52 protein-coding genes and 1 tRNA gene (2 of these 53 running past the window's edge) are annotated in these 56670 nt (G+C 73.3%); 35 read left to right on the top strand and 18 right to left on the bottom strand.

Going from position 1 to position 56670, the window contains the following annotated elements:
• Nucleotides 1-2792 carry the 3' portion of a DNA polymerase III subunit alpha gene (gene dnaE, locus E4U91_RS09380; protein WP_137306418.1) on the top strand. 748 nt of this gene lie to the left of the window's left edge, so the window shows 2792 of its 3540 coding nt (coding positions 749-3540); its start codon lies off the left edge, out of view; its stop codon occupies nt 2790-2792.
• 114 nt (nt 2793-2906) lie between these two features.
• Here dnaE and E4U91_RS09375 read toward each other — a convergent pair whose 3' ends face one another.
• Nucleotides 2907-3071, bottom strand: coding sequence for a hypothetical protein (locus E4U91_RS09375; protein ID WP_241678539.1), 165 nt, complete (start codon nt 3069-3071; stop codon nt 2907-2909).
• 222 nt (nt 3072-3293) lie between these two features.
• On the opposite strand from E4U91_RS09375, the gene E4U91_RS09370 reads away from it, so the two are divergent.
• The 4 genes from E4U91_RS09370 (at nt 3294) to E4U91_RS09355 (ending at nt 7176) form a co-directional block, all read left to right on the top strand.
• Complete coding sequence (locus E4U91_RS09370) at nt 3294-4559, top strand: NYN domain-containing protein (protein ID WP_137306417.1); 1266 nt, start codon at nt 3294-3296, stop codon at nt 4557-4559.
• 56 nt (nt 4560-4615) lie between these two features.
• Nucleotides 4616-5590, top strand: coding sequence for an ABC transporter ATP-binding protein (locus E4U91_RS09365; RefSeq protein WP_137310742.1), 975 nt, complete (start codon nt 4616-4618; stop codon nt 5588-5590).
• A gap of 76 nt (nt 5591-5666) precedes the next feature.
• Complete coding sequence (locus tag E4U91_RS09360; protein ID WP_168218088.1) at nt 5667-6488, top strand: ABC transporter permease; 822 nt, start codon at nt 5667-5669, stop codon at nt 6486-6488.
• Between the two features lie 34 nt (nt 6489-6522).
• Entirely contained in the window at nt 6523-7176 is a 654-nt protein-coding gene (locus tag E4U91_RS09355) for a DUF2567 domain-containing protein (protein WP_137306416.1), read from the top strand.
• Nucleotides 7177-7209: 33 nt separating this feature from the next.
• On the opposite strand, the gene ybaK is transcribed toward E4U91_RS09355, so the two are convergent.
• From ybaK to E4U91_RS09335, 4 genes are all read right to left on the bottom strand, one after another.
• Entirely contained in the window at nt 7210-7710 is a 501-nt protein-coding gene (gene ybaK / locus E4U91_RS09350) for a Cys-tRNA(Pro) deacylase (RefSeq protein ID WP_137306415.1), read from the bottom strand.
• A gap of 13 nt (nt 7711-7723) precedes the next feature.
• Nucleotides 7724-8464, bottom strand: a complete 741-nt coding sequence (locus E4U91_RS09345; RefSeq protein WP_137306414.1) for an LON peptidase substrate-binding domain-containing protein — start codon at nt 8462-8464, stop codon at nt 7724-7726.
• 11 nt (nt 8465-8475) lie between these two features.
• Nucleotides 8476-9513, bottom strand: a complete 1038-nt coding sequence (locus E4U91_RS09340) for a hypothetical protein (RefSeq protein ID WP_422070893.1) — start codon at nt 9511-9513, stop codon at nt 8476-8478.
• A gap of 203 nt (nt 9514-9716) precedes the next feature.
• Nucleotides 9717-11294: an oxidoreductase gene (locus tag E4U91_RS09335; RefSeq protein ID WP_137306412.1), complete on the bottom strand. Its 1578-nt coding sequence runs from the start codon at nt 11292-11294 to the stop codon at nt 9717-9719.
• A gap of 200 nt (nt 11295-11494) precedes the next feature.
• Here E4U91_RS09335 and hisD point away from each other — a divergent pair, with 200 nt between their 5' ends.
• The 8 genes from hisD to hisF all read left to right on the top strand — a co-directional run bounded on the left by hisD (nt 11495) and on the right by hisF (nt 17321).
• Nucleotides 11495-12820, top strand: a complete 1326-nt coding sequence (gene hisD / locus E4U91_RS09330; protein ID WP_137306411.1) for a histidinol dehydrogenase — start codon at nt 11495-11497, stop codon at nt 12818-12820.
• Entirely contained in the window at nt 12817-13929 is a 1113-nt protein-coding gene (locus E4U91_RS09325) for a histidinol-phosphate transaminase (RefSeq protein WP_137306410.1), read from the top strand. Before hisD ends, E4U91_RS09325 begins: the two co-directional genes overlap by 4 nt.
• Nucleotides 13926-14519: an imidazoleglycerol-phosphate dehydratase HisB gene (gene hisB / locus E4U91_RS09320; RefSeq protein ID WP_037623339.1), complete on the top strand. Its 594-nt coding sequence runs from the start codon at nt 13926-13928 to the stop codon at nt 14517-14519. The genes E4U91_RS09325 and hisB overlap by 4 nt, the downstream gene beginning before the upstream one ends.
• Nucleotides 14520-14607: 88 nt before the next feature.
• Complete coding sequence (locus E4U91_RS38045; RefSeq protein ID WP_168218087.1) at nt 14608-14772, top strand: hypothetical protein; 165 nt, start codon at nt 14608-14610, stop codon at nt 14770-14772.
• Nucleotides 14772-15413, top strand: coding sequence for an imidazole glycerol phosphate synthase subunit HisH (gene hisH, locus E4U91_RS09315; protein WP_137306409.1), 642 nt, complete (start codon nt 14772-14774; stop codon nt 15411-15413). The genes E4U91_RS38045 and hisH overlap by 1 nt, the downstream gene beginning before the upstream one ends.
• Nucleotides 15414-15430: 17 nt before the next feature.
• Nucleotides 15431-16150 (top strand): bifunctional 1-(5-phosphoribosyl)-5-((5-phosphoribosylamino)methylideneamino)imidazole-4-carboxamide isomerase/phosphoribosylanthranilate isomerase PriA, encoded by a 720-nt coding sequence (gene priA / locus E4U91_RS09310; protein WP_137310740.1) that lies wholly within the window; start codon nt 15431-15433, stop codon nt 16148-16150.
• The gene (locus E4U91_RS09305) at nt 16147-16539 is read left to right on the top strand and encodes a RidA family protein (RefSeq protein ID WP_137306408.1); all 393 of its coding nucleotides are present in this window, start codon (nt 16147-16149) and stop codon (nt 16537-16539) included. Before priA ends, E4U91_RS09305 begins: the two co-directional genes overlap by 4 nt.
• 26 nt (nt 16540-16565) lie before the next feature.
• Complete coding sequence (gene hisF / locus E4U91_RS09300) at nt 16566-17321, top strand: imidazole glycerol phosphate synthase subunit HisF (protein ID WP_137306407.1); 756 nt, start codon at nt 16566-16568, stop codon at nt 17319-17321.
• 52 nt (nt 17322-17373) lie between these two features.
• On the opposite strand, the gene E4U91_RS09295 is transcribed toward hisF, so the two are convergent.
• Nucleotides 17374-18009: a TIGR03085 family metal-binding protein gene (locus E4U91_RS09295; protein ID WP_137306406.1), complete on the bottom strand. Its 636-nt coding sequence runs from the start codon at nt 18007-18009 to the stop codon at nt 17374-17376.
• Between the two features lie 61 nt (nt 18010-18070).
• Here E4U91_RS09295 and hisI point away from each other — a divergent pair, with 61 nt between their 5' ends.
• The 11 genes from hisI to lgt all read left to right on the top strand — a co-directional run bounded on the left by hisI (nt 18071) and on the right by lgt (nt 27017).
• Nucleotides 18071-18472 (top strand): phosphoribosyl-AMP cyclohydrolase, encoded by a 402-nt coding sequence (gene hisI / locus E4U91_RS09290; protein WP_137310739.1) that lies wholly within the window; start codon nt 18071-18073, stop codon nt 18470-18472.
• 11 nt (nt 18473-18483) lie between these two features.
• Entirely contained in the window at nt 18484-19962 is a 1479-nt protein-coding gene (locus E4U91_RS09285; RefSeq protein WP_137306405.1) for an anthranilate synthase component I, read from the top strand.
• Between the two features lie 68 nt (nt 19963-20030).
• The gene (locus tag E4U91_RS09280; RefSeq protein ID WP_137310738.1) at nt 20031-20681 is read left to right on the top strand and encodes a TIGR02234 family membrane protein; all 651 of its coding nucleotides are present in this window, start codon (nt 20031-20033) and stop codon (nt 20679-20681) included.
• A 178-nt stretch (nt 20682-20859) separates the two neighbouring features.
• Nucleotides 20860-21111 carry an HGxxPAAW family protein gene (locus E4U91_RS09275; RefSeq protein WP_137306404.1) on the top strand — a complete coding sequence of 84 codons (252 nt, stop codon included), beginning with the start codon at nt 20860-20862 and terminating at the stop codon, nt 21109-21111.
• An 82-nt stretch (nt 21112-21193) separates the two neighbouring features.
• Nucleotides 21194-21631, top strand: a complete 438-nt coding sequence (locus E4U91_RS09270; protein ID WP_137306403.1) for a DUF2752 domain-containing protein — start codon at nt 21194-21196, stop codon at nt 21629-21631.
• 138 nt (nt 21632-21769) lie between these two features.
• On the top strand, nt 21770-22579 hold the full coding sequence (gene trpC / locus E4U91_RS09265; RefSeq protein WP_067231942.1) for an indole-3-glycerol phosphate synthase TrpC: 810 nt from the start codon (nt 21770-21772) through the stop codon (nt 22577-22579).
• Between the two features lie 19 nt (nt 22580-22598).
• Nucleotides 22599-22772: a tryptophan biosynthesis modulator TrpM gene (gene trpM / locus E4U91_RS39905; RefSeq protein ID WP_137306402.1), complete on the top strand. Its 174-nt coding sequence runs from the start codon at nt 22599-22601 to the stop codon at nt 22770-22772.
• Nucleotides 22773-22882: 110 nt separating this feature from the next.
• Nucleotides 22883-24166, top strand: coding sequence for a tryptophan synthase subunit beta (gene trpB, locus E4U91_RS09255; RefSeq protein WP_137306401.1), 1284 nt, complete (start codon nt 22883-22885; stop codon nt 24164-24166).
• A complete protein-coding gene (trpA, locus tag E4U91_RS09250) occupies nt 24163-24981 on the top strand; it encodes a tryptophan synthase subunit alpha (RefSeq protein WP_137306400.1) in 819 nt (272 codons plus the stop codon). Before trpB ends, trpA begins: the two co-directional genes overlap by 4 nt.
• A gap of 98 nt (nt 24982-25079) precedes the next feature.
• Entirely contained in the window at nt 25080-25856 is a 777-nt protein-coding gene (locus E4U91_RS09245) for a DsbA family protein (protein WP_137306399.1), read from the top strand.
• Between the two features lie 84 nt (nt 25857-25940).
• Nucleotides 25941-27017, top strand: a complete 1077-nt coding sequence (gene lgt, locus E4U91_RS09240) for a prolipoprotein diacylglyceryl transferase (protein ID WP_137306398.1) — start codon at nt 25941-25943, stop codon at nt 27015-27017.
• 75 nt (nt 27018-27092) lie between these two features.
• On the opposite strand, the gene E4U91_RS09235 is transcribed toward lgt, so the two are convergent.
• Genes E4U91_RS09235 through E4U91_RS09205 form a run of 7 tightly spaced genes read right to left on the bottom strand, consistent with a single transcriptional unit; the run spans nt 27093 to nt 34898 of the window.
• Nucleotides 27093-27923 (bottom strand): HpcH/HpaI aldolase/citrate lyase family protein, encoded by an 831-nt coding sequence (locus E4U91_RS09235; protein ID WP_137306397.1) that lies wholly within the window; start codon nt 27921-27923, stop codon nt 27093-27095.
• The gene (locus tag E4U91_RS09230) at nt 27920-29110 is read right to left on the bottom strand and encodes a CaiB/BaiF CoA transferase family protein (protein WP_137306396.1); all 1191 of its coding nucleotides are present in this window, start codon (nt 29108-29110) and stop codon (nt 27920-27922) included. Before E4U91_RS09230 ends, E4U91_RS09235 begins: the two co-directional genes overlap by 4 nt.
• Nucleotides 29107-30000, bottom strand: a complete 894-nt coding sequence (rbsK, locus tag E4U91_RS09225) for a ribokinase (RefSeq protein WP_137306395.1) — start codon at nt 29998-30000, stop codon at nt 29107-29109. Before rbsK ends, E4U91_RS09230 begins: the two co-directional genes overlap by 4 nt.
• Entirely contained in the window at nt 29997-31358 is a 1362-nt protein-coding gene (locus tag E4U91_RS09220; RefSeq protein WP_137306394.1) for an ADP-ribosylglycohydrolase family protein, read from the bottom strand. Before E4U91_RS09220 ends, rbsK begins: the two co-directional genes overlap by 4 nt.
• Complete coding sequence (locus E4U91_RS09215; RefSeq protein WP_137306393.1) at nt 31346-32521, bottom strand: ADP-ribosylglycohydrolase family protein; 1176 nt, start codon at nt 32519-32521, stop codon at nt 31346-31348. The genes E4U91_RS09220 and E4U91_RS09215 overlap by 13 nt, the downstream gene beginning before the upstream one ends.
• Before the next feature lie 8 nt (nt 32522-32529).
• Entirely contained in the window at nt 32530-33792 is a 1263-nt protein-coding gene (locus E4U91_RS09210; RefSeq protein WP_137306392.1) for an ADP-ribosylglycohydrolase family protein, read from the bottom strand.
• Nucleotides 33789-34898, bottom strand: a complete 1110-nt coding sequence (locus E4U91_RS09205) for an ADP-ribosylglycohydrolase family protein (RefSeq protein WP_137306391.1) — start codon at nt 34896-34898, stop codon at nt 33789-33791. The genes E4U91_RS09210 and E4U91_RS09205 overlap by 4 nt, the downstream gene beginning before the upstream one ends.
• Before the next feature lie 278 nt (nt 34899-35176).
• Here E4U91_RS09205 and E4U91_RS09200 point away from each other — a divergent pair, with 278 nt between their 5' ends.
• The 4 genes from E4U91_RS09200 (at nt 35177) to E4U91_RS09185 (ending at nt 43259) form a co-directional block, all read left to right on the top strand.
• Nucleotides 35177-35908 carry a VIT1/CCC1 transporter family protein gene (locus E4U91_RS09200; protein ID WP_137306390.1) on the top strand — a complete coding sequence of 244 codons (732 nt, stop codon included), beginning with the start codon at nt 35177-35179 and terminating at the stop codon, nt 35906-35908.
• A gap of 372 nt (nt 35909-36280) precedes the next feature.
• Nucleotides 36281-40879 carry a glutamate synthase large subunit gene (gene gltB, locus E4U91_RS09195; RefSeq protein WP_137306389.1) on the top strand — a complete coding sequence of 1533 codons (4599 nt, stop codon included), beginning with the start codon at nt 36281-36283 and terminating at the stop codon, nt 40877-40879.
• Nucleotides 40872-42335 carry a glutamate synthase subunit beta gene (locus E4U91_RS09190; RefSeq protein WP_137306388.1) on the top strand — a complete coding sequence of 488 codons (1464 nt, stop codon included), beginning with the start codon at nt 40872-40874 and terminating at the stop codon, nt 42333-42335. The genes gltB and E4U91_RS09190 overlap by 8 nt, the downstream gene beginning before the upstream one ends.
• Before the next feature lie 201 nt (nt 42336-42536).
• A complete protein-coding gene (locus E4U91_RS09185) occupies nt 42537-43259 on the top strand; it encodes a vWA domain-containing protein (RefSeq protein ID WP_137306387.1) in 723 nt (240 codons plus the stop codon).
• Nucleotides 43260-43320: 61 nt separating this feature from the next.
• Here E4U91_RS09185 and E4U91_RS09180 read toward each other — a convergent pair whose 3' ends face one another.
• Nucleotides 43321-44214: a hypothetical protein gene (locus tag E4U91_RS09180; RefSeq protein WP_137310737.1), complete on the bottom strand. Its 894-nt coding sequence runs from the start codon at nt 44212-44214 to the stop codon at nt 43321-43323.
• 115 nt (nt 44215-44329) lie between these two features.
• On the opposite strand from E4U91_RS09180, the gene E4U91_RS09175 reads away from it, so the two are divergent.
• The 5 genes from E4U91_RS09175 to E4U91_RS09155 all read left to right on the top strand — a co-directional run bounded on the left by E4U91_RS09175 (nt 44330) and on the right by E4U91_RS09155 (nt 51093).
• Nucleotides 44330-44680, top strand: a complete 351-nt coding sequence (locus E4U91_RS09175) for a chorismate mutase (RefSeq protein WP_137306386.1) — start codon at nt 44330-44332, stop codon at nt 44678-44680.
• 151 nt (nt 44681-44831) lie between these two features.
• Nucleotides 44832-45434, top strand: coding sequence for a response regulator (locus E4U91_RS09170; RefSeq protein ID WP_137306385.1), 603 nt, complete (start codon nt 44832-44834; stop codon nt 45432-45434).
• A 164-nt stretch (nt 45435-45598) separates the two neighbouring features.
• A complete protein-coding gene (pepN, locus tag E4U91_RS09165) occupies nt 45599-48085 on the top strand; it encodes an aminopeptidase N (protein WP_137306384.1) in 2487 nt (828 codons plus the stop codon).
• A 195-nt stretch (nt 48086-48280) separates the two neighbouring features.
• Nucleotides 48281-49639 (top strand): pyridoxal phosphate-dependent decarboxylase family protein, encoded by a 1359-nt coding sequence (locus E4U91_RS09160; RefSeq protein WP_137306383.1) that lies wholly within the window; start codon nt 48281-48283, stop codon nt 49637-49639.
• A complete protein-coding gene (locus E4U91_RS09155; RefSeq protein ID WP_137306382.1) occupies nt 49636-51093 on the top strand; it encodes a lysine N(6)-hydroxylase/L-ornithine N(5)-oxygenase family protein in 1458 nt (485 codons plus the stop codon). Before E4U91_RS09160 ends, E4U91_RS09155 begins: the two co-directional genes overlap by 4 nt.
• 85 nt (nt 51094-51178) lie before the next feature.
• Here the strand turns inward: E4U91_RS09155 and E4U91_RS09150 are convergent, their stop codons facing one another.
• Nucleotides 51179-52990, bottom strand: coding sequence for a bifunctional metallophosphatase/5'-nucleotidase (locus tag E4U91_RS09150; RefSeq protein WP_137306381.1), 1812 nt, complete (start codon nt 52988-52990; stop codon nt 51179-51181).
• A 285-nt stretch (nt 52991-53275) separates the two neighbouring features.
• Here E4U91_RS09150 and pyk point away from each other — a divergent pair, with 285 nt between their 5' ends.
• Nucleotides 53276-54712 carry a pyruvate kinase gene (gene pyk, locus E4U91_RS09145; protein WP_137306380.1) on the top strand — a complete coding sequence of 479 codons (1437 nt, stop codon included), beginning with the start codon at nt 53276-53278 and terminating at the stop codon, nt 54710-54712.
• A 111-nt stretch (nt 54713-54823) separates the two neighbouring features.
• Here the strand turns inward: pyk and E4U91_RS09140 are convergent.
• Nucleotides 54824-54896 (bottom strand) — tRNA-Leu (locus E4U91_RS09140).
• Nucleotides 54897-54998: 102 nt separating this feature from the next.
• Here E4U91_RS09140 and E4U91_RS09135 point away from each other — a divergent pair.
• Nucleotides 54999-55652: an ANTAR domain-containing response regulator gene (locus tag E4U91_RS09135; RefSeq protein WP_137300431.1), complete on the top strand. Its 654-nt coding sequence runs from the start codon at nt 54999-55001 to the stop codon at nt 55650-55652.
• 72 nt (nt 55653-55724) lie between these two features.
• Here the strand turns inward: E4U91_RS09135 and E4U91_RS09130 are convergent, their stop codons facing one another.
• Together E4U91_RS09130 and E4U91_RS09125 are read right to left on the bottom strand one after the other, a co-directional pair.
• Nucleotides 55725-56441: an ABC transporter ATP-binding protein gene (locus tag E4U91_RS09130; protein WP_067231983.1), complete on the bottom strand. Its 717-nt coding sequence runs from the start codon at nt 56439-56441 to the stop codon at nt 55725-55727.
• Nucleotides 56438-56670 carry the end of an ABC transporter ATP-binding protein gene (locus E4U91_RS09125; protein WP_137306379.1) on the bottom strand. 679 nt of this gene lie beyond the right edge of the window, so 233 of the gene's 912 nt are visible here — the last part of the coding sequence; its start codon lies off the right edge, out of view; its stop codon occupies nt 56438-56440. Before E4U91_RS09125 ends, E4U91_RS09130 begins: the two co-directional genes overlap by 4 nt.

Here is a 56670-nt window from a genome sequence, read left to right as displayed (position 1 = left end):
ACCGTTTCAAGTTCGACGGCACCGGCTACTACCTGAAGTCCACGGACGAGATGTACGCCATCGACTCCTCGGACGCCTGGCAGGAGGGCTGCGCCAACACGCTGCTCGTCGCCGAGATGGTGGACACCACCGGCATGTTCGAGGCCAAGAACCTCATGCCGAAGTTCGACATCCCCGAGGGCTACACCGAGGTGACCTGGTTCAAGGAGGAGGTCCGCCGCGGCATGGAGCGCCGCTTCCCCGGCGGCATCCCCGAGGACCGCCAGAAGCAGGCCGAGTACGAGATGGACACCATCATCTCGATGGGCTTCCCGGGCTACTTCCTCGTGGTCGCCGACTTCATCATGTGGGCCAAGAAGCAGGGCATCGCCGTCGGCCCCGGCCGTGGCTCCGCGGCCGGCTCGATCGTCGCCTACGCCATGGGCATCACCGACCTCGACCCCATCCCGCACGGCCTGATCTTCGAGCGGTTCCTCAACCCCGAGCGCATCTCCATGCCCGACGTCGACATCGACTTCGACGAGCGTCGGCGCGTCGAGGTGATCCGCTACGTGACCGAGAAGTACGGCGCCGACAAGGTCGCCATGATCGGCACCTACGGCACCATCAAGGCCAAGAACGCGATCAAGGACTCCGCGCGCGTGCTGGGCTACCCGTACGCGATGGGCGACCGCATCACCAAGGCCATGCCCGCCGACGTCCTCGGCAAGGGCATCCCGCTGTCCGGCATCACCGACCCCGCCCACCCCCGCTACTCGGAGGCCGGCGAGGTCCGGGCGATGTACGAGAACGAGCCGGACGTGAAGAAGGTCATCGACACCGCGCGCGGTGTGGAGGGCCTGGTGCGGCAGATGGGCGTGCACGCCGCCGGCGTGATCATGTCCAGCGAGACCATCACCGAACACGTCCCGGTCTGGGTGCGGCACACCGACGGCGTGACCATCACCCAGTGGGACTACCCGAGCTGTGAGTCGCTCGGCCTGCTGAAGATGGACTTCCTGGGCCTGCGCAACCTCACGATCATGGACGACGCGGTCAAGATGGTGAAGGCCAACAAGGGCCTCGACATCGACCTGCTGTCGCTGCCGCTGGACGACCCCACGACCTTCGAGCTGCTCCAGCGCGGCGACACCCTCGGCGTCTTCCAGTTCGACGGCGGCCCCATGCGCTCGCTGCTGCGGCTGATGAAGCCGGACAACTTCGAAGACATCTCCGCCGTGTCGGCCCTGTACCGGCCGGGCCCGATGGGCATGAACTCCCACACGAACTACGCGCTGCGCAAGAACGGCCAGCAGGAGATCACGCCGATCCACCCCGAGCTGGAGGAGCCGCTCAGGGAGGTCCTGGACGTCACCCACGGCCTGATCGTCTACCAGGAGCAGGTGCAGAAGGCCGCCCAGATCATCGCGGGCTACTCGCTCGGCGAGGCCGACATCCTCCGCCGCGTGATGGGCAAGAAGAAGCCCGAGGAACTGGCGAAGAACTTCACCATCTTCCAGGCCGGCGCCCGCAACAACGGCTACAGCGACGAGGCCATCCAGGCGCTGTGGGACGTGCTGGTCCCGTTCGCCGGCTACGCGTTCAACAAGGCGCACTCCGCCGCGTACGGCCTGGTGTCCTACTGGACCGCCTACCTCAAGGCGAACCACCCCGCCGAGTACATGGCCGCCCTGCTGACCTCCGTCAAGGACGACAAGGACAAGTCGGCGGTCTACCTCAACGAGTGCCGCCGCATGGGCATCCGCGTCCTGCCGCCGAACGTCAACGAGTCCGAGGCGAACTTCGCCGCGCAGGGCGACGACGTGATCCTGTTCGGCCTGTCCGCGGTGCGCAACGTCGGCACCAACGTCGTCGAGTCGATCATCAAGTGCCGCAAGGCCAAGGGGAAGTACACCTCCTTCCCCGACTACCTCGACAAGGTCGAGGCGGTCGTCTGCAACAAGCGGACCACGGAGTCCCTGATCAAGGCCGGCGCCTTCGACTCCATGGGCCACACCCGCAAGGGCCTGACGGCGCAGTACGAACCGATGATCGACAACGTGGTCGCGGTCAAGCGCAAGGAGGCCGAGGGCCAGTTCGACCTGTTCGGCGGGATGGGCGAGGAGCAGAGCGACGAGCCGGGCTTCGGCCTCGACGTGGAGTTCACCACCGACGAGTGGGACAAGACCTACCTGCTCGCGCAGGAGCGCGAGATGCTCGGCCTGTACGTCTCCGACCACCCGCTGTTCGGCCTGGAGCACGTGCTGTCCGACAAGGCCGACGCGGGCATCGCCCAGCTCACCGGCGGTGAGCACGCGGACGGCGCGGTCGTGACCATCGGCGGCATCATCTCGGGCCTCCAGCGCAAGATGACCAAGCAGGGCAACGCCTGGGCCATCGCCACCGTCGAGGACCTCGCGGGCTCCATCGAGTGCATGTTCTTCCCGGCCACCTACCAGCTGGTGTCGACCCAACTCGTCGAGGACGCCGTGGTGTTCGTCAAGGGCCGGCTCGACAAGCGCGAGGACGTGCCCCGGCTGGTGGCGATGGAGCTCCAGGTCCCCGACCTGTCCAACGCCGGCACCAACGCGCCCGTGGTGCTCACCATCCCGGCCACCCGGATCACCCCGCCGATGGTCAGCCGCCTCGGGGAGATCCTCACCCACCACAAGGGCGACAGCGAGGTCCGCATCAAGCTGCAGGGCCCGACCAGGACCACCGTGCTGCGCCTGGACCGGCACCGGGTCAAGCCCGACCCGGCCCTGTTCGGCGACCTGAAGGTGCTGCTCGGCCCGTCCTGCCTGGCCGGCTGACCGGCCGCCGGGGACGGGACGGGGCGCGGAGCGGCCCGGACGTGCGTGAGGGGCGTACCCGGTACCTGGTACGCCCCTGCTGCACGTGTGCGGTCACAACCCGTCACACGGACGTCAGTTGTGGCCGAAGCTGCGCTTCCGCTTGTGCGTCGCCACGTCGCCGGGGGTCATCTCGACCTCGGGCTGGGACTCCGCCTCCGCCGTGGGACGGCGCTCCGCGCGCTGCCCGCGGTCGGTCGGACGCTGCTGCTTGCGGTCACGGTTCTTGTTCTTGGCCATGGTGATGCCTCCTGTGGGGATCTTGGGGCCAGGGCCGGATCCAGATTCACACAAGCCGACTTGCCGTGCATGTCGGATAATTACCCTGTGTCACAGGGCAGGTCGTCGGGCCCCGTCCCGAAACGCCACGCCGAAGATCGAGTTGCGAGCCGTTAACCTCCGCGTGGTCGGGCAGACTCGAAGCAAGCCCGAAGCAAACCTCCCGGGAAGTGGGTGAGTCGCGTGGACCGCTGCGTCGTCCTGGTGGACGCCGGGTATCTGCTGGGGGCGGCCGCGAGCCTCCTCGCCGGGGAGCCCTCCCGGTCCCGGATCACCGTCGACCACTCCGCCCTCGTCCAGGGCCTGCGCGAACAGGCCGAGTCCGACACGGAACGGCCGCTGCTGCGGATCTACTGGTTCGACGGCGCCCCCGACCGCGTCCCGCAGCCCGAGCACCGCCGGCTGCGCGTGATGCCCCGCGTCACCGTGCGGCTGGGCGCCCTCACCCGCAGCGACGGCCGCTGGGCCCAGAAGGGCGTCGACGCGGCCATGCACGCCGAGCTGACCGAGCTGGCCCGCAACCGCGCCTGCTCCGACGTCGTGCTGGTCACCGGCGACGGCGACCTGCTGCCCGGCATGATGGCCGCCAAGGAGCACGGCGTCGCCGTCCACCTGTGGGCCGTCCAGGCCGCCGACGGCGACTACAACCAGTCCGAGGACCTGGTCGCCGAGGCCGACGAACGGCGCGTCCTGGACCGTACGTGGATCACCAAGGCGGTCCGCGCCAAGGAGTTCGGCGGGGTGTGCGCGCCGCCGCCCGTGCCCCGGCCCGAGATCGCCGCGATCCTCTCCGCCCCGCTGCCCGACGCCCCGCCGCTCGCCCCCGCCGCCGAGCGGCCCTCCGACGAGCCGGAGCACTCCGCCGCCGCGGCGGCCGACGGCGCCCAGGAGCGCGTGTCCACCGCCAAGGGCGTCCCCACCCCCAAGGACCTGGCCGAGCTGCGCGCCGGGGCGCAGACCGCGCACCACCCGGCGAACGCGACCCTGCGCTGGTCCTCCGACAAGGGCTGGGTGGAGCGCCCCGGCAGCGCCCCGGAGCCGCCCGAGGCGGCCGCGATGCCCACGCTGGCCCAGCTGACCAGCGCCGAGCAGCGCTGGGCCGACCGCGAGGAGGACATCACCACCGTCGGCGGCGACCCGTACGAGGTGGGTCAGGTGTTCGCCCGGCGCTGGATGGCCCGGCTCGGCGACCAGGGCCACCTGCAGCGGCTGTCGGGCATGTACCCGCGCATCCCGCACCGCGTCGACGGCGAGCTGCTGCGCTACGCGGCCCGCTTCGGCCTGCTCGCGCACAAGGACGACCAGATCGACGAGCACGACCGGTACGCGATCCGGGCCGGCTTCTGGCGCGAGATCGACGTGCGCACCGCCACCGAGCACGCCCCGGCCGGCGACCGAGCCGTGTCCCCGGGCCGCCCCGAAGGCGAGCGGAGCTTCCCGACCCCGTAGGCTCGTACCTTGTGAGTACGCGCGTGGCACCGGCGGTCCGGCCCAGGGACGAGGTCGTGTGTGCCGTGCGCGGGCTGACCAAGACCTACCCCGCGGTGCGCGGCCGGCGCGGCACCCCGGCCACCCCCGAGGTACGCGCCACCGACGACGTACGGCTGGACATCCGGCGCGGTGAGATCTTCGGGCTGCTCGGGCCGAACGGGGCCGGCAAGTCCACCCTCGTCCGGCAGCTCACCGGGCTGATGCGGCCGGACACCGGCAGCGTGGAGATCCTCGGGCACGACATCGTGCGGCACCCGGAGCGGGCCGCGCGGATCCTCGCCTACCTGGGGCAGGAGTCCACCGCCCTGGACGAGCTGACCGTGTCCCTGGCCGCCGAGACCACCGGCCGGCTGCGCGGGCTGGACGTGCGCCGGGCGCGGGCCGAGCGGGACGCGGTGCTGGACGAGCTGGGGCTCACGCCGATCGCCGGACGCCCGCTGAAGAAGCTCTCCGGCGGACAGCGGCGGCTGGCCTGCTTCGCCGCCGCGCTGGTGGGCGAGCGGTCCCTGCTGGTCCTGGACGAGCCGACCACGGGCATGGACCCGGTGGCCCGGCGGGCCGTGTGGTCGGCCGTCGACCGGCGGCGGGCCGAGCGCGGCACCACGGTGCTGCTGGTCACCCACAACGTCATCGAGGCCGAGACGGTCCTGGACCGGGTCGCGGTCCTCGACCAGGGCCGGATCATCGCCTGCGACACCCCGTCCGGCCTCAAGGAGCAGGTCGCCGGCGAGGTACGGGTGGAACTGGTGTGGCGGGAGCGGGCCCCGCTGGACGTGCCCGAGGTCGCGGCGCTGCGCGAGCGCGCCGCGGAGTCCGGGCGCCGCTGGACGCTCCGGCTGGCCCCCGAGGAGGCCCGCGCGGTCGTCGCCACCGTCACCGGTGGCGCCGCCTTCGCCGCCCTCGACGACTTCACGCTGGCCACGCCGAGCCTGGAGGACGTCTACCTCGCGCTCGGCGGGGCGGCCCGCCAGGGGCTGGTGCGGACATGAGCGCGGCACGGGTGAGCCGACCGGGGGTGCGGTCCGTATGGTCCTGGGGAGCGGTAGCGAGAGGGAGCAGCGCCAGGTGAGTGTCGTACCTGCCGAGGTCCTGTCGGGCGGCGCGCCGGCCGTGGACGAGCCGGTCCGGTACGCGGCCGAGCTCGGGCCGCGCGCACGGCTGTGGCCGTCGCTGGTGGCCGTGTACCGGGCGCAGCTCTCGCGCGCCCGGGTGGCGCGCATCCCGCTGCTGTTCGTGGCGACCTTCCAGTCCGTCGGCATCCTGGTCATGATGCGCGGGGTGGTGGAGGGCGGCCGCGAGGCGGAGTCCGTCGTCGCCGGGTCCGCCGTGCTGGTGGTGGCGTTCGTCGCGCTCAACCTGCTCGCGCAGTACTTCGGGCAGCTGCGGGCGAGCGGCGGTCTCGACCACTACGCCACGCTGCCCGTGCCGCCGGCCTCGGTGGTGCTGGGGGCGGCGGGCGCCTACGCCTCGTTCACCGTGCCCGGGACGGTGGTGACCGCGGTGTTCGGGTGCGTGCTGTTCGGGCTGCCGGTGACCCACCTGTGGGTGCTGGTGGCGGTGATCCCGCTCGCCGGGGCCGCGCTGGCCGGGCTCGGCGCCGCCTGCGGGCTGCTCGCGCCCCGGCCGGAACTCGCCACCCTGCTCGGCCAGCTGGGCATGTCCGCGGCGCTGCTGCTGGGCGTGCTGCCTCCCGACCGGATGCCGGAGCCGGTGCGCCTCCTGCGCGACCTGCTGCCGTCGACGTACGGCGTGGAGGCGCTCGCACGGACGTTCGGCAAGGGTCCCGACTGGGCGTACGTCGGGGTGGACCTCGCGGTGTGCGCCGCGGTGGGCGTGGTCTCGCTGGCCGTGGCGACCTGGGCGTACCGCCGGGCCGCCGTCCGGTGACGCGCCCCACAGGCGGGCCTGGCACGATGGCAGGGTGACCGCTCCACTGACTCCGCCACCGCCGCCGCACGATCCCTCCTCGCAGGGCGCGTGGCCGCCCCCGCCGGGGCCGTACGGCTACGCGGCCCAGGTGCCGCACGACGGCGGGCCGCAGGGACCCGGGCTGCTGACCGAGCTGCGGGACGCCGCCGTCGTGACGGTGCTCGTGACCGTCCTCGGGGTGCTCCTCGGGCTGCTGTGGGTGTGGCTCGCGCCGCGGGTGCCGCTGGTCGGGGACGTCGTGGACGGCGGCTGGGTCGTCTACCTCAAGGACACCGAGGGCGAGCAGGCCGTCGGCGCCGACGGAACGTTCACGCTCCTTGCGCTCGCGTTCGGCGCGGTGACCGCGGCGGCGGTGTTCCTGTGGCGGCGCCGCGGGGGCGTGCCGCTGGTGGTGGCGCTGGCCCTCGGCGGGCTCTTCGCCTCGCTGATCGCCTGGCGGATCGGGCTGTGGCTCGGGCCCACCGACGACGTGCTGACGCACGCGAAGGGCGTGGGCAAGGGCGTGACCTTCTCCGCGCCGCTGAAGCTGGGCGCCCACGGGGCGCTGCTCGCCTGGTCCATGGCCGCGATGGTGGTCCACCTGGGCCTCACGGCGCTGTTCGGGCCCCGCGACCCCGAGCTGTACGGAACGCCGCCGGCCGGCTGAGCGGCCCGGGCCCTGGTCCGTGTCGTCGGACGACTACGGGCGCCCGATCGGGGCCAGCGTCGCCCCGGTCAGCGCCGCGAGGTCCGCGGGGGAGAGCTCGACCTCCAGGCCGCGCCGGCCCGCCGAGACGCAGATCGTGGCGTGGCCGCCCGCGGAGGCGTCCAGGACCGTGGGCAGCCTCTTGCGCTGTCCCAGCGGGGAGATGCCGCCCCGCACGTAGCCCGTGGTGCGTTCGGCGAGGGCCGGGTCGGCCATCGCCGCCTTCTTGCCGCCCACCGCCGAGGCCAGGGCCTTGAGGTCCAGCTGGCCCGCCACCGGGACCACCGCCACGGTCAGCGCGCCGTCGACGTCCGCCACGAGGGTCTTGAAGACGCGCTCGGGGGAGACGCCCATCGCCTCGGCCGCCTCCTCGCCGTAGGACGGGTGGCTCGGGTCGTGGTCGTAGGCGTGGACCGTGAAGTCCACGCCCGCCGCCGTCAGCGCCACCGTCGCGGGCGTACCGCCCGCCTGCTGCTTCCTCGACTTCTTCGCCACGGGTCGCTGTGCCTCAGTTCAGACTCGTCGGGCCGCGCGTCAGGTCCGACGCCGGCAGCGACGGCAGACTACGGAGGATGGCCGTCTCCGCGCGAAGGAGTTTCAGCTCGTCGCGCAGGCGGGACGCGGTGTCGGGGGCCTGGAGCAGGCGCTGCTTGGCAGGGGTGTCGAGCAGCATCGCCGCCGCCACCAGGTAGGAGAGGACCGCGGGCTCGTCGGGCAGCTCCGAGCCGGTCGACAGGGAGCGTTCCCGGGCGCCGGCCAGGCGCTTCTGGTACTGGCGGAACGCCCGCAGCACCCCCTCGGCCAGCGGGCCGGCCTCGTCGCCCGGCTCCTCCGTCAGCTCCTCCAGCTCGGCCGTGAGGAACGGGCCGGAGGTGTCCAGCGACAGCAGCCTGACCCGGGTCGTGCCGGTCGCCAGGACCTCGAGGGAGCCGTCGGCGCGCTCGCGGATCGTCGCGGCGTCGGCCACGCAGCCCACCCCGTGGAACGCCTTGAGCGGGTCGGTGCCGAAGCCCGCCGACGGGCCGCGCTGCGGCAGGGCCGTGAGGTCGGGCATCCCCGGTTCGCTGGGCGCGACCTCGTGGCCGTCGCGGATCGCCACGACGGCGAACCGGCGCGGTTCCTCCTCGGGGGTCTTCAGCAACTCGCGCATCATGGCGCGGTAGCGCTCCTCGAAGACGTTCAACGGAAGCACCAACCCCGGGAACAGCACCGAGTTCAGGGGGAAGAGCGGGAGACGGACGGTGGTCACGAACCCAGAGCCTAGTGGTCTTCCCAGGGCCCGCGTCCGCCGTGGTCACCACGGGCGCCCCACTCGGGCGCCGCGGGCGCTCCCCGGCGGATCCGGTCCCGCACCGCGAGGAAGTGGCCGAGGGGGTCGTCGGAGAGCTGGTCCCAGGGGAACGACGTGGCGTACGGGCCCAGCTGGCGCAGCTGGTCCAGGGCCTCGTCGAGCCGGCGCAGACGCTTGAGCACGTAGGCCAGGACGTTGCGCATCTCGGCTGGCCAGGGGTCGGACACCGGCAGGCGGGCGGACAGGGCGAGCGCCCGGTCGGCCGCCGCGTCGAGCCGCTCGCGCGCCACGTCCGGGCCGCAGCCGTCGGTGAGGTACGCGAACGCGGCCTGCAACGGCAGCGCCTGGACCAGGGAGTCCTCGGGCGCGTCCTGCGCGGCCCGGTCGGCGAAGTCGAAGCACTCGCGGGTCGCACCGTGCCAGGACGCGGCGAGGTAGCGCAGCGCGGCCACGTGACAGCCGTAGTGGTGCGGGGAGCGGCGCACCGCCGCCTCCCACAGCTCGCTGAAGTACTTGTGCCCGGCGCGGGCCCCGCGCGCGTGGTCCAGGGCGATCCGCCACGGCACCGGGTCGGGCACGTGCGCCTGCGCCGCCGCGGTGACCAGCGGGCTCACCTCGCGCAGCAGCTCGGTGCGGGCGGGGGAGCGCCAGGCGCGGTGCACGGCGAGCTGGGCGGCGACCAGCAGGACGTCCGGGTCGCGCGGCGCGTCCGCGCGCCACCGCTCGAACCAGTCCGGCCGGGCGTGCGCGAAGGACGCCAGCCGGACGACGTAGCCGTCGCGGTGCTCCCACTCGCCGCGCACGCGCGTGCCGGCCAGCAGTGCGGCGGCGGCGTCGTACTCGTCCCGCCCGGCGGCGACCAGCGCGGGGCCCAGCCGGTCGTCGGGCGCGTCGAGCAGTACCTCGTCGTCGGCGGGCAGGCCAGCGGCGGTGTGCGGGGCGACGTTCCGAGGGCCCCGGGACGCGGGCGTCCGGGAGCCTCGGATGAACGGGGGCAGCAGAGCCATGGTGACGTCCATTGAAAAGCCGCAGGTCGCGGGTGCGCCAGAGGGAACGGTCAAGCCGGGGAAAGTTGTACCCTCCGAAGTAAAGGAGAGGTAAAAGGTGAGACTTCAACAAGAACAGACGTTCCCCTCACCGAGCACCAGCACCATCCGGAACCAGCGCCCCGTCCGGAACCGCCGCACCCTCCGGACCACCCGCACCACGGTCAGCTCCGCCGCAGCAGCCGGGTCGCGCCCGCCGCCACCGCCGTGGCCAGCACCCAGCCGAGCAGCACCAGGGCCACCGACAGCCACTGCCAGCCGTCGCGCAGCTGCCACTGGCCGCTCTGCCCGAAGTCGATCACCGGCAGCAGCAGGTCGAGCGCGTACAGGGCCGGGTCCCACTGCGGGTGGCGGCCCGCGTCGACCGGACGGTGCGCGGCCTGCGCGAAGGCCAGCGAACCCGCCGCCCACAGCACCGCCATCCACAGGGCCGCCCGGCCCGGCCGGTACCCGTAGGCGACCGTCCAGTCCTGCGCGTACCCCCACAGCTTCGCGGCCGGCGGCAGGGTCGCCCGGCGGTGGCGCTGCTTGGCGAGCAGCACCTCGCGCGCGCCCTCGTCCTCGCCGCTCGCCCGCAGCACCGCGGCCAGCCGCTCGTACGGCTCAGGCTGGTACTCGGCGGTCGCCGCCGACACCCAGCGCAGCCGCTCGGCGAGCGGGAACGGGCCCCGGGGCACCAGGTTCTCGTAGGTGAAGCCGCTCATGTGCAGGCTCCCCGGGCCCGGCCAGGCGGCCGCCCGGTCCACCAGGTTGACCACCCGCGCCCCCGACAGCGCGACCCGCCCGCGCGCCGGACGCTCCCCGAGGAAGCGCAGCTCCGGCGTCTGCACCCGGCGCAGGGATATCTCCTGGTCGTCGGTGAGCGTGAACCGGGCGTCCTGGAAGTCGACCGCGTCCCCGAACCGCCCGTCGTCCAGGCGCGCACCGCCCCGGCACTCGAACCGCTGGACCCGCGTGCCCCGCGCGGGGGTCGCCCCGCTCGGCGTGCCCGCGCCGAGCCCGGCCGGGGTCAGGTACAGCGTGCGCTCCACGGTCAGCTGGGGCGCGTTCAGCGCGAGCCGGGCGTCCGGGTTGACCAGCCGCGCCCCGCGCAGGCTCAGCGACACCCCGATCTTCGCGCTGCGCAGGCTGAGCTCGCCGTAGGACTCCAGCAGTTCGGCCTGGAGGTCCTGGCCGACGCTCAGGCCGTCACCGGCGATCGAGCGGCCGGTGCGGTCCTGGTGCACCACGGCCTGGTTCAGCATCAGGTCGGTGCCGATGTGCGCGTCGGTCAGCCGGACCCCGCGCAGGAACCGGCAGCGCGGCAGGTGCAGGTCGCCCTCGGTGTGCACCCGGGCGGCCTCCAGCCGCGGCACCGCGCAGTCCACCAGCCGCACCGTCGTCAGCCGGGCCTCCGGTAGCAGCACGTCCCGCTCGAACCGGCAGCGCCGCATCTCCACGTACGGCACCACCGTGCCGCCCGACAGGTCCAGCGAGCCGCTCAGCCGCACCCCGGCCAGCTTCAGCGAGGACACCCGCCCGGTCAGCGGCGGCGGGCCGTCCAGCAGCAGCCAGGCCACGACGCGGGCCCGCACGGTGCGCTCCGGGCCCCACGGCTGCCCGCCGTGCGGGTCGTCCACCAGCGCGTCGCCGCTGCTCAGGTCGTACACGCTGCCGTTGCGGAAGGCCTGCCACATCCCGGCCTCGACGGCGGTCAGGTCGTCCGGCAGGTCCCCCGTGCGCCGGCGGCTCCCCTCGTCCACCACCCCGCCACCTCCGTCCCGCGCGGCACATCCCGCTCCTCGCACACCTGTTCATGCCCGCTGGGTGACGAGCCAACCACGGAACGTGAGGAAGATTTACGGAACGTGACCGACCGCCCGTCGTGAGGCCCCTGGACGTTCTGTATCAGCCATTGATACGCGCGGACGGCACGTCGGCGGGGTCTGAGAGAATTGGGACCGTGATCTCCCGAATCGATCTGCGCGGCGACGCCCTCCCCGAGGGCCCCGCCCTGCGCGACCTGCTGCCCCGAGCCGACTTCGACGTCTCGGCCGCCCTGGAGAAGGTGCGCCCGATCTGCGAGGCCGTGCATCATCGGGGCGACGCGGCGCTGATCGACTTCGCCGAGAAGTTCGACGGCGTCCGCCTCGACCAGGTCCGGGTCCCGGCCGCGGCCCTCGCCCGCGCCCTGGAGGAGCTCGACCCGGCCGTGCGCTCGGCCCTGGAGGAGTCCGTCCGCCGCGCCCGCCTCGTGCACCGCGCCCAGCGCCGCACCGACCACACCACCCAGGTCGTGCCCAGCGGCACGGTGACCGAGAAGTGGGTGCCGGTCGAGCGCGTCGGGCTGTACGCCCCCGGCGGCCGGTCGGTGTACCCGTCGTCCGTGGTGATGAACGTCGTCCCGGCCCAGGAGGCCGGCGTCCCGTCGATCGCGCTCGCCTCGCCCGCCCAGGCCGAGTTCGGCGGACTGCCGCACCCGACGATCCTCGCCGCGTGCGCGCTGCTCGGCGTGGACGAGGTCTACGCGGCCGGCGGCGCGACCGCCGTCGCGATGTTCGCCCACGGCACCGAGTCCTGCCCGCCCGCGAACATGGTCACCGGGCCGGGCAACATCTGGGTCGCCGCCGCCAAGCGCTACTTCACCGGCCGGATCGGCATCGACGCCGAGGCCGGCCCGACCGAGATCGCGGTCCTCGCCGACGCCACCGCCGACCCGGTGCACGTCGCCTCCGACCTGATCAGCCAGGCCGAGCACGACCCGCTGGCCGCCGCCGTCCTGGTCACCGACTCCGTCGAGCTCGCCGACGCGGTGGAGAAGGAGCTGGAGCCGCAGGTCGCGGCCACCCGGCACGTCGACGACCGGATCGTGCCCGCCCTGACCGGGCGGCAGTCCGCGATCGTCCTGGTCGACGGCATCGACGAGGGCCTCAGGGTGGTCGACGCCTACGGCGCCGAGCACCTGGAGATCCAGACCGCCGACGCCGCCGCCGTCGCCGACCGCGTGCGCAACGCGGGCGCGATCTTCGTCGGGCCCTGGGCGCCGGTGTCCCTCGGCGACTACGCCGCCGGGTCCAACCACGTCCTGCCCACCGGCGGCTGCGCCTGCCACTCCTCGGGCCTGTCCGTGCAGTCCTTCCTGCGCGGCATCCACGTCGTGGACTACACGAAGGACGCGCTGGCCGACGTCGCGCACCACGTGGTCACGCTGGCGGAGGCGGAGGACCTGCCCGCGCACGGCGCGGCGATCAAGGCGAGGTTCGGCTGGAAGGTTCCCGGGAGCAAGTGAGCGACGTGAGGATCGACGATCTCCCCGTACGGGACGAGCTGCGCGGCAAGTCCCCCTACGGGGCGCCCCAGCTGGACGTGCCCGTACGGCTGAACACCAACGAGAACCCCTACCCGCTGCCCGAGCCGCTGGTCGAGCGGATCGCGGAGCGGGTGCGCGAGGCGGCCCGCCACCTCAACCGCTACCCGGACCGCGACGCCGTCGAGCTGCGCACCCGGCTCGCCGCGTACCTGACCCGCACCTCGGGCCACGAGGTGGGCCTCGGCAACGTCTGGGCGGCCAACGGCTCCAACGAGGTCATCCAGCAGTTGCTGCAGACCTTCGGCGGACCGGGACGCACGGCGATCGGCTTCGAGCCGTCGTACTCGATGCACGCGCTCATCGCGCGCGGCACCGGCACCGGCTGGATCTCCGGGCCGCGCGGCGAGGACTTCACCATCGACCTCGCCGCCGCGCGGGAGGCGATCGCCGGGCACCGCCCGGACGTCGTCTTCGTCACCACCCCCAACAACCCCACCGGCACGGCCGTCCCGCCCGAGACCGTGACCGCGCTGTACGAGGCGGCGCAGGCCGCCAAGCCGTCGCTGGTGATCGTGGACGAGGCGTACATCGAGTTCAGCCACGGCCCCTCGCTGCTGCCGCTGCTCGAGGGCCGCCCGCACCTGGTGATCTCGCGGACCATGTCGAAGGCGTTCGGCGCGGCCGGCCTGCGCCTCGGCTACCTCGCCGCGCACCCGGCCGTGGTCGACGCCGTCCAGCTGGTGCGGCTGCCGTACCACCTGTCGGCCGTCACCCAGGCGACCGCGCTGGCCGCGCTGGAGCACACCGACACCCTGCTCGGCTACGTCGAGCAGCTGAAGACCGAGCGGGACCGCCTGGTGACCGAGCTGCGGGCGATCGGCTACGAGGTGACCGCCTCCGACGCCAACTTCGTCCAGTTCGGCCGCTTCGCCGACGCGCACGCGGCCTGGCAGAAGATCCTCGACCGGGGCGTCCTCGTCCGGGACAACGGCGTCCCCGGCTGGCTCAGGGTCACCGCCGGCACCCCGCAGGAGAACGACGCGTTCCTCGACGCGGTCCGTGAACTGAAGAAGGAGCAGAGCGCATGAACCGCGTGGGACGCGTGGAGCGGGTCACCAAGGAGACGTCGGTGCTCGTCGAGATCGACCTCGACGGCAGCGGCAAGGTCGACGTGGCGACCGGGGTCGGCTTCTACGACCACATGCTCGACCAGCTCGGCCGGCACGGCCTGTTCGACCTCACCGTCAAGACCGAGGGCGACCTGCACATCGACTCGCACCACACCATCGAGGACACCGCCCTCGCGCTGGGCGCAGCCTTCAAGCAGGCCCTCGGCGACAAGGTGGGCATCTACCGCTTCGGCAACTGCACCGTCCCGCTGGACGAGTCGCTCGCCCAGGTCACCGTCGACCTCTCCGGCCGCCCCTACCTCGTGCACACCGAGCCCGAGAACATGGCGCCGATGATCGGCGAGTACGACACCACCATGACCCGGCACATCCTGGAGTCCTTCGTGGCCCAGGCGCAGATCGCCCTGCACGTCCACGTGCCCTACGGGCGCAACGCGCACCACATCGTGGAGTGCCAGTTCAAGGCCCTGGCCCGCGCCCTGCGCTACGCGAGCGAACGCGACCCGCGCGCGGCCGGAATCCTCCCCTCCACGAAGGGCGCGCTGTGAGCGACGCACGCGCGGCCACCGGGCCGCAGACGACGACGATGGCCGCACCTCTGCGCCGCGCGGGCGGAGAAGCGAACGGAGGCACACGGTGAACGGGCTGTCGACCCTCCTCATCGTCGTCGGGCTGTTCCTGGCCGGCGGCATCTACTCCTTCGTCAAGCAGGACATGCCGCGCAGCCTGATCGTGCTGCTCTCCATCGGCGCCGGGATGTGCCTGCTGGCGGGCGTCATGCGGCTGGAGGTGTGGAACTGATGAGCACGCCGAAGAAGGTCGTCGTCTTCGACTACGGCTTCGGCAACGTCCGCTCGGCCGAGCGCGCCCTCGCGCGCACCGGGGCCGACGTCGAGATCACCCGCGACTTCGACCGGGCGATGAACGCCGACGGCCTGCTGGTGCCGGGCGTCGGCGCGTTCGCCGCCTGCATGAAGGGCCTGAGGGAAGCGCGCGGCGACTGGATCGTCGACCGCCGGCTGTCCGGCGGCCGGCCCGTGATGGGCATCTGCGTCGGCATGCAGATCCTGTTCGCGCGCGGCATCGAGCACGGCGTGGAGACGGAGGGCCTCGCCGAGTGGCCCGGCACCGTCGGGCCGCTGAAGGCCGACGTCGTGCCCCACATGGGCTGGAACACCGTGGACGCCCCGGCCGGCTCCGAGCTGTTCGCCGGCCTGGACGCGGACGCCCGCTTCTACTTCGTGCACTCCTACGCCGTGCACGACTGGAGCCTGGAGACGCACAACCCGCTCCTGGCGGCACCCCGGGTGACCTGGTCGACGCACGGCGAGCCGTTCGTGGCCGCCGTGGAGAACGGTGCCCTGTGGGCCACGCAGTTCCACCCCGAGAAGTCCGGCGACGCCGGAGCCCAGCTCCTCACCAACTGGATCGGAACCCTGTGACCGCCTCGTCCGCACACGTGCTCGAACTCCTCCCCGCCGTCGACGTCCGCGACGGCCAGGCCGTCCGCCTCGTCCACGGCGAGTCCGGCACGGAGACCTCCTACGGCTCCCCGCTGGAGGCCGCCCTCGCCTGGCAGCGCTCGGGCGCCGAGTGGCTGCACCTGGTCGACCTGGACGCCGCGTTCGGCACCGGCGACAACCGCGAGCTGATCGCCGAGGTCGCCCGCGCCATGGACATCAAGGTCGAGCTGTCCGGCGGCATCCGCGACGACGACACCCTCGCCGCGGCTCTGGCCACCGGCTGCACCCGCGTCAACCTCGGCACCGCCGCCCTGGAGACCCCCGAGTGGGTCGCCGAGGTCATCGCCCGGCACGGCGACAAGATCGCCGTCGGCCTCGACGTGCGCGGCACCACCCTGCGCGGCCGCGGCTGGACCCGCGACGGCGGCGACCTCTACGAGACGCTGGAGCGCCTCGACAAGGAGGGCTGCGCCCGCTACGTCGTCACCGACATCGCCAAGGACGGCACGCTCCAGGGCCCCAACCTGGAGCTGCTGAAGAACGTCTGCGCGGCGACCGACCGCCCCGTCGTGGCCTCCGGCGGCGTGTCGTCCCTGGACGACCTGCGCGCCCTGGCCGGCCTGGTCCCGCTCGGTGTCGAGGGCGCCATCGTCGGGAAGGCGCTGTACGCGAAGGCGTTCACCCTGGAAGAGGCCCTGGAGGCTGTGTCGTCATGACGTCGGGAGCCGTACGGCGCGTGCAGGGCGCAAGTCCCTGGGAGGAGTCCTTCGGTTTCGCCCGCGCCGTCGCGGCCGGCGACCGTGTGCTGGTGGCGGGCACCACGTCCTTCCGGGGCAGCGTGCTCTACGGGGAGGGCGACCCGTACGAACAGGCGAAGGCCGCGTTCACCGGCGCACTGGAGGCGATCGCCGAGTTCGGGCTGGGCCCGGAGTCGGTGATCAGGACCCGCATGTACCTCTCCCACGCGCGCGACGTGGACGAGGTGGGCCGGGCCCACAAGGAACTGTTCGACCGGGTGCGCCCGGCCTCGACCCTGGTGGTCGTGGAGGGCTTCGTGGACCCGCGGATCCTGGTCGAAGTGGAACTCGAAGCATTCAGAGGCTGAAAGGCCGGTTGAGGAGCCGTGGATTCATGACCCTGGCGGTCCGAGTCATCCCCTGCCTGGACGTGGACGACGGCCGGGTCGTCAAGGGCGTCAACTTCCAGAACCTGCGCGACGCGGGCGACCCCGTCGAGATGGCGAAGGTCTACGACGCCGAGGGCGCCGACGAGTTGACGTTCCTGGACATCACCGCCTCGTCGGGCAACCGCGAGACCACCTACGACGTGGTGCGCCGCACCGCCGAGCAGGTCTTCATCCCGCTGACCGTCGGCGGCGGCGTGCGCAGCGCCGAGGACGTCGACAAGCTGTTGCGCGCCGGCGCGGACAAGGTGGGCGTCAACACCGCCGCGATCGCGCGGCCCGAGCTGATCCGCGAGATCGCCGAGCGCTTCGGCAGCCAGGTGCTGGTGCTGTCGGTGGACGCCCGCCGCACGGAGGCCGGCACCTTCGAGGTGACCACCCACGGCGGCCGCCGGGGCACCGGCATCGACGCCGTCGAGTGGGCGCACCGGGCGGCCGAGCTGGGCGCCGGCGAGATCCTGCTGAACTCCATGGACGCCGACGGCACCAAGGACGGCTACGACCTGGAGATGATCGCCGCCGTCCGCAAGCACGTCACGGTCCCGGTGATCGCCTCCGGCGGCGCCGGCCGGCTCGCCGACTTCGCCCCGGCGGTCGAGGCGGGCGCCGACGCCGTGCTCGCCGCGTCCGTGTTCCACTTCGGCGACCTGCGTATCGGCGAGGTCAAGCAGGCCCTCGGCGAGGCCGGCCACCCGGTGCGCTGACCGCCGCCCGCCCCCCGGACGTGACCGGGGGGACCGGGCCGTCCGCAGCGCGTCAGATCCCGAGCTGCTTGCCCGCGCGCAGCTGCTCGATGGCGTTCTCCTCGCCCTGCAGGTCCACCGTGGCGGCGCTCTGCCGGCCGTACAGGAACAGCAGCAGCTCGGACGGCTCGCCCGTCGCCGTCACCACCGGCGTGCCGCGGTTGGCGACCACCGTGCGGCCGTCCGGGCGCCGCAGCACCAGGCCGGTGGCCGTGCCGCGGCCCGTCAGCCGGGCCGTGCGCTCCAGCCGCGACCACAGGGCGTCCTGGAACACCGGGTCCAGCGGGCGCGGCGACCAGTCCGGCTGGGCCCGGCGCACGTCCTCGGTGTGGACGTAGAACTCGATGATGTTCGACGCCTCGTCGATCTGCTTGAGCTGGAAGGGTGAGAAGCGCGGCGGACCGGTGCGGATGAGCTGGATCAGCTCCTCGTACGGCTTGGCCGTGAACTCCTCCATCACCCGGTCCAGGCGGGGGGCGAGCTGCTTGATCAGGATGCCCCCGGCGGCGTCCGGGCGCCGCTCCCGCACCACCACGTGCGCGGCCAGGTCACGGGTGACCCAGCCCTCGCACAGCGTCGGGGCGTCGGGGCCGGCGGTTTCCAAGAGGTCGGCGAGCAGGAGCCGTTCACGCTTGGCGAAGGTCGACATGGGGCCAGCCTACGACCAGCCCGCGGACGCGGCACCGGTGTGGTCGCCTCCGCGCGGCACAATGGCACCCATGACCAGCACCGACCGGCCCAGCGGCCTCGACCCGCAGATCGCGGCGCGCCTCAAGCGCAGCCCCGACGGCCTCCTGCCCGCCATCGCCCAGCAGTACGACACCGGTGAGGTGCTGATGCTCGGCTGGATGGACGACGAGGCGCTGCACCGCACCCTCAGCACCGGCCGCTGCACCTACTGGTCGCGCAGCCGCCAGGAGTACTGGGTCAAGGGCGACACCTCCGGGCACGTCCAGTGGGTGAAGTCCGTCGCCCTGGACTGCGACGCCGACACCGTGCTCGTCCGGGTCGACCAGGTCGGGGCCGCCTGCCACACCGGCGCGCGCACCTGCTTCGACACCGACGTGCTGCTCGCGGACGCCGGTTCCGGTGCCGCGGCCCGGGGTCAGTAGGGTCGGCCGTCATGGACCTCGAGACGTTCCGCAAGCTGGCCGCCGACCGGCGCGTGATCCCGGTCACCCGCAAGCTCCTCGCCGACGGCGACACCCCGGTCGCCCTGTACCGCAAGCTCGCCGCCGAGCGCCCGGGCACCTTCCTGCTGGAGTCCGCCGAGAACGGCCGCTCCTGGTCCCGGTACTCCTTCGTCGGCGTGCGCTCCTCGGCGGCGCTCACCTCCCGCGACGGACAGGCCCACTGGCTCGGCACCCCGCCGGTGGGCGTCCCCACCGACGGCGACCCGCTCGCCGCCCTGCGCGCCACCCTCCAGGCCCTGCACACCCCCCACCAGGAGGGCCTGCCGCCCTTCACCGGCGGCCTGGTCGGCTACCTCGGCTACGACATCGTCCGCCGCCTGGAGAAGATCGGCCCCGGCGAGCGCGACGACCTGCGGCTGCCCGAGCTGACCATGCTCCTCACCAGCGACCTCGCGGTGATGGACCACTGGGAGGGCTCGGTCCTGCTGATCGCCAACGCGATCAACCACAACGACCTCGACACGGGCGTGGACGAGGCCCACGCCGACGCGGTGGCCCGCCTGGACGCCATGGAGGCGGACCTCTCGCGCGCCGTCCCCCAGCCGCCGGCCGTCCTGCCGCCCTCCGAGCTGCCGGAGTACACCGCGCGCTGGGGCGGCCCCGACTTCCAGCGCGCCGTCGAGGACGTCAAGGAGCGCATCCGCGCGGGCGAGGCCTTCCAGGTCGTGCCCTCGCAGCGCTTCGAGACCCCGTGCACGGCGAGCGCCCTGGACGTCTACCGGGTGCTGCGGGCCACCAACCCCTCGCCGTACATGTACCTGTTCCGCTTCGACGGGTTCGACGTCGTCGGCTCGTCCCCCGAGGCCCTGGTGAAGGTCGAGGACGGGCGGGCCATGGTCCACCCCATCGCCGGCACCCGGCACCGCGGGGTGACGCCGCAGGAGGACCAGGCCCTCGCCGAGGAGCTGCTCGCCGACCCCAAGGAGCGCGCCGAGCACCTGATGCTGGTCGACCTCGGCCGCAACGACCTGGGCCGGGTCTGCGAGCCGGGCTCGGTGGAGGTCGTGGACTTCATGTCCGTCGAGCGGTACTCCCACGTGATGCACATCGTCTCCACCGTCACCGGCACGGTAGCCGCCGGCCGCACCGCCTTCGACGTGCTCACCGCCTGCTTCCCGGCGGGCACCCTCTCCGGCGCCCCCAAGCCCCGCGCGATGCAGATCATCGACGAGCTCGAACCCTCCCGGCGCGGCCTGTACGGCGGCTGCGTCGGCTACCTCGACTTCGCCGGCGACTCCGACACCGCCATCGCCATCCGCACCGCCCTGCTGCGCGACGGCACCGCCCACGTGCAGGCGGGCGCGGGCGTGGTGGCCGACTCCGACCCGGTCGCCGAGGACCAGGAGTGCCGCAACAAGGCGGCCGCGGTCCTGCGGGCGGTGCACACCGCGAACCGCCTGCGCGCGTAGACCCCCGCGCGCGATGGGGCGCGTCTCACGCAACCCCGGGTGACCGTTCGCCCGGGGTCCGGGTGACACTGGAGTACGTGACTGCCGTACCGCACCCCCGAACCGAAGCCGCCGGCCCCGCGCGGGCCGGCCGCCGGAGCCTCGCCGTCGCCCTGCTGAGCGGAGCGCTCGGCGCGGCCGTGGCCCTCCTCGCCACCCGGCAGCGCTGGTCGGAGGGCACCGCCACGGTGGCCGGCGGCTCCTTCCCGCTGACCGCCCGGGGGAGCGACGTCACCGGCGTCCCCGCCGCGCTCGCCATAGTGGGCCTCGCCGCGTTGGTCGCGGTGTTCGCGGTCCGCCGGGCCGGCCGCCTCGCGGTCTCCGCGCTGCTCGCGCTCTCCGGTCTCGGCATCGTCACCGCTGCCCTGGTCGGCGCCTCCGACTCCAGCGCGCTCGACGAGAAGGCCGCCCAGGCCTCCGGCGACACCTCCGCCACGGTCGCCTCCTTCAGCCACACCGCCTGGCCGTACGTCGCGGCCGTCGGCGGCCTGCTGATCCTGCTGGCCGGCCTGCTCGCCCTGCGCTACGGCCGCCTGTGGCCGGCCATGTCCGGCCGCTACGAGCGCGACGGCGCCCCCCGCCCCCGGCGCGCGGCGGCCCCGGTCGACCCCGACCGTCCCGAGGACATCTGGAAGGCCCTGGACCGCGGCGAGGACCCCACGGGCGCCGACCCCGCCTGACCGTCCGCCCGGGTGTGGCGCATCAGACGCCGGCGGGAGGCCACCCCCGCTCATTGCGCGCCCGGGCGTGCGGGACAATGGCAGGGGGTTCCGGCACGGGTCCGGACGAACCCCGTAGGACACAGCGCGTACGACACGTTCGGCACGTTCGACACGTCACAGCAACGAGGAGCAAGTCATGGCGGGCAGCAGCCACGGTCACACCCCGGCCGCGTGGACCGGTGTCATCATCGCCTTCATCGGTTTCTGCGTCGCGGGCACGTTCATGGTGGCGGCCCAGCCGGCCGGTTTCTGGGCCGGCATGGTGATCGTGCTGCTCGGTGGTGTGGTCGGCGGGATCATGCGCGCCATGGGCCTCGGCCAGCCGAAGGAGCAGCACCCGGTGCACCAGGTGTCGGCGACGCGCGAGCCGGCCGGCGCCGAGGGCTGAGCTCCCCGCACGCCTGTCCCGGGCGGCGGCCGGTGACCCCACCGGCCGCCGCCCGCGCGCGTACCGGCCGGTGCGCGGCACAATGCGAGGCGTGGAAGCAGACCAGCACAGCGTGACCACGGACCCCCGCGCGGCGCGGCTCGCCGTGCCCGCCGGGATCCTCGCGGCCGTCGCCGGGGCCTTCGCCTACGTCGGCACGGTCGACCCGAACACCCCGGGCCACTACCCGCTGTGCCCGCTCTACGCCGTCACGGGCCTGTACTGCCCCGGCTGCGGCGGACTGCGCAGCGCGCACGCGTTCGTGCACGGCGACCTGCTCGGCGCCCTCCACGACAACGCGGCCGCCGTGCTGGCCTACCTGGGCTTCGCCGTCGTGTGGACCATCTGGGTGGTCCGCGCCGTACGCGGCCGGCCGCCCGGGATCCGGCTCGGCACGGCGCACCTGTGGACCCTCGGCGCGTTCCTGCTGGTCTTCACGGTTGTCCGGAACCTGCCCTTCGGTGGCTGGCTGCGTCCTTGATCATCTCCGGGTGTCCAGGTACTGGGACCCGGATGGCCTGATGCGGGGCCCCGCCCCCGCTCCGGATACCATCGCAGTGACCATGGGTTTCCCCGCTGGTCGCTGGAACTGTCCACCGTCAGGAAGGGGGCCGCTCGCGTGAGTGTGCTCGACGAGATCATCGACGGAGTCCGGGCCGACCTCGCGGAGCGGCAGGCGCGCGTCAGCCTCGACGAGCTCAAGGAGCGCGCGGCGAAGGCCCCCGCGGCCAAGGACGGCGTGGCCGCGCTCAAGGGCGACGGCGTCAAGGTCATCTGCGAGGTCAAGCGCTCCAGCCCGTCCAAGGGCGCGCTGGCCGCGATCGCCGACCCGGCGGCCCTCGCCGCGGACTACGAGGCGGGCGGCGCGGCCGTCATCTCCGTGCTCACCGAGCAGCGCCGCTTCGGCGGCTCGCTCGCCGACCTGGAGGCCGTCCGCGCGCGCGTGGACATCCCGGTCCTGCGCAAGGACTTCATCGTCACCTCGTACCAGCTGTGGGAGGCCCGCGCGTACGGCGCCGACCTCGCCCTGCTGATCGTGGCCGCCCTCGACCAGCCGGCGCTGGAGTCGCTGATCGAGCGCGCCGTCTCCATCGGCCTCACCCCCCTCGTGGAGGTGCACGACGAGGACGAGGTCGAGCGCGCGGTCGACGCCGGCGCCAGGATCATCGGCGTCAACGCCCGCAACCTCAAGACCCTCGAGGTCGACCGCGCCACCTTCGAGCGCGTGGCCCCCGAGATCCCGGACACCCTGGTCAAGGTCGCCGAGTCCGGCGTCCGCGGCCCGCACGACCTCATCGCCTACGCCAACGCCGGCGCGGACGCGGTCCTGGTCGGCGAGTCCCTGGTCACCGGCAAGGACCCCAAGGCCGCGGTGGCGGACCTGGTCGCCGCGGGCGAACACCCGGCACTGCGGCACGGGCGCGGCTGATCCCGCTAGGCTTGCCCCGATGACCCTCTCGATCACTCTGGCGACTAGGGACCCGTACGCCCGCCTCGCGCGCGGCTGCAGGCCCCGTGGGTGCCGTGCACCCGCACGCCGGGTGCACGGCCGACGAGTGCGGTACGTCATCGGGGCCGAGCCCGGCCAGGTCAACGGGCGTCGATGGCAGCGGGCCTCCTAGGGGCGCGGGGAACTGCGCGACCAGCCCCGACGGGCCCGCACTCGGCCCTTCACCCCCGCCCCCACGGCGACCAGTGTCTTTTCTCCACACACTCACCGTGAGGTACCCGCATGCCCAGCGACTTCTTCATCCCCGACCCGGAGGGTCAGGTCCCGAGCGCCGAAGGCTACTTCGGCGCCTTCGGCGGCAAGTTCATCCCGGAGGCCCTCGTCGCCGCCGTGGACGAGGTGGCCGTCGAGTACGACAAGGCCAAGCACGACCCCGAGTTCGCCCGCGAGCTGGACGAGCTGCTGGTCAACTACACCGGCCGTCCCAGCGCGCTCACCGAGGTGCCCCGCTTCGCCGAACACGCCGGTGGCGCACGCGTGTTCCTCAAGCGCGAGGACCTCAACCACACCGGCTCCCACAAGATCAACAACGTGCTCGGCCAGGCCCTGCTCACCCGGCGCATGGGCAAGACCCGGGTCATCGCCGAGACCGGCGCCGGCCAGCACGGCGTCGCCACGGCCACCGCCTGCGCCCTGTTCGGCCTCGAGTGCACGATCTACATGGGCGAGATCGACACCCGGCGCCAGGCGCTCAACGTGGCCCGCATGCGCATGCTCGGCGCCGAGGTCGTCGCGGTGAAGTCCGGCAGCCGCACCCTGAAGGACGCCATCAACGAGGCGTTCCGCGACTGGGTCGCCAACGTCGACCGCACCCACTACCTCTTCGGCACGGTCGCCGGACCGCACCCCTTCCCGGCGATGGTCCGCGACTTCCACCGCGTCATCGGCGTCGAGGCGCGGCGCCAGCTCCTGGAGCGGGCCGGCCGGCTCCCCGACGCCGCGATCGCCTGCGTGGGCGGCGGCTCCAACGCCATCGGCCTCTTCCACGCCTTCCTCCCCGACGCCTCGGTCCGCCTGGTCGGCTGCGAGCCCGCCGGGCACGGCGTGGAGACCGGCGAGCACGCGGCGACCCTGACCGCGGGCGAGCCCGGCATCCTGCACGGCTCGCGCTCCTACGTCCTGCAGGACGACGAGGGCCAGATCACCGAGCCCTACTCGATCTCGGCCGGCCTGGACTACCCCGGCATCGGCCCCGAGCACTCCTACCTCAAGGACACCGGCCGCGCCGAGTACCGCGCGGTCACCGACGACGCCGCCATGCAGGCCCTGCGCCTGCTGTCGCGCACCGAGGGCATCATCCCGGCCATCGAGTCCGCGCACGCCCTCGCCGGCGCCCTGGAGGTCGGCCGCGAACTCGGCCCCGAGGGGCTGATCGTGGTCAACCTGTCCGGCCGCGGCGACAAGGACATGGACACCGCCGCCCGTTACTTCGGCCTGTACGACACCGACGCCGAGGTCGCCGCCGACCAGGCGGACATCGCCGAGATCGAGGGGGACGCCAAGTGAGCGGGAACATCCAGCTGTTGACCGACACCCTCGCCGCCGCCCGGGCGGAGGGGCGGTCCGCGCTCATCGCCTACCTGCCCGCCGGGTTCCCGACGGTGGACGGCGGCATCGAGGCGATCGAGGCCGCCTTCGACGGCGGCGCGGACGTCGTCGAGGTGGGCCTGCCGCACAGCGACCCCGTCCTCGACGGCCCGGTCATCCAGACCGCCGACGACATCGCCCTGCGCGGCGGCGTCCGCATCGCCGACGTGATGCGCACGGTCCGCGAGGCCCACGCGGCCACCGGCAAGCCGGTCCTGGTCATGACGTACTGGAACCCCATCGACCGCTACGGCGTCGAGCGGTTCACCGCCGAGCTGGCCGAGGCGGGCGGTGCCGGGGCGATCCTGCCGGACCTGCCCGTGCAGGAGTCCGCGCTGTGGCGGGAGCACGCCGAGAAGCACGGCCTCGCGACGGTCTTCGTCGTGGCGCCGAGTAGCAAGGACGAGCGGCTCGCGCAGATCACCGCGGCGGGCAGCGGCTTCGTCTACGCCGCCTCGCTGATGGGCGTCACCGGCACCCGCGAGTCCGTCGGCGCGCAGGCCCAGGACCTGGTCGAACGCACCCGGGCCACCGGCAGCGGCCTGCCCGTCTGCGTCGGCCTGGGCGTCTCCAACGCCGCGCAGGCCGCCGAGGTGGCCGGCTTCGCCGACGGCGTGATCGTCGGGTCCGCCTTCGTGAAGCGGATGCTGGACGCCCCGGACCACGCGGCCGGCGTCGAGGCGGTGCGCGCCCTCGCGGCCGACCTGGCCCAGGGCGTGCGCGGCCGGGCATGAGCCGCTGACCGGCGACAACGCCGGGAGATTCGGTCACTCGAACGGGTGGACCTGGAGCCGGGGAGGCGCGCTGCGCCTCCCCGGTTCGTTTCCGGGGTGTGAGCGAGAAGAATCGTGAGGGAAAGCGCACCGCCCGGGAGCGGCTGGCGGTCGAGCGCGAGAAGCAGAAGGCCTCGGAGCGGCGCCGGCGCACACTGATCGTGGCGGCGAGCGTGGTGTGCGTGCTGGGCCTGGCCGCCGTGATCGGCGTCGTCGCGGCGAACGCCGGCAAGGACCACAAGAGCGAGAGCTCAGGACCGGTGGTGGCGCCCTCGGGCGCCCAGGGCAAGGACGCCCTCGCGATCCCCGTCGGCAAGGACGGCGCGAAGTCCACGCTCACCGTGTGGGAGGACTTCCGCTGCCCCGCCTGCAAGGCCTTCGAGACGGCGTACCGCTCGACGATCCACGAGCTGACCGACGCCGGCAAGCTCAGGACCGAGTACCACCTGGCCACCCTCATCGACGGCAACATGGGCGGCAGCGGCTCGCGCACCGCGGCCAACGCGGGAGCCTGCGCGCAGGACGCGGGCAAGTTCACCGCCTACCACGACGTGCTCTACGAGAACCAGCCCGACGAGACCGACGACGCCTACAGCAGCAAGGCCAAGCTCATCGAGCTGGCCGGCAAGGTCCCCGGCCTGGTCACCCCCGCGTTTCGCGCGTGCGTGGAGGACGGCACCCACGACAGCTGGGTGGCCAAGTCCCAGGCGGCCTTCCGCAGCGGCGGCTTCACCGGCACGCCGACGGTCCTGCTGAACGGCAAGAACATCTACCAGGACCGCACCATGACGCCCGCCAAGCTGAAGCAACTGGTCGAGCAGGCGGACCAGGGGTAAGCGGCGTTCTCACCCGCCTGTTATGGAGCCGTAGCCGGGCTGCCCGCCCCCCGCCCGGCCCGGCACGGTAGCGTCGACCCTGCCATGGAACTTGCCTACATTCCCAGCCCGTCGCACGGGGTCCAGTACCTCGGACCCATCCCGCTGCGCGCCTATGCCTTCTGCATCATCATTGGCGTCTTCGTCGCCGTCTGGCTCGGCAACCGGCGCTGGATCGCGCGCGGCGGCCGGGCCGGCACGGTGGCCGACATCGCCGTCTGGGCGGTCCCGTTCGGCCTCGTCGGCGGGCGGCTCTACCACGTGATCACGGACTACGAGCTGTACTTCAGCGCGGGCCGTGACTGGGTGGACGCCTTCAAGGTGTGGGAGGGCGGCCTCGGCATCTGGGGCGCGATCGCGCTCGGCGCGCTGGGCGCGTGGATCGGCGCCCGGCGCCGGGGCATCCCGATGCCCGCCTACGCCGACGCCGTCGCCCCCGGCATCGCGCTGGCGCAGGCCATCGGCCGCTGGGGCAACTGGTTCAACCAGGAGCTCTACGGGCGCGCGACCGACGTCCCGTGGGCCCTGCACATCACGTCCTCGGCGGACGGGCGGGTGCCGGGGTACTACCACCCGACGTTCCTGTACGAGTCCCTGTGGTGCGTGGGCGTGGCCCTGCTGGTGATCTGGGCCGACCGGCGGTTCACGCTGGGGCACGGACGGGCGTTCGCGCTGTACGTCGCCGCGTACTGCGTGGGCCGGTTCTGGATCGAGTACCTGCGCGTCGACGACGCCCACCACGTCCTGGGCCTGCGCCTGAACAACTGGACCGCGCTGGTCGTGTTCCTGCTCGCGGTGACCTACATCGTGGTGTCGGCGAAGAAGCGGCCGGGCCGCGAGGCGGTCGTCGAGCCGGACGCCTCCGCCGACGGGACGACCACCGACGGGACCGCCGGCGCGGACGGGACCGACGGGGAGTCCGAGAAGGCGGGCAAGGGCGAGGGCGAGGCCGACAGCGGCGACGCCGGGCCCGCCGCGACCGGATCCGCCGCGACCGGGTCCGCCGACCTGACGAAGGCCGAGGGCGGGGCGGCTCCCGTCGAGGACGACGTCAAGACCGAGGCCGGGACCGAAACCGAGGCCAAGGCCGAGACCGAGTCGGCCGGCGGCAAGAAGGGCTAGCCGACCGCCGGTTCCCGCACGGTCCCGAGGGCGCCCGGAGTGATTCCGGGCGCCCTCGGTGTGTGCCGGGGTGCGTCACACGCGGTGGGCCAGGGACAGGGTGCGCCGGGCCGTGGCCACCACCGCCGCGTCGATGAACGTGCCGTTCGGCAGGGCCTGGGCGCCCTGGTGGGCGCGGGCGGCGCGGAGGATGTGGTGGGCCTCCTCGATCTCCCGCGGGGTAGGCAGGTAGGCCCGCTCGATCACCGGGAGCTGGCGGGGGTGGATGGCCGCGCGGCCCACGAAGCCGAGGGCCCGGCCGTGGGCGCAGGAGGCCGCGAGGCTCTCCAGGTCGCGGGTGTCGGGGTGCACCGACTGGGGCGGGGCGGGCAGGCCGGCCGCGCGGGCGGCGACCACGATCCGGGAGCGGCACCAGTCCAGGCCCCGGTCGTCGCGCAGGCCCAGGTCGGCCCGCAGGTCCGCCTCGCCCAGGGAGATCCCGCGCAGCGCGGGGTGGGCGCCGGCCACGGCGTGGGCGTGCTCGATGCCGAGGGCCGTCTCCAGCAGGGCGTACAGCGGCGGGGTGTCCGCGTCCGGCGGGGTCGCCGCGGCCGCGATGTTCCTGACCTGCTGCGGGGAGGTCACCTTCGGCAGGCGCAGGCCCGCCAGGCCGGGGAGGTGGGCCAGCGCCTTCAGGTCCAGCGGCGCGTGCGGGCCGTCCAGGGCGTTGACGCGGACGTGGACCGGGACGGTCTGCGGGTCGCGCAGCCGGTCCGCGGTGGCCTCGCGGGCGTACTCCTTGCGGTCGGGGGCGACCGCGTCCTCCAGGTCGATCACGACCACGTCGGCGCCGGAGGCCAGCGCCTTGGTGACCACCTGCGGACGGTCACCGGGGACGTACAGCCAGGTCAGCGGGCACGTGGTCACAGGGCGCCCGCTTCCCGCAGGGCCGCGATCTCGGCCGGGGCGAGGCCCAGTTCGGTGAGGACCGCGTCGGTGTCGGCGCCGTGCGGGCGCCCGGCCCAGCGGATCGCGCCGGGCGTCTCCGAGAGCCGGAACAGGACGTTCTGCATGCGCAGCGGTCCGAGCTCCGGGTCGTCGACCGTGGTGACCGTGTGCAGGGCCGTGTACTGGGGGTCGGCCAGCACGTCCCGGACGTCCTGCACGGGCGCGATCGCCGCCTCGGCCTTCTCGAAGGCGGCCAGGACGTCGGTGCGGGTGCGGGCGGCGATCCAGCCGCCCACCGCCGCGTCGAGGACGTCGGCGTGGGCGGCCCGTCCGGCGCCGGTCGCGAACCAGGGTTCCTCGGTCAGCTCCGGGCGGCCGACCAGGCCCATCACGCGTTCCGCGACGGACTGGGCCGAGGTGGAGACGGCGACCCAGGAGCCGTCGGCGGTGCGGTAGGTGTTGCGCGGGGCGTTGTTCGCGGAGCGGTTGCCGGTGCGCTCCTGGACGTAGCCGAGCTGGTCGTACCAGGTCGGGTGGGGGCCGAGGACGGCGAGGATCGGCTCGATGAGGGCCATGTCGACCACCTGGCCCGTGCCGGTGTGCTCGCGGGCGGCCAGGGCCGTCATCACCGCGTAGGCGGTGGCGAGGCCCGCGATGGAGTCGGCCAGGCCGAACGGCGGCAGGGTCGGGGGCGCGTCCGGCTCGCCGGTGAGCGCGGCGAAGCCGCTCATCGCCTCCGCGAGGGTGCCGAACCCGGGGCGGTGCGAACTCGGCCCGAACTGGCCGAAGGCGGTGACCCGGGCGAGCACCAGGCGCGGGTTGGCGGCCGACAGCTCCGCCCAGCCCAGGTCCCACTTCTCCAGGGTGCCGGGGCGGAAGTTCTCCACGACCACGTCGGCCGAGGCGGCCAGGCGCAGCAGGGTGGCGCGGCCGCCGGGGGTGGACAGGTCCAGCGTCATGGTGCGCTTGTTGCGGCCGAGGACCTTCCACCACAGGCCCACGCCGTCCTTCGCCGGACCGTGGCCGCGGGACGGGTCGGGGCGGGTGGGGTGCTCGACCTTGACGACCTCGGCGCCGAAGTCGCCGAGCAGGGTGGCCGCGAGGGGTCCGGCGAACAGGGTGGCGAGGTCCAGGACGCGCAGCCCGGCCAGCGGGGGGCGGCTCATGAGGCGTACCACGCGTCGATCTCGGTGCGCTGCGGCATGGACGCCGAGGCGCCCGGGCGCTGCACCGACAGGGAGGCCGCCGCGGCCGCCCAGGCCAGGGCCTCGCGGACCGGGCGTTCCTCGCCGAGCGCCACGGCCAGCGCGCCGGCGAACGTGTCGCCCGCGCCCGTGGAGTCGACGGCGGTGACCTGCGGGGCGGGCACGCTCACGGGCTCCGCGCCGCGCGCCGCGTACAGGACGCCGGACTCGCCGAGCGTGACGACCACCTCCGGGACGACCTCCAGCAGGGCGATCGCCGCCTGGAGCGGGTCGGTGCGGCCGGTGAGGACGGTGGCCTCGTGCTCGTTGGGCACCAGCAGGTCGGTGGCGTCGAACAGGTCGGGCGGGAGCGGCTGGGCGGGCGCGGGGGTGAGGATCGTGCGGACGCCGTGCGCGCGGGCGGTCCGGGCGCCCGCGACGACCGCGGCCAGCGGGATCTCCAGCTGGAGCAGCAGGGCGTCGGCGGAGGCGATCAGGCCCTCGTCGCCGGGGGCGAGCCGGTCGACGGTGCCGTTGGCGCCGGGCACGACGACGATCGCGTTGCCGCCCTCGTCGTCGACGACGATGTGCGCGGTGCCGGAGGGGCCCTCGACCGTGCGCAGGTGGTCGGTGCTGACGCCGGAGTGCTCCAGCGTGGAGCGCAGCCGGCCGCCGAAGGCGTCGTCGCCGACGGCGCCGATGAACGAGACGGTGCCGCCCGCGTGGGCGGCGGCGACGGCCTGGTTGGCGCCCTTGCCGCCGGGGACGGTGCGGAACTCCCGTCCGGTGACGGTCTCCCCGCGCCGCGGCGCCTTCTCGACGTACGCCACGAGGTCCATGTTGGTGCTGCCGAGCACGACGATGTCGGTCATGGGCGGGAAGCCTCCCGGTGGGTGAGCTGGGCCAGGGTGTCGAAGCCGGTGCCGTCGAACCCGGGCACGGAGGTGGCCAGGCGGTTCTTCAGGGGCGCCGTCCAGCGGTCGGGCAGGGCGGCGGGGGAGCCGGCGAGGAGCGCGGCTACGCTGCCGGCCGTGGCGCCGTTGGAGTCGGTGTCCCAGCCGCCGGACACGGCACGGCAGATGGAGCCGGTGAAGTCGCCGTCCGCGTGCGTGAGGGCGGCGGCGACCAGGGCGGTGTTGGGCAGGGCGTGCACCCAGTGGTGGGCGGGGGAGTGGCGGGCGTGCAGCGCGTCGACGACCGTGTCGAAGTCGTCGTGCTGCTCAGCCAGTTGAACGGCGTCGGCGACGGCCAGCGCCAGGCGCGAGCGCGGCGGGACGACGGTCAGGCCGGTGCGCAGACAGGCGTGGACGTCATGGGTGCCGGTCGCGGCGGTGGCGACGACGGCGGCGGTGAACATCGCGGCGTAGACGCCGCCCGCGGTGTGGGTGAGGACGGCGTCGCGGTGGGCCTGTTCGGCCGCGGCGGCCGGGGCGCCGGGGTTGGTCCAGCCGTGCACGTCGGCGCGGATCAGCGCGCCGATCCACTCGCGGAACGGGTTGCGGTGGCGGGCGGTGTGCGGGGGTTCGATGCCGCTGAGCAGGTTGCGGTAGGCGATCCGCTCGGCGGTGAAGGTGCGGCCGGCGGGGAGTTCGTCCAGCCAGAGCCGGGCCACGTCGGCGGTGGTGAAGGACCGGCCGTGGCGCTGGAGCAATAGCAGGTTCAGCAGCGGGTAGTTGAGGTCGTCGTCCTCGGGCATCCCGTCGATGTTCTCGGCGAGGGAGGTGGCGGCCGAGCGGCGGTTCCAGGGGTGGGCGAGGAGCAGGTCGGCCGGGACCCCGCGGGCGGTGAAGTACCCGGACAGGGGCCAGTTGCCGGCCGCCCGGGCCAGGTCGCGGACGGCGTCCAGGGGCAGCTTCTCGACGGGCTTGCCGAGCAGGCAGCCCACGGCCCGGCCGAGCCAGGCCGCCTCGTAGCGGGCCGGGTCGGGGACCCGGGCCCCGCCGGGCGCCGGCCAGTCGGGGCACAGCGACCTGATCCGGCCGAGGTCGGTCGGCTCGTCCTCGGCCAGGGAGCTGGGCAGTTCGGCCAGTTCGTCCAGCAGGTCCTCGGCGAGCAGGCGCAGGTAGCGCGAGGCCCCGCCCGGGGACGCGCCGGCGGTCCGGGGTGCGTCCAGGCCGCCCGCCGCGGTCCAGCGCGCGGCGATCCGCGACGGCTCGCGGCCGTCCAGGGCCGCCTGGCGGAGTTCGTGCCCGAGGAGGTCCTCGGGCTGGACCCAGGTCACGCGGAGCATCTCGCGCCTCCCAGCGTGGTGAAGGCCGCCTCGTGGGCGCGGCGCCGCTCGACGTCCCGGGCGAAGACCTCGCGGGCCACCCCGGTGAGGGTGCGGGCCGGTTCCTCCAGGTCCAGGCGGCTGGCCTCGCCCACCTGCTTCGCCCACTCCTCGGGGGCCGGGGAGCCGAGCGCGCCCGCCAGCGCGCCGGCCATCGTGGCGATGGAGTCGCAGTCGCGGCCGTAGTTCACCGCACCGAGGACCGCCTGCCGGTAGTCGCCGCCGGCGGCCACCACCATGCCCAGCGCGACGGGCAGTTCCTCGATCGCGTGCAGGCGGGACGGCCGCCGGGCGCCCAGCGAGGGGGCGCGGTAGTCGGGGCCGACCGTGTCGTAGGGGGCCACGGCCTCGCGCAGGGGGCGCAGGGCCGACTCGGTGTCGGTGTGGCGGGCGGCCACCTCGCAGACCCGCTCGACCGCCGTGCGCGTGCCGTCCTTCGCCAGTGCCAGACAGGCCCCCACCACCGACTCCGGGGTGGCGCCAGGGGCACAGGCCGCCGCGACCGCCGCGGCGAACACCCCGGCCGCCTCCCGCCCGTACGACGACTGGTGGGCGCCCGCGACGTCCAGCGCCTCGGCGTACGCGGCGCGCGGGTGGGCCGCGTTGACCAGGCCGACCGGTGCCATGTACATCGCCGCGCCGCAGTTGACGATGTTGCCGACGCCGGCCTCGCGCGGGTCGACGTGGCCGTAGTGCAGCCGGGCCACGAGCCACTTCTCCGCGAGGAAGATCCGCTGCAGCGGCAGGGCCTCCGCCTCCAGCTCGGGGATCCAACGGGGTGTGGTCATCAGGTCGGGGACCAGGTGGTCGGCGACCGCGTAGGCGTCGAGGTGGTCGCGGACACGGGCGTAGACCCGGACCAGCGCGTGGGTCATCAAGGTGTCGTCGGTGACGTGTCCGTCGCCCTTGTGGTACGGCGCGAGGGGGCGGGCGGTGCGCCAGGCGTCGCCGTTCCAGGGGCCGACGACGCCGTGGACGCGGCCGCCGTGGCGTTCGAGGATCTGGTCGGGGGAGTAGCCCTCGACCGGTCCGCCGAGGGCGTCGCCGACGGCCGCTCCCACCAGTGCGGCGGTGATGCGGTCGTCCAGCGCTTCCCCGGGGATTTCTGCCGGTTTGTTCACCATGGGCAGAATCATCCCCTTGGTCCGGGCGGTTGGCGGGTTTCCAGGAGTTCGGCGAGTTCCACCAGGTCCGTCCCGGTGAGGCGGGGCAGGGCGCAGCCCGACAGGGTGCGGCAGGCCGCGCGCCAGGACGCGGGGATCGAAGCGCCGCCGCCCAGCGCGCCGGTGAGGGCGCCCGCCAGGGCCGGGGCCGAGTCGGCGACCCGGGACAGGCACGCGGCGGCGGGGACCGCCTCGGCGATCCGGCCGTCCGCCGCGAGGGCGAGGGCCAGGGCGACCGGGACGGTCTCGGCGGCCGCGATGCCGTAGCTGTAGACGTGGTCGACGATCTGGTGCTCCAGCAGCGGGACCAGGGCGAACGCGCCGTCGGTGGTACGGGCGAGGGCGAGCGCCTGGCGGGCGTTGCGGCCGATCTCGGTGGTGCCGGGGAGCTGGTCGAGGGCGGCCGCCGCGCAGGCGGCCGGGGGCGCGCCGGCCAGGGCCAGGGACACCGCCGCGGCCATCGCCCGCGCGCCGTGCACACCGTCGCCGTCCTGGGTGTAGCGGGCGTCGAACTCGGCGAGGCCGGCGGCGGCGACCGGGTCCCCCGGGTGGGCGACGGCCAGGACGCAGGCGCGGACGCAGGCGGCGTCGTCGAAGTAGTGGGGGTTGTCGTGGCCGGTGGCCGGCGGGCGCAGACCGGCGGCCAGGTTGCCGAGGCCGGCCCGGACGGAGATCCGGGCGCGCAGGGGGAGGACGGCGGACTCGACCTCCGGGGCGCGGTCGGCCGCGGCGGCCACCTCGGCGGCGACGGCGTTCCAGGTGAGGTCGATGGCGGCGCGGGTACGGCGCTCCCGGCTGAGGTCGCCGAGCGCGGTGTCGTCGCCGGCGCGCAGGAGCGCCTCCGCGGCGAAGGCCGCCCACTCGGCGTCGTCGGAGGGGCCGAGGCGGAGGGGTTCGGGGGGTTGGTTGAGGGCGATGGGGACCGGGAGGGTGGTGGTGGCGTTCTGTTCGGCGAAGGTGTCCAGTTCGCGGGTGAGGCGGCGGGTCCACTCCGGCATGCGGGCGGCGCGGTGGCGGGCGGCGGGCCAGCCGGCGGCGTCGCCTGCGGCCAGGCCGAGCAGGAGGCCGTGGATGCGGTGCGCGTGCCGGGGGGCGGTGACCACGGCCTCGGCTTCGCCGTCGGCCCTTCTGCTCCCACCCGCACCACCGGTGCGGCATTCGTCGTCGGGTGCGGGTGGCCCCGGTGGGGGGTTCTCGCCGTCGGCGGCCGCGGGGGCGAAGGACAGGGTCATCCCGCCGCTCCCGCCTCGTCGTCGGCCACCAGCGCGAAGTCGGCGGGTTGCGGCGGCTCAGCCCTTCCCGGGTCCGCCGTCGCCGCCACCCCCGCCCCCCACTTCTCGCCCTCCCCGGGGACGAGGAGTTCCGCCACGTCCAGGACGTGGTGGCCCCTCATCGACGGGAGGCAGGTGCCGCGGGCCGGGCCGATGGCGGTGGACCAGGCCCGGGGGATCGCCGTGATGCCCTGCGTGGCGCCGGCCAGGGCGCCCGCGACCGCGGCCGTCGTGTCGGCGTCCCGGCCCATGTTGACCGCGGTCAGCACCGCGTCCCGGAAGTCCCCGTCGGCCGCCGCGTACGCGCCGAAGGCCAGGGCGACCGCCTCGGGCGCGAGGTCCGTCCAGGGGTAGCCGCCGATCACGACCGCCGAGCGCACGGCCCGTTCGCCGCGGTGGGCGACGGCCACCGCGCGGCGCAGGGAGCGGGCCGTCCAGGAGTCCTCGGGCACCACCGCCAGCGCGGAGGCGATCACCGAGTCCACCGGCGCCCCGGCCATCGCCGCCGCCACCCCCGCGGCCACCGCCTGGCCGCCGTAGATGCCCTCGCCCTCGTGGCTGACCGAGCCGTCGATCGCGACCAGCCGGGCCGCCTCCTCGGGGCGGCCCGCCGCGAAGACGCCGAACGGCGCCGCCCGCATCGCCAGCCCGTCGCTCCAGGCGTGGCGGTGCTGCGCCGAGATCGGCGCGGCCAGGCCCCGGCGCAGGTTCTCCAGCGTGCCCCGCTCGCTGAACCCGGCCCCGCGGAACGGGCCCTCGGCCCGGTCGGCGATCCACGCGTGCCAGGCCGCCCCCACATGGCCCGGGGTCAGCGCGGAGCCGTGGCGGGCGAGCAGCAGGCCGGAGAAGATCGCGTACTCGGTGTCGTCCGTGCCGGCCGGGCGGTCGGTGACGTAGCCGGTGATGCGGCCCCAGCGGGCGCGGATCTCGGAGGGGCGCAGGTTCTCCGCGGGGGCACCGAGGGCGTCGCCGACGGCGAGGCCGAGCAGGGCGCCGCGGGCGCGGTCGCGGAGGTCGGCGGCGTCCCCGGGCGCCGGGACCGTGGGGATGCGGGCGGTCGTTGCCAATGCCTCGGCCTCTCCAGACGTGGGTCGAGGGTCCGCCGGGCCGCGGAGCCTCAGCGGATCTGTCCCACCGTTGGCGGTTGACCTCAGCCTGACCGCTCCCGGAGTCACCCGGTCGACATCTGTGGAAGAAGTCGATCAGATGAGCAAAGAAGGTAAAGCCGCAGGTTAGCCCAGCCTTTCCTTGCTGGCGGGCGGGGAATGAGGGGACTACTGTCAGGGTTGTTCAAAAGTAGAACTCGTCCAAAGTTAGCTTTGGCTTAGCTTGCTGGGGGAACCTCATGGCCCTGATCGACACCGAGGCGGCACTCCACGAGGCGCACCGCGACAACCACACCCACCGCGACGTCAACGGAGGCTGGCTGCGCCCCGCCGTCTTCGGCGCGATGGACGGCCTGGTCTCCAACCTCGCCCTGATGACCGGCGTCGCCGGCAGCTCCGTCAGCCAGCACACCATGGTGCTGACCGGGCTCGCGGGCCTGGCCGCCGGTGCCTTCTCCATGGCCGCGGGCGAGTACACCTCCGTCGCCTCCCAGCGGGAGCTGGTCGAGGCCGAGCTGGACGTCGAGCGGCGGGAGCTGCGCAAGCACCCCCAGGACGAGGAGGCCGAGCTGGCCGCCCTCTACGAGGCCCGCGGTGTGGACGCCGACCTCGCCCGGCAGGTCGCCCGCCAGCTGTCCCGCGACCCCGAGCAGGCCCTGGAGATCCACGCGCGCGAGGAACTGGGCATCGACCCCTCCGACCTGCCCTCCCCGCTGGTCGCGGCCGTGTCGTCGTTCGGCTCCTTCGCGCTGGGCGCCCTGTTCCCGGTGGCGCCCTACCTGCTGGGCGCGAGCGCGCTGTGGCCGGCCGTGCTGCTGGCGCTCTTCGGGCTGTTCGCGTGCGGTGCGGTGGTGGCCCGGGTGACCGCGCGGACCTGGTGGTACAGCGGCCTGCGCCAGCTCGCGCTCGGCGGTGCCGCGGCCGGTGTGACGTACGTCCTGGGCAGCTGGTTCGGAACGGCCGTAGGATGAGTCCGCTGGTACTTATGCGAGGGGCCGCATAAGTACCCGTTACTCGCTGGTTTCGACCGCATGACCATCGGGCATGAGCCGTAAGCGCTGTGGGCAATGACGCCCGGTGCGCACCCCTGGAACGGGCGAGGACGCCCCTTCCGCCCCCCTGGACCGACGGACACGGATCTGTCCCCTCGGTCCCCCACAGCCTTTGTGCCGCCCGGTGCGGCGCCCCGTCGCCACCCGCGCGACGTCCACATGGTGGAACGGATCATCCCGCTTCCCGAGAATCGCTCCATCATGTAACCTGCACGAAATTTTGCACTCACGCAGAGGGCCAACGTCGTCCCTCGGCACTGCACATGCCACTTGACGACGACGGGAGAGCCGATGCGTACGCCGCGCCAGCCGTCCCAGCACTCCGCGAACGGCCAGAACTGGTCCTTCATGGATGCTCGCCCTGCTGCGCAGGGTATGTACGACCCCCGCAACGAGCACGACGCGTGCGGCGTCGGTTTCGTGGCCACCCTCACCGGTGAGGCGAGCCACACGCTGGTCGAGCAGGCGCTGACCGTACTGCGCAACCTCGAACACCGTGGCGCCACCGGCTCCGAGCCCGACTCGGGCGACGGTGCCGGCCTGCTCTCCCAGGTGCCCGACGCGTTCCTCCGCGAGGTGGCCGGATTCGAGCTGCCCGAGGCGGGCTCGTACGCCGTCGGCATCGCCTTCCTGCCGCCGCAGGACGCCGCGGACGCCGTCTCGCGCATCGAGACGATCGCCGCCGAGGAGGGCCTCACGGTCCTCGGCTGGCGTGACGTCCCCGTCGCCCCCGAACTGCTCGGCGCCACCGCCCGGTCGACGATGCCCGCCTTCCGGCAGCTCTTCGTCGCCGACGGCGTCAGCCGGGACCTCGCCCTGGACCGCAAGGCGTTCGTGGTGCGCAAGCGCGCCGAGCGCGAGGTCGGCGTCTACTTCCCGTCGCTGTCCGCGCGGACCCTCGTCTACAAGGGCATGCTGACCACCGGCCAGCTCGAGCCCTTCTTCCCGGACCTGTCCGACCGCCGCTTCGCGTCCGCGATCGCGCTCGTGCACTCCCGCTTCTCCACGAACACCTTCCCGTCGTGGCCGCTCGCGCACCCGTACCGCTTCGTCGCGCACAACGGTGAGATCAACACCGTCAAGGGCAACCGCAACTGGATGCGCGCCCGTGAGTCGCAGCTGGCCTCCGAGCTGTTCGCCTCCGGCGAGGAGAACCTGGACCGGATCTTCCCGGTCTGTACGCCGGACGCCTCCGACTCCGCCTCCTTCGACGAGGTGCTGGAGCTGCTGCACCTCGGCGGGCGTTCGCTGCCGCACTCGGTGCTGATGATGATCCCCGAGGCGTGGGAGAACCACGCCTCCCTGGACCCGGCCCGGCGCGCCTTCTACCAGTACCACTCCACGATGATGGAGCCCTGGGACGGCCCCGCCTGCGTCTGCTTCACCGACGGCACCCAGGTCGGCGCCGTGCTCGACCGCAACGGCCTGCGCCCCGGCCGCTACTGGGTCACCGACGACGGCCTCGTCGTCCTCGGCTCCGAGGTCGGCGTCCTCGACATCGATCCCGCGAAGGTCGTCCGCAAGGGCCGCCTGCAGCCCGGCCGGATGTTCCTCGTGGACACCGCCGAGCACCGGATCATCGAGGACGAGGAGATCAAGGCCCAGCTCGCGGCGGAGAAGCCGTACGCCGAGTGGCTGGAGGCCGGCGAGATCGAGCTGTCCGACCTGCCCGAGCGCGAGCACATCGTGCACACCCACGCCTCGGTCACCCGCCGCCAGCAGACCTTCGGGTACACCGAGGAGGAGCTGCGCGTCATCCTCGCCCCGATGGCCCGCACCGGCGCCGAGCCGATCGGCTCCATGGGCACGGACTCGCCGATCGCGGCCCTGTCCGAGCGCCCGCGGCTGCTGTTCGACTACTTCACCCAGCTGTTCGCCCAGGTCACCAACCCGCCGCTGGACGCGATCCGCGAGGAACTGGTCACCTCCCTGCGCTCGTCGCTGGGCCCCCAGGGCAACCTGCTGGACCCGACCGCCGCGTCCTGCCGGTCCGTCGTGCTGCCCTTCCCGGTCATCGACAACGACGAGCTGGCCAAGCTCATCCACATCAACGCCGACGGCGACATGCCCGGCTTCAAGGCCGCGACCCTGTCCGGCCTGTACCGGGTGCACGGCGGCGGCGAGGCGCTGGCCGCGCGGATCGAGGAGATCTGCGCCGAGGCCGACGCCGCGATCGAGAACGGCGCCCGGCTGATCGTGCTGTCGGACCGCCACTCCGACGCCGAGCACGCGCCGATCCCGTCGCTGCTGCTCACCTCGGCCGTCCACCACCACCTCATCCGCACCAAGCAGCGCACCCACGTGGGCCTGCTGGTCGAGGCCGGCGACGTCCGCGAGGTCCACCACGTCGCCCTGCTCATCGGCTACGGCGCCGCCGCGGTCAACCCGTACCTGGCGATGGAGTCGGTGGAGGACCTGCTGCGCGCGGGCACCTTCCTGAACGGCCTGGAGACCGAACAGGCCCTGAAGAACCTGATCTACGCCCTCGGCAAGGGCGTGCTGAAGGTGATGTCCAAGATGGGCATCTCCACCGTCGCCTCCTACCGCGGCGCCCAGGTCTTCGAGGCCGTCGGCCTGGACCAGTCGTTCGTGGAGAGTTACTTCAGCGGCACCGCCACCAAGATCGGCGGCGTCGGCATCGACGTCGTCGCCCGCGAGGTGGCCGCCCGCCACGCCAAGGCCTACCCGGCCTCCGGCATCGCTCCCGCGCACCGCGCGCTGGACATCGGCGGCGAGTACCAGTGGCGCCGCGAGGGCGAGCCGCACCTGTTCGACCCGGAGACGGTCTTCCGCCTCCAGCACTCCACGCGCACCGCCCGCTACGACATCTTCAAGAAGTACACCGACCGGGTGAACGAGCAGTCCGAGCGCCTGATGACGCTGCGCGGCCTGTTCGGCTTCAGGTCCGGCCGCCCCTCGATCCCCGTCGAGGAGGTCGAGCCGGTCTCCGAGATCGTCAAGCGCTTCTCCACCGGCGCCATGTCGTACGGCTCCATCTCCCAGGAGGCGCACGAGACCCTCGCCATCGCCATGAACCAGCTGGGCGGCAAGTCCAACACCGGTGAGGGCGGCGAGGACCCGGAGCGCCTGTACGACCCGGCGCGCCGGTCCGCCATCAAGCAGGTCGCCTCCGGCCGCTTCGGCGTCACCTCGGAGTACCTGGTCAACGCGGACGACATCCAGATCAAGATGGCCCAGGGCGCCAAGCCCGGCGAGGGCGGCCAGCTGCCCGGCCACAAGGTCTACCCGTGGGTCGCGAAGACGCGGCACTCCACGCCGGGCGTCGGCCTGATCTCCCCGCCCCCGCACCACGACATCTACTCCATCGAGGACCTCGCCCAGCTGATCCACGACCTGAAGAACGCGAACCCGCAGGCGCGGATCCACGTGAAGCTGGTCTCCGAGGTCGGCGTCGGCACGGTCGCGGCGGGTGTGTCCAAGGCGCACGCGGACGTGGTACTCATCTCCGGCCACGACGGCGGCACCGGTGCCTCCCCGCTCACCTCGCTCAAGCACGCGGGCGGCCCCTGGGAGCTCGGCCTCGCCGAGACCCAGCAGACGCTGCTGCTCAACGGCCTGCGCGACCGGATCGTCGTGCAGACCGACGGCCAGCTCAAGACCGGCCGCGACGTGGTCATCGCCGCGCTGCTGGGCGCCGAGGAGTTCGGTTTCGCGACCGCGCCGCTCGTCGTCTCCGGCTGCGTGATGATGCGCGTCTGCCACCTGGACACCTGCCCGGTCGGCATCGCCACCCAGAACCCGGTGCTGCGCGACCGCTTCGCCGGCAAGGCCGAGTACGTGGTGAACTTCTTCCGGTTCATCGCCGAGGAGGTCCGCGAGCTGCTGGCCGAGCTGGGCTTCCGCTCCGTCGAGGAGGCCGTCGGCCACGCCGAGGTGCTGGACGTCGAGCGCGCCGTGGACCACTGGAAGGCCCAGGGCCTGGACCTGGCCCCGCTGTTCCACGTGCCCGCCCTGCCCGACGGCGCGGTGCGCCACCAGGTCGCCGTCCAGGACCACGGGCTGGAGAAGGCGCTCGACAACGAGCTGATCCGGCTCGCCGCCGACGCGCTGGCCGCCGACTCGGCGCACGACGCCCAGCCGGTGCGCGCCCAGGTCGCCATCCGCAACATCAACCGCACGGTCGGCACCATGCTCGGCCACGAGGTGACGAAGAAGTTCGGTGGCGCGGGCCTGCCCGACGACACCATCGACATCACCTTCACGGGCTCGGCCGGTCAGTCCTTCGGCGCGTTCCTGCCGCGCGGTGTGACACTGCGCCTGGAGGGCGACGCCAACGACTACGTCGGCAAGGGCCTGTCCGGCGGCCGGATCGTGGTGCGCCCGGACCGGGCAGCCGACCACCTCGCCGAGTACTCGACGATCGCGGGCAACACCATCGGCTACGGCGCGACCGGCGGTGAGCTGTTCCTGCGCGGGCGTACCGGTGAGCGGTTCTGCGTGCGCAACTCCGGCGCGCTGGTGGTCTCCGAGGGCGTGGGCGACCACGGCTGCGAGTACATGACCGGCGGTCACGCGGTGGTGCTCGGCCCGACGGGCCGCAACTTCGCGGCCGGCATGTCCGGTGGCGTCGCCTACGTCATCGACCTCGACCGCGACAACGTCAACGTCGGCAACCTGGAGTCGGTGCGGGCGCTGGACGAGGCCGACCAGCAGTGGCTGCACGAGGTGGTGCGCCGCCACCAGGAGGAGACCGGCTCGACCGTGGCCGCCAAGCTCCTGGCCGAGTGGGACACCGCCGTCCAGCGCTTCAGCAAGATCATCCCCAGCACGTACAAGGCAGTGCTCGCCGCCAAGGACGCCGCCGAGCGAGCCGGTCTCTCCGAGTCCGAGATCACCGAGAAGATGATGGAGGCGGCGATCAATGGCTGACCCGAAGGGCTTCCTGAACCACGGCCGTGAGGTCGCCAAGACCCGTCCCGTCGGCGAGCGCGTCCGGGACTGGAACGAGGTCTACGTCCCCGGCTCCCTGCTGCCGATCATCAGCAAGCAGGCCAGCCGGTGCATGGACTGCGGCATCCCGTTCTGCCACAACGGCTGTCCGCTGGGGAACCTGATCCCCGAGTGGAATGACTACGCCTACCGCGAGGACTGGTCGGCCGCGCAGGAGCGACTGCACGCGACCAACAACTTCCCGGAGTTCACCGGCCGGCTGTGCCCGGCCCCCTGCGAGTCGGCGTGCGTGCTCGGCATCAACCAGCCGCCGGTCACCATCAAGAACGTCGAGGTCTCAATCATCGACAAGGCGTGGGAGACCGGGGACGTCGCCCCGCAGATCCCCGAGCGCCTGTCGGGCAAGACCGTCGCGGTCATCGGCTCGGGCCCGGCGGGCCTGGCCGCCGCCCAGCAGCTGACCCGGGCCGGCCACACGGTCGCGGTGTACGAGCGCGCGGACCGCATCGGCGGCCTCCTGCGCTACGGCATCCCCGAGTTCAAGATGGAGAAGCGGCACATCAACCGGCGCATCGAGCAGATGCGCGCGGAGGGCACCCGCTTCCGCACCGGCGTCGAGATCGGCCGTGACCTGAAGGCCACGGACCTGAAGAAGCGCTACGACGCGGTCGTCCTCGCCGTCGGCGCGACCACGGCCCGCGACCTGCCGGTGCCCGGGCGCGAGCTCAAGGGCATCCACCAGGCCATGGAGTACCTGCCGCTGGCCAACAAGGTGCAGGAGGGCGACTTCGTGACGCCCCCGATCTCGGCCGAGGGCAAGCACGTCGTGGTCATCGGCGGCGGTGACACCGGCGCCGACTGCGTGGGCACCGCCCACCGCCAGGGCGCGGCCTCCGTCACGCAGCTGGAGATCATGCCCCGCCCGAACGACGACCGGCACCCGACGAACCAGCCCTGGCCGACCTTCCCGATGCTGTACAAGGTCACCAGCGCCCACGAGGAGGGCGGCGAGCGGATCTACTCCGTCTCCACCACCCACTTCGAGGGCGACGAGGACGGCAACGTCCAGTGGCTGCACCTGTCCGAGGTCGAGTTCGTCGAGGGCAGGCTGACCCCGAAGCCGGGCACCGAGCGCAAGATCCCCGCGCAGCTGGTCACCCTGGCCATGGGCTTCACCGGCACCGACCGGGAGAACGGCCTGGTCGAGCAGTTCGGCCTGGACCTCGACGAGCGCGGCAACATCGCCCGCGACGCCGACTTCCAGACCAACGTGCCGGGCGTGTTCGTCGCCGGTGACGCGGGCCGCGGCCAGTCGCTCATCGTGTGGGCGATCGCGGAGGGCCGCTCGGCCGCCCGCGGCGTCGACCGGTTCCTGACCGGCGTGAGCGAGCTGCCGGCCCCCATCCGCCCGACGGACCGCTCCCTGATGGTCTGAGGCCCCCCGAACGTCCCGTACAACGGCGTACGGAACACTGGCGCCTGCCCCTTGTCCCCGACCGGACGACCGGGCAGGCGCCGCGCCTTTTCCGCCGTCCGTGGCCGGATCCTGTGGCAGGTTGGGCACCGTGAGAGCCGGTGGGGACGGCGACGGACGGACGGGGCGGCGCAGGCCGCCCGGTGTCGAAGGGGTGGGGTCATGGCGGCGATCAGTCTCAGCAAGGTGGAGGAGACCGCGCCGGCACTGGTCGACCTGTACAAGTCCGCCGCGGTCGGCCTCACCAAGCACCGGCTGACCGGGGAGCGGGCCGCCGTGTACCTGGTGGTCGACCACTCCGGCTCCATGCGGCCGTACTTCCGCGACGGCAGCGTGCAGGCCCTCGCCGACCGGGTGCTGGGCCTGTCCGCCCACCTCGACGACGACGGTCGGGTGCCCGTGGTGTTCTTCTCCACCGACATCGACGCCGTGAGCGAGATCGCGCTCGACGACCACGAGGGGCGCGTCGCGCGGATCGCCGCCGGGCTGGGGCACATGGGCAAGACCAACTACCACCTGGCGATGGACGCGGTCATCGACCACTACCTCGACAGCGGCGCCACCGCGCCCGCCCTGGTGGTCTTCCAGACCGACGGCGGCCCGATGAACAAGCTCGCCGCCGAGCGCTACCTGTGCAAGGCCTCGACGCTGCCGCTGTTCTGGCAGTTCGTCGGCTTCGGCGACCGGGGCAGCAGGCAGTTCGACTTCCTGCGCAAGCTGGACGAACTGTCCGTGCCGTCTCAGCGGGCCGTGGACAACGCCGGTTTCTTCCACGCCGGTCCGGACCCCCGCGCGGTGTCCGACGCCGACCTGTACGACCGCCTGCTGGGCGGGTTCCCGCAGTGGCTGGCGGCCGCGCGGGCCCGGGGGATCGTCACCGGGTGAGGGCGAGCGGATCGACCCGTCGGCGCGGCCTGCCGAGGCAGTCCCTGGCGGCCGGCCGGTGTCAGGTGTCGCACTCCAGGATCGTGCGGCACAGGCCGCACCGCGCCCGTACCCGGCCCCGCACCGGTACCCGGACGCGTGCGTGACAGGTCGGGCAGGGGAACGTCACGCGCAGCGGGCCGGGGGAGTCCCCCGTGAACGAGTAGGGGACGTCCGGCGCCGGGTCCGGCCGGTGGGCCTGGGCGTGGCGGCGGTCGCGGGCGTAGCGCCGCCGGCCCGTCCAGCCCGCCGCCGTCAGCGGGGGCCGGCACGCGTCGGAGCGGGCCCGCTCCAGGCCCCGTCCGTACGCCTCGTAGGCCTGCGGACTGGTGAACCAGGCCGACGGGTCCTCCCCGAACACCAGCGACCGCTTCGCCAGCACGTACCCGAACTCCTCCGGCGTGAGGTAGCCCAGCTTCTGCGAGGACACCCCGTCCTCCCGGAACGCGTCAAGGAGCAGCCAGCCCGCGCCCAGGTACGTCGTGGCCGTGTCGGTGAGGATCTCGTTGTCCCGGGTGCCGGGGAAGGAGAGGTCCACCCGGTGCAGGTACACGTGCGCGATCTCGTGCGCCAGGGCCGCGCCGATGTCCCGGCGATGGGTGCGGAACCGGTCGTTCAGCTCGACGAAGTACTCGGGGCCCGCGGTGAGTTCGATGTTCGCCGCGTGCTCCATCCGCCGGAAGCCGACGACCAGCCGGGCGTCCGGCAGCCGGTAGTGCCGCACCAGCTCGCGCGCCACCCGCTGCGCGCCCAGGTACAGGTCGTCGGTGTCGCAGAACGCCACGTCGACCGGCGCCACGCTGGTGTCGAACGCGTGGATGGTGTCGTAGGACAGCCGCTTGTACAGCGCGGTGATCGCCGCCCGCACCGTCTCCAGGTGGGGGTAACCGCGCTCGACCGGTCCGCCGTCCGCCACGCCCGCACCCCCAAGCCAGCCGTGCACCCGCTTCCACTGTACGGGGACCCGCGCCGCCCCGGCGGTGTCCGAGCGGTGCGGGGCCGGTGCCCCGGACGGACTAGGGTGAACGCCCATGACCACCAGCACCAACGGAACCGGTGACGTCGATCCGGCCGTGCGCGAGGAGCTCGCGCGGCTGCGGGACAGCATCGACAACATCGACGCGGCCGTCGTCCACATGCTCGCCGAGCGCTTCAAGTGCACGCAGCAGGTCGGCCACCTCAAGGCCCGCCACCAGCTGCCGCCCGCCGACCCGGCGCGCGAGGCCCGGCAGATCGCCCGGCTGCGCTCGCTCGCCGAGAGCGCCAAGCTGGATCCCGCCTTCGCTGAGAAGTTCCTCAATTTCATCATCGCCGAGGTGATCCGCCACCACGAGCGGATCGCGGACGACGCGGTCGGCGATGCGCCGGTCTCCGGCGGCTGACCTGGCGTGATCCGCCGGGCGGCGCGCGGGGGGCCGCGGGCGGGGCACCGTCGGAAACCGGCCGCGGCGCGCACCGTTCGTGAGCCGGCGGGCACCCACCGTCAGGGGGCCGACGTAAACTGGTGGTCCTGCCGCGGGAGGGACGTGGGCCATGCCGTCGGATGCCGGGATCCTCATCGTCGACGACCACAGGGACACGCGGTACGCGCTGGAGAGCGCGCTCGCCCCCCTGGGCCACCGGCTGTGCTGTGTCGCCGGCGGTGACGAGGCCCTCAAGGAAGTGCTGCGCGGCCGGGTCGGGCTGGTCCTGCTCGATGTGTGCATGCCCGACGTGAGCGGCCTGGACGTGGTGCGCTACCTGCGCCGCCTGGAGCAGACCCAGCACATCCCCGTCGTGCTGCTCACCGGCTTCGGCCTCGACCCCGCGCTGACCTCGGCCGCCTTCGAACTCGGCGTCGCCGACCTGCTGCCCAAGCCGGTCGACCCCGGGTCCCTGCGCACCAAGGTCCGCTACCTGTACGACGCCCACCAGCGCCGGCTGGCCCTGGAGCGGGAGGTCCGCGGACTGCGTGCCCTGGTCGAGGCCGGCGCCGCGCCCGGCCCCCGCCCGGACGACCCGCGCACCACCGCCGCGGCCCTGCCCCGCCCGGGCGACCCGCGCACCCCCGTGCAGGCCCTGCCCCGCCCGGACGCCCGCGTCCCCACCCAGCGCGACGCCGCCCGGCGGGACGCGGAGCGGCGCGACACGGTCTGACGGGACCCGGTCCGACGGGACCCCGGCGCTCACCCCGCCGGGGACCCGGTCCGACGGGACCCCGGCGCTCACCCCGCCGCGCCGGCTGCCGCGCCGGACGGGACATAGCACGCGTACCGGTCCGGCCCTGTGCCCGGACCACACCATCAGGCAGCATGTCGTCCATGTCCGTACTGACGCGCGACGAAGCGCAGACCCGTGCCCAGCTCCTCGACGTCCACCGCTACACCATCGAGCTCGACCTGACCGGCGGTGCCGAGACCTTCGCGTCGTCGACCGCCATCCGGTTCACCGCGCGCACGGGCGCGGACACCTTCGTCGAGCTCAAGCCCGCCGAGCTGCACTCCGCCACCCTCGACGGACAGCCGCTGGACCCCGGGGCCCTGGACGGCAACCGCCTGCCGCTGGACGGCCTCACGGCGGGCGAGCACGAGCTGCGCGTCGAGGCGACCATGCGCTACTCGCGCACGGGCGAGGGCATGCACCGCTTCACCGACCCCACCGACGGCGAGACCTACCTCTACACCCAGCTGTTCATGGAGGACGTCCAGCGCGTCTTCGCCGCCTTCGACCAGCCCGACCTGAAGGCCGTCTTCGAGCTCACCGTGCGGGCCCCCGAGGGGTGGAGCGTCCTCGCCAACGGCGTCACCGAGCACCTGGGCGACGGCACGTGGCGGGCCGCGCCCACCCCGCTGATCTCCACCTACCTGGTCGCCGTCGCCGCCGGCCCCTGGCACTCCGTGCGCACCGAGCACCGCGGACTGCCCTTCGGCCTGCACTGCCGCCGCTCGCTGGCACCCCACCTCGACGCGGACGCCGGCGAACTGTTCGAGATCACCCGGCAGTGCTTCGACCGCTACCACGAGAAGTTCGAGGAGCCCTACCCGTTCGACTCCTACGACCAGGCGTTCGTCCCCGAGTTCAACGCCGGCGCCATGGAGAACCCGGGCCTGGTCACCTTCCGGGACGACTTCGTCTACCGCTCCGCCGTCACCGACACCGAGCGGCAGACCCGCGCCATGGTCGTCGCCCACGAGATGGCCCACATGTGGTTCGGCGACCTCGTCACCCTGCGCTGGTGGGACGACATCTGGCTGAACGAGTCGTTCGCCGAGTACATGGGCTACCAGACGCTCACCGAGGCCACCCGCTTCACCGACCCGTGGACCGAGTTCGGCGTCGTCCGCAAGCCCTGGGGCTACGACGCCGACCAGCGTCCCTCCACCCACCCGGTGGCCCCCGACGCCGTCCCCGACACCGCCTCCGCGATGCTCAACTTCGACGGCATCTCCTACGCCAAGGGCGCCTCCGCACTGCGCCAACTGGTCGCCTGGCTCGGTGAGAAGGACTTCCTCGCCGGCATCAACGTGCACTTCGCCCGGCACCGGTTCGGCAACGCGGCCCTCGCCGACTTCATCGACTCCCTCGCCTCCGCCACCGACCGCGACGTCCACGCCTGGGCCGACGCGTGGCTGCGCACCACCGGCGTCGACACGCTCGTCCCCACCGTCAGCGGCACCAACGGCGACCGGGTGCTCAATGTGGAGCGCACCGGCAGCCGCCCGCACCGCATCTGCGTCGGCCTGTACGACCAGGACCTCTCCGACGAGGGCCGGCTGGTGCTGCGCGAGCGCGTCGACGTGGACGTGCCGCAGAGCGCCCCGCAGCCGATCGGCAAGAAGCCCGCGCTGCTGCTGCTCAACGACGGCGACGTCACCTACGCCAAGATCCGCTTCGACGCGGACTCCTTCGAGGCGGTCCGCACCGGCCTGTGCGGGCTGCCCGACCCGCTGACCCGCGCCGTCGTCTGGAGCGCCCTGCGCGACGCCGTCCGCGACGGCGACCTGGCGCCCGCCGCCTACCTGGAGGTGGCCCGCACCCACCTCCCGCACGAGCGCGACCTCGCCCTCGTCCAGGGCGTCATGTCCTTCGCCACCGGGCAGATCGCCGACCGGTACGTGGCCCCCGAGGACCGTCCGGCCGCGCTCGCCGGGCTCGCCGCGCTGTGCCGGGACCTGATCCGGCGCACCGAGGACGGCGACGACCCCGGCCTGCGGCTGATCGCCGTGCGCCACTTCATCGACGTGGCCGCGCACCCCGACACGATCGCCGCCTGGTTCGCCGACGGCATCGTGCCCGGCGGCCCGGAACTCGACCCCGACCTGCGCTGGCGCGTCCTCGGCCGGCTCGCCGTGCTCGGCGCGACCGACGAGGCCGCCATCGCCGCCGAGCTGGAGCGCGACCCGTCCGCCACCGGCCAGGAGGGCGCCGCCCGGTGCCGCGCGGCGCTGCCGGACGCGGAGGCCAAGGAGCGGGCCTGGGAGGCGATGTTCGTCCGGGACGACCTGTCCAACTACCTCTTCACGGCCACCGCGCAGGGCTTCTGGCAGCCCGAACAGGCCGACCTGCTCCGGCCGTACGTGGCGCGCTTCTACGACGACGCCGTCGGCCTCGCCGCCCGCCGGGGCACCGCGATGGCCGAGGCGGCCGGCCGCTGGGCGTTCCCGGCCCACGCGGTGGACGAGGAGGCCCTGCGGCTGGGCGAGGCGTGCCTGGCCCGGGACGAGGCCACCCCGGCCCTGCGCCGCAAGCTGGTCGACCAGCTCGACGACCTGTCCCGCGCGCTGAGGGTCCGCACGACGCCGGCCTGACCCGTCCCGCCGCTCGTCACAGGGCACGGCCCCCCGGGTCGTGCCCTGTCCCATATCCCGGTCGTGCCCCCAAGAGGTGCCCCGCGCCCGGCAGTACCCCCTTTCGGGTTCTGATCGCCGGGGTTCGCGGGCGCGGTGGCGTGTGATGCGTACACGCTGGAAGCGTCCGTACGCGTCGCTCCCGGGAGGACGACCATGAGCACGCCGCCCCTCGCCTCGGGCCCCGAAGGCACCCTCGCCCTGCGGGCGTTGCTCGGTGTCGTGCTGGACGCGCTCGCCGAGGGGGACCGCGCGCGGGGCGGGCCGCTGCCCGCGGGCGGTCCCGGGGCCGTCGACGCGCGGGTCCGGGACGCGCTGGGGGACGTCCTGCCCGAGGACGGGGACCCCGGCGCGCTCGCCACGCTGGTGCGGGTGCTCGCCGAGGGCGCCGCCGACCCGGCCGACCCGCTGTGCGCGGCCCACCTGCACTGCCCGCCGCTCGCCGTCGCGGCCGCCGCCGACCTCGCCGCGACCGCCCTCAACCCCTCCCTCGACTCCTGGGACCAGGCCCCGGCCGCCTCCGCGCTGGAGGCACGGGTCACCCGGGTCCTCGCCCGGCACGCGGGCCTCGCCGACGCCCTCGTCACCACCGGCGGCACCGAGTCCAACCAGCTCGCCCTGCTGCTCGCCCGCGAACGCCACGGGCCCGGTCTGCGGCTGGTGCACGGGGCCAATGCCCACCACTCCCTGCCGCGCGCCGCCTGGCTGCTCGGCCTGCCCGAGCCGGTGGTCGTGCCCGCCCCGGCCGGCCTGCTCGACCCGGCCGCCCTGGACGCGGCCCTCACCGCGCTCCCGGGTCCTGTGCTGGTCGCGGCGACCGCCGGCACCACCGACGCCGGCCTGATCGACCCGCTCCCCGGCATCGCCGCCCGGTGTGCCGCCCACGGCGCCCGCCTGCACGTCGACGCCGCCTACGGGGGCGGCCTGCTGTTCAGCGAACGGCACCGCGCGAAGCTGGTCGGGCTCGACGCCGCCGACACCGTCACCCTCGACCTGCACAAGCTCGGCTGGCAGCCGGTCGCCGCCGGCCTGCTCGCGGTCCGCGACCCGGACGACCTCGCCGCGCTCCACCAGCGCGCCGACTACCTCAACGCCGACGACGACACCGGGGCCGGCCTGCCCGACCTCCTCGGGCGCTCCCTGCGCACCAGCCGCCGCCCCGACGTCCTGAAGATCGCCGTCACGCTGCGCACCCTGGGCCGCGGCGGACTCGGCGCCCTCGTGGACCGGGTGTGCGCCCTCGCCGAGGAGTTCGCCGGCCAGGTGGCCGCCCGGCCCGGCCTCGACCTGTACGCCCCGCCCGTGATCAGCACCGTGCTGTTCCGGCCCGCGCGGGCCACGGACGACGCCGTCGCCGCCGTACGCCGCACCCTGCTCGCCGACGGCCGCGCCGTCCTCGGCCGGGCCCGCGCCGACGGCCGGCTCTGGCTCAAGACCACCCTCCTCAACCCCCACACCCGGCACGCCGACCTGGCCGGACTCCTCGACCTGGTGGAAGGAAGCACCCCCAGATGATCCCCACCCCGGACCCGTCTCCCACCCCGGACCCGTCCCCCGCCCCGGCGGCCCCGCGCAGCACCCCCGACCGCCCCCGCGACCTCGTCGGCATCGGCATCGGGCCGTGCAACCTCTCCCTCGCCGCCCTCGCCCAGCCGCTCGCCGAACTCGACGCCGTGTTCTACGAACAGCGCCCCGGCTTCGACTGGCACCCCGGGCTCCTCCTCGACGACGCCCGGGTGCAGGTGCCCTTCCTCGCCGACCTGGTCACCCTCGTCGACCCGGCCAGCCCCTGGACGTTCCTCAACCACCTCAGGTCCCGCGACCGGCTCTTCCCGTTCTACTTCGCCGAGCGCTTCCACCTGCACCGCGCCGAGTACGACGCCTACTGCCGCTGGGTCGCCCAGAACCTGCCCGGACTGCACTTCCGCCACCAGGTCGACGCCGTGCGCTGGAACCCCGAACGCGAGGTGTTCGAGGTGGACTTCACCCAGCTCGACGCCGACGGCGAGGCCGAGGCCCTCGGCCGCACCTACACGCGCAACGTCGTCCTCGGCGTCGGCACCGAGCCGTACGTCCCCGAGCCGCTGCGCCCCCTCGTCCACGCGCCCGGGGCGCCCGTCGTGCACGCCGCCGACTACCTCGCCCACCGTGAGGCGATCCTCGCGGCCGGCCACGTCACCGTCGTCGGCTCGGGCCAGAGCGGTGCCGAGGTCTTCCTGGACCTGCTGCGCCGCCGTCCGGCGGGCCGCGAGGCGCTGCACTGGATCGGCCGCACCGAGGCGTTCGCGCCCATGGAGTACTCCAAGCTCGGCCTGGAGCACTTCACGCCCGACTACACCCGCTACTTCCACGCCCTGCCCGAAGCCGTGCGGGACCGGCTGGTGGCCGCCCAGTGGCAGCTGCACAAGGGCGTCGACGCGGGCACCCTGGCCGCCGTCCACGACGAGCTGTACCGGCGCACCCTGCACGGCGGCTGGCCCGACGCCGTCCTCACCCCCGGCGTCCGCGTGCGCACCGCGGGCCGCCTGGCCACCACCAGGGTCGAACTGCACCTGGAGCACGTCCAGCAGGACACCCGGTCCCGGCTCACCACCGACGCCGTCGTCCTCGCCACCGGCTACCGCGAACGCCCCCTGGAGGGCGTCCTCGCCGGCCTCGACCCGTACCTGCGCCGCGACAGCGCCGGACGCCCGCGCGTGGACGAGGAGTTCCGGCTGGTGCTCGACCCGTCCGTCACCGGCGCGGTGTTCGTCCAGAACGCCGAGCGGCACACCCACGGCGTCGGCGCCCCCGACCTCGGACTGGCCGCCTGGCGCAGCGCGACCATCCTCAACACCCTGACCGGCAAGGAGACCTACCCCCTGCCCGGCCGCACGGCCTTCACCACCTTCGGCCTGGACCCGCACCCGCGCGTCCCGCCGCAGGGGGCGAAGGCCCCGGCCCTCACCCCGCTGACCGACGGCCGGTAGCGCCCGGCCGGACCCGGGCGACGGCGCCCCGACGACCGCGGTCGCCGTGGCCGCCGCCCAGGCCCGGGAACCCCCCTCGCGGCGGCTAGAAGACCGGCGTGCCGTCGCGCGTGAGCTTCCAGTCGACCGACGCGAAGTCCTTCGGGTCCAGCACGCCCTTCGCGGTGACCCACTCGGCGATCCGGGTGCGGATCTCCGTGGACTCCGACCACAGCTCCTGCGCCGTGGCGACGTACGGGAACGCGCCGCCGCCGTTGGCCCGGTAGTTGTTCACCGCCAGCACGAACTGCTGCGCGTCGTCCAGCGGGGCGCCGCCGTACGTCAGGTTCTTGATGCGGGACCCGGCCGGCTGGGCGATGTCGATGTCGTACGAAAGACCCGACACGTAGTCGTAGTTGTAGTCCGGGCGGCCGCCGAAGTTGGTCAGCTTCTCCACGTCGACCGCCGCGCCCGCGGGCGTCTGCACGAAGTACTGCGCGGAGTACTCCAGGTACGCCCGCACCTGCGCGCCGGTCATCAGCTTGGCGACCAGCGTGTTGTCGTAGACGTACAGGCCGGACAGGTCCCGGATGGTGACGTCGCCGGCCGGGATCTGTGAGGTGCGGGAGAACGGCGACGCCTGGGCGATCACCGGCAGCGAGGCGTACGCGGTGCCGGCCAGGGCCGCCTTGACCACGTCCTCCTGCACCTTGGTGATCAGGTCGATGATCGGGGCGTCCTTGTAGCGGGCCTCGACGGTCGTCAGGGTCGCGGTCGCGGTGCCCACGACCTGGTTGACGTACGCGACGACCTTGGCGTGCTCGTCGCCCAGCAGCTTGGTGATGCGCGGGTCGTCGGCGACCGCGTTGGAGTTGAGCACCTTCGCCGAGACCGACTCCACGCTCCAGCGGCCCTTGTCGAAGACCAGCTCGACGTCGAACAGCGACAGCCGCTCGGCGAACGCCAGCGGCTCGGACAGCACGACCGTGCGGCCCGTCTTCTCGTTGACGACCTTCAGCTCCGGGATCTCCAGGTGCGCGTGTCCGACCAGGATCGCGTCGATGTCCGGGACCAGCCGGGCGACGTTGGCGGCCGCGTTCTCCACGTACGGCACCTGGTCGCCGTACGACGACGTCCCCGACGTACCCGAGTGCGCCGAGACCACGACCACGTCCGCGCCCAGCGACTTCAGCTTCGGCACCCACTTCGCGGCCTGCTCCTCCAGGCCCTCGAACTTCAGCTTGCCCTGCACGTACGCCTTGTCCCAGATCGCGATGCCCGGGTTGGTCAGGCCCAGCACGGCGACCTTGACGGGCTTGGCCCCCGGCACGTGGAACGTCTTGATGAAGTAGGGCGGGAAGGCGGGCCGCAGCGTCTTGGCGTCGACCGCGTTGGCGCCGAGCAGCGGGAAGTCCAGCTGGTCCTGGAAGGTGCGCAGGGTCTCGATGCCGTAGTTGAACTCGTGGTTGCCGAGCGCGGCCGCGTCGTAGCCGATGGCGTTCATCGCCTGGGCCATCGGGTGCACCGGGCCGCCCTCGGCGGTGATCGGGTCCACCTTGGCGTAGTAGTACGTCAGCGGGGTGCCCTGGATCGTGTCGCCGGCGTCCAGCAGCAGCGTGTTGCAGCGGCCCTTCTCGGCGCGCACCTGGTTCACCAGGGTGGAGATCCGGGCCAGGCCCTGCGCGTTGCCTGCGGCGTCCTTGTACTCCGCGTCCTTGAAGTAGTCCCAGTTGAAGACGTGACCGTGCAGGTCGGTCGTGCCCATCACGGTCAGCGCGTACCGCTTGGGCTGCTTGGGCTTCTTCGCGGCCGGCCCGTCCGCGGCCTGCGCCGCCGGAGCCGCAGCCGCGCCCGCGATCGCCACCCCCGCCCCGGTCACGGCGGTCTTCGTCAGGAACTTCCGGCGGTTCAGGGGCATGTCTGGGGCTCCTCGGGCGAACGGTACGACGCGCGTAGATCAGCGCGCGTAGATTCTGACCCGTGCATGACCGGCCGCAACAGGTCCACGAGGTTGCGATCTGGTGACCTGCCTCACCCGGACGGGCGAGAAGGACCGGGGAAAAACAAGAAAAGCGCCGTGGAAATGCTCATCGGAGCGCCCGGCCGCACAATTCAACGCTTGTCAATAACCCTTCATCCAGCGGTGGTTGAGTCGTCATGCGCGGCCAATTGCCTACCCGGCGGTAAGGCCTAGGCTCGACTCATGCGCCGAGCAAAGATCGTCTGTACCCTGGGCCCCGCCACCGATTCGTACGACCAGATCAAAGCCCTGGTCGACGCCGGAATGGACGTAGCCCGCTTCAACCTCAGCCACGGCGGCCACGCCGAACACGAGGAGCGCTACCGGCGCGTCCGCAAGGCCGCCGACGAAACCGGCCGCAGCGTCGGTCTCCTCGCCGACCTTCAGGGCCCGAAGATCCGCCTCGGCCGCTTCGCCGAAGGACCCGTACTCCTTGAACGCGGCGACGCCTTCACCATCTCCGTCGAACCCGGCGTCGAGGGCGACCGGCGGCGCTGCGGCACCACCTACGCCGGCCTGGCGGGCGACGTCACCGCCGGTGAGCGCATCCTCGTCGACGACGGCAGGGTCTGCCTCGAGGTGACCTCCGTCGACGGCCCGCACGTGCACACCGAGGTCGTCGAGGGCGGCGTGGTCTCCGACCACAAGGGCCTCAACCTGCCCGGGGTCGCCGTCTCGGTGCCCGCCCTGTCCGACAAGGACGAGGCGGACCTGCGCTGGGCGCTGCGCACCGGCTTCGACGTCATCGCGCTGTCCTTCGTGCGCAGCGGCCGCGACATCGAGGACGTCCACCGCATCATGGACGAGGAGGGGCGCCGGCTGCCGGTCATCGCCAAGGTCGAGAAGCCGCAGGCCGTCGAGGCCGTCGACGACATCGTCGCCGCCTTCGACGGCATCATGGTCGCCCGCGGCGACCTCGGCGTCGAGATGCCCCTGGAGCAGGTGCCCGTCGTCCAGAAGCGGGCGATCAAGCTCGCCAAGCGCAACGCCAAGCCGGTCATCGTGGCCACCCAGATGCTCGACTCCATGATCGAGAACAGCCGTCCCACCCGCGCCGAGGCCAGCGACGTCGCCAACGCGGTCCTCGACGGCACCGACGCGGTGATGCTCTCGGGCGAGACCAGCGTGGGCAAGTACGCGATCGAGACGGTCCGCACCATGGCGAAGATCGTCGAGGCCGCCGAGGAGGACATGCTCGCCAAGGGCCTGCCGCCGCTGACCGACCGCAACAAGCCCCGCACCCAGGGCGGCGCGGTGGCGCGGGCGGCCGCCGAGATGGGCGACTTCCTGGGCGCGAAGTTCCTGGTCGCGTTCACCCAGTCCGGCGACACCGCCCGCCGCCTGTCCCGCTACCGCTCGCCGATCCCGCTGCTGGCCTTCACCCCGGACCCGGCCACCCGCTCGCAACTGAGCCTGTCCTGGGGCGTGGAGACCTTCCTCGGCCCGCACGTCGACTCCACGGACGCGATGGTCGACCAGGTGGACGAACTGCTGCTGAAGTACGGCCGCTGCGCCCAGGGTGACGTCGTGGTCATCACGGCCGGGTCCCCGCCCGGTGTCTCCGGTTCCACCAACCTCGTCCGCGTGCACCACATCGGTGAGGACGACGCGCCGAAGTGAGCGGGACACCGCGGAATGGGAAAAGGGCCCCCCTTGCGGAGGGCCCTCTTTTCCTTTCCGGCGGCCGGTGTCGGCGCACAGAAAAGGGTGACCTTGGATTCCTAAGAAAAGTACCCCGGGTCGGATTCGAACCGACGCTGGATGGTGTTTGAGACCATTGCCTCTACCGCTGGGCTACCGGGGCCCCCTTCAAATTGAAGGGCGGCGGCTACCCGCCGTGTCCCCACCTTACCGTAGCTGGGTAGGCTCTTGTCAGCAGTACCCCTGCCCTGAACGAGGAGCCCCCGTGACCGCCGAGTCGCCCCAGCCCGTAGACGCGCCCGACGACGACAAGTCGCACGTGCCTCCGCTGACGACCCGAGTCGTCATCGCCGAGGACGAGGCCCTGATCCGCCTCGACCTCAAGGAAATGCTGGAGGAGGAGGGCTACTCGGTCGTCGGCGAGGCCGGTGACGGTGAGCAGGCCGTGGAGCTCGCCCGCGAGCACCGGCCCGACCTCGTCATCCTCGACGTGAAGATGCCCAAGCTCGACGGCATCTCGGCGGCCGAGAAGATCGCCGAGGAGCGCATCGCCCCGGTGCTGATGCTCACCGCGTTCTCCCAGCGCGACCTGGTCGAGCGGGCCCGCGACGCCGGCGCCATGGCCTACCTGGTGAAGCCCTTCAGCAAGAGCGACGTCGTGCCCGCCATCGAGATGGCCGTCTCCCGCTTCACCGAGCTGAAGGAACTGGAGAAGGAGGTCGCCGACCTCTCCCAGCGCCTGGAGACCCGCAAGCTGGTGGACCGCGCCAAGTCGATCCTGCAGACCGAGTACGGACTGACCGAGCCGGCCGCCTTCCGCTGGATCCAGAAGACCTCGATGGACCGGCGCATGTCGATGCAGCAGGTCGCCGAGGCCGTCATCCAGGACGCCGAGGAGAAGAAGGCGTCCAAGGGCTGAGCGCCCGCCCCCGCGCACGGCCGAGGCCCGCGGCCCCCCTCGCGGGGGACGCGGGCCTCGTCGTGTGCCGGGTCAGTCCTCGCCCAGGTAGGCCTTGCGGACCGACTCGTCGTGCAGCAGGTCCCGGCCCGTGCCGGACAGCACGATGCTGCCGACCTCCATGACGTGGCCGTGGTCGGCCAGCGACAGGGCGGCCTGGGCGTTCTGCTCGACCAGCAGGATCGTCGTGCCGCCGGACTTCAGCTCGGCGATCGTCGCCATGATCTTCTGCATCATGATCGGCGACAGGCCCATGGACGGCTCGTCCAGCATCAGCAGCTTGGGCTGGGACATCAGGGCGCGCCCCATGGCCAGCATCTGCTGCTCACCGCCCGAGAGGGTGCCCGCGGCCTGCCGGCGCCGTTCACCGAGGATCGGGAACAGGTCGTAGGCGCGCTGGATGTCCTTCTCGATGCCCGGCTTGTCGTTGCGCAGGAACGCGCCGAGGCGCAGGTTGTCCTCGATCGTCATGCGCGGGAAGATGTGCCGCCCCTCGGGGGAGTGGGCGAGGCCCAGCGACACGATCTGGTGCGGGGGCACCTTCTTCAGCGAACGGCCCTCGAAGCGGATCTGCCCGCCGACCGGCTTGAGCAGACCCGACAGGGTGCGCAGGGTCGTGGTCTTGCCCGCGCCGTTGGTGCCGATGAGGGTGACCACCTCACCGGCCTCGACCTTGAACGAGATGCCCTTGACGGCCTCGATCTTGCCGTAGGCGACCCGCAGGTCCTCGACTTCGAGCAGTGCGGTCATCGGTCGTTCTCCTTGCCGGGCACGGCGTCCGTCACGGTGTCGGCCTGCGCCTCGGCGGCCTCGACCTCGGCGACCTCGGCCGCGCCGGGGTCGTTGTCGAAGGGCTCACCGAGGTACGCGGCGACGACCCGCTCGTCGCCCTGGACGGTGGCGCTGTCGCCCTCGACGAGCTTCTCGCCCTGGACGAGCACGGCGACGCGGTCGCACAGGTTGAAGATGAACCGCATGT

This window comes from Streptomyces lasalocidi (assembly GCF_005280215.1).
GTDB lineage: Bacteria > Actinomycetota > Actinomycetes > Streptomycetales > Streptomycetaceae > Streptomyces > Streptomyces longwoodensis.
This window is presented reverse-complemented; position numbering and strand designations above follow the sequence as displayed.

Bases quoted from the DNA above. Each gene is read 5' to 3' on its own strand.
- hisI (WP_137310739.1), top strand. From the start codon at position 18,071: ATGGCACCCATGACCAGCACCGACCGGCCCAGCGGCCTCGACCCGCAG.
- E4U91_RS09215 (WP_137306393.1), bottom strand. From the start codon at position 32,521: ATGGTGAACAAACCGGCAGAAATCCCCGGGGAAGCGCTGGACGACCGC.
- E4U91_RS09275 (WP_137306404.1), top strand. From the start codon at position 20,860: ATGGCGGGCAGCAGCCACGGTCACACCCCGGCCGCGTGGACCGGTGTC.
- trpM (WP_137306402.1), top strand. From the start codon at position 22,599: ATGACCCTCTCGATCACTCTGGCGACTAGGGACCCGTACGCCCGCCTC.
- E4U91_RS09270 (WP_137306403.1), top strand. From the start codon at position 21,194: ATGCGAGGCGTGGAAGCAGACCAGCACAGCGTGACCACGGACCCCCGC.
- E4U91_RS09160 (WP_137306383.1), top strand. From the start codon at position 48,281: ATGAGCACGCCGCCCCTCGCCTCGGGCCCCGAAGGCACCCTCGCCCTG.
- E4U91_RS09285 (WP_137306405.1), top strand. From the start codon at position 18,484: ATGGACCTCGAGACGTTCCGCAAGCTGGCCGCCGACCGGCGCGTGATC.
- rbsK (WP_137306395.1), bottom strand. From the start codon at position 30,000: ATGACCGACATCGTCGTGCTCGGCAGCACCAACATGGACCTCGTGGCG.
- trpB (WP_137306401.1), top strand. From the start codon at position 22,883: ATGCCCAGCGACTTCTTCATCCCCGACCCGGAGGGTCAGGTCCCGAGC.
- hisH (WP_137306409.1), top strand. From the start codon at position 14,772: ATGAGCACGCCGAAGAAGGTCGTCGTCTTCGACTACGGCTTCGGCAAC.
- E4U91_RS09190 (WP_137306388.1), top strand. From the start codon at position 40,872: ATGGCTGACCCGAAGGGCTTCCTGAACCACGGCCGTGAGGTCGCCAAG.
- E4U91_RS09230 (WP_137306396.1), bottom strand. From the start codon at position 29,110: ATGAGCCGCCCCCCGCTGGCCGGGCTGCGCGTCCTGGACCTCGCCACC.
- E4U91_RS09305 (WP_137306408.1), top strand. From the start codon at position 16,147: ATGACGTCGGGAGCCGTACGGCGCGTGCAGGGCGCAAGTCCCTGGGAG.
- E4U91_RS09375 (WP_241678539.1), bottom strand. From the start codon at position 3,071: ATGGCCAAGAACAAGAACCGTGACCGCAAGCAGCAGCGTCCGACCGAC.
- hisB (WP_037623339.1), top strand. From the start codon at position 13,926: ATGAACCGCGTGGGACGCGTGGAGCGGGTCACCAAGGAGACGTCGGTG.
- E4U91_RS09295 (WP_137306406.1), bottom strand. From the start codon at position 18,009: ATGTCGACCTTCGCCAAGCGTGAACGGCTCCTGCTCGCCGACCTCTTG.
- E4U91_RS09200 (WP_137306390.1), top strand. From the start codon at position 35,177: ATGGCCCTGATCGACACCGAGGCGGCACTCCACGAGGCGCACCGCGAC.
- E4U91_RS09185 (WP_137306387.1), top strand. From the start codon at position 42,537: ATGGCGGCGATCAGTCTCAGCAAGGTGGAGGAGACCGCGCCGGCACTG.
- E4U91_RS09340 (WP_422070893.1), bottom strand. From the start codon at position 9,513: ATGGCTCTGCTGCCCCCGTTCATCCGAGGCTCCCGGACGCCCGCGTCC.
- E4U91_RS09175 (WP_137306386.1), top strand. From the start codon at position 44,330: ATGACCACCAGCACCAACGGAACCGGTGACGTCGATCCGGCCGTGCGC.
- E4U91_RS09210 (WP_137306392.1), bottom strand. From the start codon at position 33,792: ATGACCCTGTCCTTCGCCCCCGCGGCCGCCGACGGCGAGAACCCCCCA.
- gltB (WP_137306389.1), top strand. From the start codon at position 36,281: ATGCGTACGCCGCGCCAGCCGTCCCAGCACTCCGCGAACGGCCAGAAC.
- lgt (WP_137306398.1), top strand. From the start codon at position 25,941: ATGGAACTTGCCTACATTCCCAGCCCGTCGCACGGGGTCCAGTACCTC.
- E4U91_RS09150 (WP_137306381.1), bottom strand. From the start codon at position 52,990: ATGCCCCTGAACCGCCGGAAGTTCCTGACGAAGACCGCCGTGACCGGG.
- hisF (WP_137306407.1), top strand. From the start codon at position 16,566: ATGACCCTGGCGGTCCGAGTCATCCCCTGCCTGGACGTGGACGACGGC.
- E4U91_RS09220 (WP_137306394.1), bottom strand. From the start codon at position 31,358: ATGCTCCGCGTGACCTGGGTCCAGCCCGAGGACCTCCTCGGGCACGAA.
- E4U91_RS09170 (WP_137306385.1), top strand. From the start codon at position 44,832: ATGCCGTCGGATGCCGGGATCCTCATCGTCGACGACCACAGGGACACG.
- E4U91_RS09155 (WP_137306382.1), top strand. From the start codon at position 49,636: ATGATCCCCACCCCGGACCCGTCTCCCACCCCGGACCCGTCCCCCGCC.
- pyk (WP_137306380.1), top strand. From the start codon at position 53,276: ATGCGCCGAGCAAAGATCGTCTGTACCCTGGGCCCCGCCACCGATTCG.
- E4U91_RS09130 (WP_067231983.1), bottom strand. From the start codon at position 56,441: ATGACCGCACTGCTCGAAGTCGAGGACCTGCGGGTCGCCTACGGCAAG.
- pepN (WP_137306384.1), top strand. From the start codon at position 45,599: ATGTCCGTACTGACGCGCGACGAAGCGCAGACCCGTGCCCAGCTCCTC.